Origin of the sequence: Rhodococcus sp. NCIMB 12038 (assembly GCF_002165735.1) — a bacterium.
Taxonomy (GTDB): Bacteria; Actinomycetota; Actinomycetes; order Mycobacteriales; family Mycobacteriaceae; genus Rhodococcus_F.
In genome coordinates, this window is the sequence record NZ_NHML01000032.1 from 57,672 (window position 1) to 103,773 (window position 46,102).

Genomic DNA, 46,102 nt, shown 5'->3' on the forward strand with positions numbered 1-46,102 from the left:
AGGAGGTCGCGGATCGAGTCCTCCCGTCCGCCGAGTGCGGCGTTGAGTTCCTGGGTGATGTCGCGGATCTGGGCGATGCCGCCGCCGTTGAGCACCACCGACAGCGAAGACAGCGTCTGCTCGGTGGTCGGGTAGGCGCCCGCCCGCTCGATGGGGATCACGTCGCCGTTCTCGAGTGTGCCTTCGGGCTCGACGTCGGTCGGCGGAGCCAACTCGAGGTGCTGCGAACCGAGGAGGCTGGTCTGACCGATCTTGGCCGTCGCGTTGGCGGGCAACTGGACGTCGCCGTTGATCGACACGGTGACCAGGGCGTGCCAGTCCTGCACCTCGATCCCCGTCACCGAACCCACCGTCACGTCGTTCACCCGGACGGGCGAATTCTGCGACAGCGTCGTCACATTGGGCATCTGGATCTCCACGGTGTAGGCGTCGTCGCCCTGCCCCTCGGTGCCCGGTAGGGGAAGCGAGTTCAGCCCTTCCCACTCGCATCCGGTCAGGGTCAGCGTCAGGGCGATCGCCACCGCGGCGAGGCCGCCGCGACGCATCCGTGCGTGCTTCGTCATCGCCCACCTCCCGGCTGCAGCAGATCGTTCAGGTCCCGGGGCACGTCCACCGTCGGCATCCCGGCGAGGGTGCCGGTCACCGGGGGCGCGGACCGGGGCGGCACGGAGGCTTCGAGACTCGGCGGGCTGTACTCGATCTGATCCGGGAACGCATTCACTCCCGTGGTCGGGTTGGTGAGGACGGGCAGATAGTTCATCGTCAGCGAGTTCAGGACCGGCGACAAGTACTGGGTGCACAGGTCCGCACTGCGATTCGCCTCGTTGGCCTGCAGGCTCTGGATAGCACCGCACATGAAGTTCACGGGGTTCGCGAGGTTCGCAAACGCGACCGCACCGACCAGTGACCCCTGCGCCGGCTTGTAGATGTTGCTGAAGTTCGCCAGGGCGGTGGGCGCCACGTGGAGCACCTGCTCGATCTGTGGCCGCTTGTCGGCGAGCACCTGGGTGGCGTCCGCCAGGCGGCCGACCTGTTCGCTGAGGGCGGCGCGGTTCTCCACCAGGAACCGGTTGACGTCGCCGAGCGCCAGGTCGAGGTCGTTCAGGGCGGTTCCGAGTTCGTCGGAGTTGGTGGCGAGCATGTTCGACACCGACGCGAGCCGGCCCTCGAACTGGACGATCTGCTCATTGCTCGACGACAGCGCCGCAACGAACGTCTGCAGGTTGCGGATGGTCGAGAACAGGTCGGTGCGGCCGTCGGACAGGGTCCGCATGGTCTCCGACAATTCCCGCAGCGTGTCGCGCAGCGACTGGCCGTTGCCGTCGAGATTGGCGGCGGCGGTGTCGATGAAGGTGCCCAGCGAGCCCTGCGGGTCGGCGCCCTGCGGTCCGAGCGCCTCCGACAGCTTGTTCAGCTCGGTCTTGATCTCGTCCCACTCCACCGGGACGGCGGTGCGCTCCACCGGGATGCTCGCGCCGTCGTCCATCGTCGGCCCGCCCGCGTACACGGGTGTCAGCTGGACGAACCGTCCCGACACCAGGCTGGGTGCGACGATGACGGCCTTCGCGTCGGCCGGAATCTCGACGCTCTTGTTCACGTTCATCGTCACGCGCGCGAAGTCGGCGCCGGGCTCGATCGAATCGATCGTCCCCACCTTCACGCCGAGGACGCGGACGTCGTCACCCGAGTACAGCCCGGTGGTCGCCGGGAAGTACGCGGTGATCGTGTTCTGGAACAGCTTGGGCACGAACATCACTGCGGCACCGACGATCAGCACGACCACGACCGCGGCGATGCCGACGCGGATCAGCCACTTCTTCCGCGTGTTGGTGATTTCCGGGTTCGTCGTCATCGCGGCGGTTCCCTCAGCTCGATGGACGGACCCGTTTGCAGGTAGGCCTGGAGGTCGTTGGGCAGATGCTCCGGCCACGTCACCGCATCGTTAAGCCCCTGTAACAGGTTGCCGATGCCGATGTTGTAGACGTACGCCATGAAGAACGGGCCGCTACCCACCGACTCGCCGAGCTGAGTGGCGTACGGCGCGAGGCCGTCGAGAGCCTGCGAGATGTTGTCCTTGTTGCGCTGCAGGACGTCGACCACCGAGTTCAGCTTGTCGAGCGTCGGTTTCATCTGCTCCTCGTTGTCCTGGACCAGTCCGGTGAGCTGCCGGGACACCTCGGAGATGTTCACGATCAGTTGGCTGATCGCAGTGCGGCGACGGTCGAGCTCACCGAACAGCTGGTTTCCGTCGACGATCAGCGAGTTGATCTGCCCGCTGCGCTCGGCGAGGATTCCGGTCACGTTCTCGGCCCGCGAGAGCAGCTGTCGCAGGCTCTCGTCCCGCGAGTTGATGCTCTCCGACAACCGGGTCAGGCCGTCCAGCGCGGTGCGCAGTTCGGGCGGTGTGTTCTCGAGTGCACCGGACATCGCGTTCAACGCGTTGTTGACCTGGTCGGTGTCGAGTTCGGAGACGGTGGTCGACAGATCGCCGAGCGCGTCGTTGAGGGAGTACGGAGAGTTGGTGCGCTCCAACGGAATAGTCGACCCTACCCGCATCGTGTCGTGCCCGAGCGGGGTGACGGCCAGCGACTTGCGCCCGAGAACGGTGTTGGTCTTGATGTTCGCCTCGGTGGCGTCGCCGAGAGCGATGCCGTCCTCGATGGTGAACGTGACGAGCACGTTCTGATCGTCGAGTTCCACCTCGGCGACCTTCCCGACGTCGACCCCGGCGAGGGTCACCGTGTCGCCGGTCATCAGCCCACCCGCGTCCTCGAAGTAGGCGGAGTACTGCGTGCCGCCCGAAAGGAATTGCAGCTGATCGTATTGCAGGGTCGCGATCACGATCATGCTCGCGACGGCGACACCGATGAGTCCCACCTGTACGGGATTGCGTTCACTCTTCATGGCTACGGTGCACACCTCCCTGCCGTCTGACCGCCCGGCATGTTGAGGAGCAGATCCGATCCGTCCGGGCCGGAGAACTTGAACTTGACCGTGCAGACGTACATCTGGAAGAAGCTGCCGTACGTGCCGATGCGGATGAGCCTGCGGTACGCGTCGGGCAGATTCTGCAGCACCCAGTCGAGGTCGTCCTCGCCCGCCTGGAGTTGCGTCGCGGTGCGGTTGGCCTCGGCGATCGTGCTCTGCAGCGGCGGCCGCGCACCTTCGAGCAGATTTGCGAGATCGCCGGTCGCCCCGGCGATGCGGGGAATGGCGTCACCGATCTGGTCGCGGTCCTGGGAGAGCCCGCTCACGAGCTGCTGCAACTGGTCGAGCGTCGACCGGAACTGGTCGCCGCGGTCGTTGATGGTGCCGAGCACCTGGTTCAGGTTCGTGATCACCTCGCCGATCAGCTGGTCCCGGTCGGCGAGCGTGTTCGTGAACGAACTCGTGCTGCCGAGGAGTGAGACGAGCGTGCCGCCCTGCCCCTGGAACACCTGGACCAGCGCCTGCGACAGATCGTTGACCTGCTGCGGGTCCAGTGCCCGGAGCAGCGGCTTGAACCCGCCCAGCAGGAGGTCGAGATCGAGTGCGGGAGAGGTGTTCTCGACGGGGATCGAGCCGCCGTCCAGGAGCGGTTCGACCGATCCGGCGCCCTCGAGGAGCTCCATGTACCGGTCGCCGACGAGGTTTTCGTACCGCACCGTGGCCTTGGTCCCGTCGAACAGGGAGTACTTGGTGTCGACGGTGAAGTCGACGTCGGCGAGGTTGTCGTCGTCGATGCCCACCTTCTCGACGGCGCCGACGGGAACGCCGGCGATGCGGACCTTGTCGCCGGGCTTGAGCCCGGACACGTCGGTGAACGTGGCGTGGTAGCCGTCGGAGCTGCTGAAACGGTACTGGCTGAACACCAGGGCGAGCCCGGCGAAGATCACCGACATCACCGTCGCGAAGATCAGCAGTTTGACCGTGGTCGCTCGCACAGTCACTGCCCACCCTGCTGGGGGTATACGCCCGCGAACAACAGCTGGAACACCTTCGGCAGATGCACTTGGACTTCCGTCGACGGGACGAACGGCACGGTGCCGGTGTCGGCCACGACGAAGTTCGCGTGCTTGCTGAGATCGGGGTTGGGAAGACCGTGGCAGTTCGGCCCACCTGTCGCGTTCACTTTCGGCAGGTCCTTCGGATAGGTGTACGGCTCCTGCCCGTACATGAAGCTGGCGCTCAGCGCGATTCCCGGCTGATTCCCGCCGATCAGCTGTTCGGCGAGGGGGATCACGTTGTTGAGGCCGACGATGAAGCAGGAGATCTCGGGCGAGTACTCGGCCAGCAGATCCGTCGTCGGCAGCAGCAGGCTCAGCGCGGAGTCCAGGTTCTGCTCGTTCTCGGTCAGGACGGTGTTCGCCGTGTCGGCGAGCCCGGTGACGTTGAGCAGAACGGCGTCCAGGTTGTCCTGTTCGTCGACGACAGTGCCGCTGGTGGCCGTCGCGTTGTCGAGCACCCGCAGCAGGTCGGGTGCGGTGTCGGCGTACACGTCGGTGACCTGCGCCGCCTTCGCCAGATCTTCCTGCAGCTGAGGCAGGCTCGGGTTCATCTTCGCCAGGTAGCTGTCGCCCTGCTCGAGCAGCGCGCCGAGTTCGTCACCCCGCCCGTGCAGCGCCGAGGAGATGGCACCGAGGGTGGCGTTGAGCTTCTCCGGCTGCACCTTCGCCAACACGTCGGACAGGTGCTGGAAGACCGTGTTGAACTCGACGGTGACGTTGTCGGACGCGATGACCGCCCCGGACTGGAGATGGGTGGACGACGGGTTCTCCGGCATCACGAAGTTGACGTACTTGGCGCCGAACACGGTGGTGGACTTGATCTCCACCGTCGCGTTCGACGGGATCAGCGACATCATGTCGGGGTACATGTCCAGTTTCAGCTCGGCACCGTCGGTCACGTGTTCGATGGAGCCGACGCGGCCGACCTGGACACCGAGGAGCTTGACCTTGGCGTCGGGTTCCATCACCAGCCCGGAGCGATCCGACGTCACGGTGACGGGCGTGGACTCGTCGAACGTGCCGTTGAACATGGCCAGTGACACACCGATGATCGCGAGAAGACTCACCACGAGGACGAGTGCCGCGAGCTTCTTCTTCCCACCCGAATCAGTCATCTACCGGCACTCCTATCCCGAAAGGTTGAAGTTGCCGGACCCGCCGTAGATGGCGAGCGAGATGAGCAGGGTGACGGTGACGACGGCGATCAGCGAGGAGCGCACCGCGTTGCCGACGGCCACACCGACACCGACCGGTCCGCCCGAGGCGTTGAAGCCGTAGTAGGTGTGGATGAGCATGATCGCGATCGCCATGACGATGGCCTGGGCGAACGACCACAGGATGTCCGTGGGTATCAGGAACGTCGAGAAGTAGTGGTCGTAGACGCCGGACGACTGGTCGTACAGCACGACGGTCGCGAACCGGCTCGCCATGAAGGACGCGATCACCGCCAGGGCGTACAGCGGGATGATCGCGATCATGCCCGCCATCACGCGGGTGCTGACCAGGTACGGGATCGAGGGGATCGCCATCGTCTCGAGCGCGTCGATCTCCTCCGACACGCGCATCGCACCGAGTTGAGCGGTGGAGCCGGCGCCGATGGTGGCCGCCAGCCCGATACCCGCGATGACCGGCGCCGCGATGCGCACGTTGATGAACGCCGCGAAGAAGCCGGTGAGTGCCTCGACGCCGATGTTGCCGAGCGAGCTGTACCCCTGCACCGCGATGGTGCCGCCGGTGAACAGCGTCAGGAAGCCGACGATGACGACCGTTCCGCCGATCACCGCGAGCGCACCGGTGCCCATGCTGATCTCGGCGATCAGCCGCAGCGTCTCCTTCGGGTAGTGCATCAGGGCGCGGGGCGCCGAGCCGATGGCCCGTGCGAAGAACAGCGCCTGCTCACCGAGCCGGTCGATCGAACGGGACGCCGACGCGAACCGTCTGCGAGTTCGGGGAAAGCGCCCGGCCGCCGCTAGTGCCATCTACTCCACCACCAAGTCGATCACCCTGCCGTCAGTTTGATGCCGACGGCGGTGACGAGAACGTTGACCACGAACAGGGCCATGAACGAGAACACGACGGTCTGGTTGACGGCGTCACCGACGCTCTTCGCGCCACCCTTGACGTTCAGGCCGAGGTAGGCGGCGACGAGGCCGGCGATCATGCCGAACAGACCGGCTTTGACTTCCGAGATCACGAGCTCCCCGAAACCGGTGAGCAGTGTGATGCCGTTGACGAACGCACCCGGGTTGACGTCCTGGATGTAGACCGAGAAGACGAAACCGCCGAGGATGCCGATGGTGCAGACCAGCCCGTTGAGCAGGAGCGCCACGATGGTCGAGGCCAGCACACGCGGCACGACCAGGCGGTGGATGGGATTGATGCCCAGCACCCGCATCGCGTCGATCTCTTCGCGGATGGTGCGGGCGGAGAGGTCTGCGCAGATGGCGGTGGCACCCGCACCCGCGACGATCAGCACGGTGACAATGGGGCCGACCTGGGTGACGGTGCCGAGAGCGGCGCCCGCGCCACTGAGGTCTGCGGCGCCGATCTCGCGCAGGAGGATGTTGATCGTGAAGCTCACCAGCACCGTGAACGGGATGGCCACCAGCACGGTGGGCACCATCGAGACCCGGGCGACGAACCACGCCTGGTCGACGAACTCACGACGCTGGAAGGGCCTCGAAAAGACTGCCCTCAACGTTTCGCCCGACATCGTGAAGAACCCGCCGACCGCACGCAACGGCACCTCGAGGAGGTCTACCATCCGTCCTCCTCGTCCATGATCTCGCCCAGCACCGACTGTCAGTTCGAGCCCAGCCCCCCATCGGTCTGTGACTCAGGTCATATTAACTAGAACGTGTTCACCTGTCAAAGGTGGTCGCTCATCAGCAAGAATCGTCCCACATTCAGCACACTCCGAGGGTCGGAATTCGACCGAAAATCCGGGCGTGCCGCCCATCGATCGGACCCGGCAGTTCGTGCCGGCCGAAAGCCGGGAGCAGTGACGCTAAGATGTTATAGCACAAGAACTTTGAGTGAATATCATCACGTATGGATGGGCGTGGGAATTGCCTTCGAGCCCCGAATCCGGCGGTCGCGTTCGCCCACTGGGCGGCGGCTCGCCGAAGTCGCGCGGGCAAGGGGGATCGAACCGGTCGACGACGGAAAACTAGAACACGATCTAGTCAAATCCGGCACGCGTTCCACAACCTCTCCACCGTCACCCGGCCCCGCTCCGCAGCTGTTCAGTTACGTTCAGTATCGCCCATCGCGGACGCATTACCTGCGGAAACGATACGCAAACACGCTTCGTGTCGATTCTTCGCCCCGCTGGACGCGCATCAGCCCAGTTCGCGTAGCGCCGCGGAGGCCGAGAACATCGCGGCCGGATCCCGGTCCTCGAAGTACGTCCCGAGTTCCGCGGCGAGCGCATCGGGTGTCCAGCGGCCGTCCGCGGCATCAAAGCGCCGCTCCACGACCGGTGCCGCCATCAGCGCCACCATCGGTCCGTAGACGACGAAGACCTGACCGTTCACGGAGTCGGCGGCGGGCGATGCGAGGTAGGCGACCAGCGCGGCCACGTGCTCGGGCGACAACGGATCGACCCCCTCGGCGGGGGCCTCCCCGAAGACGTTCTCCGTCATCGACGTGCGGGCCCGAGGGCAGATCGCGTTGGCCCGGACGCCGTACCGGGAGAGGCCCCGGGCGGCGGACAGCATCAGCGCGGTGATGCCCGCCTTGGCGGCGCCGTAGTTCGCCTGCCCCTCGGGGCCGAGCAGTCCCGCCTCGGACGAGGTGTTGACGATGCGCCCGTACACGGGCGCGCCCGCCTCCTTCGACCTGCCCCGCCAGTACGACGCGGCGGAGCGGCACAGCAAGAAGTGGCCGCGCAGATGAACTTTCAGCACCAGATCCCAGTCCTCGTCGGACATGTTGAACAGCATGCGATCCCGCGTGATGCCCGCATTGTTCACCAGGATGTCGAGGCTGCCGAGCCGGCTCTGCGCCGCCTCCATGATCGCGTCGGCGGTGGACCGTTCCCCGATATCCCCTGCCACGAACTCGACCTTGGCGCCCAGGCCCCGGATTTCTTCCAGGGTTGCCTCGACGGCCTCGTTCGCGACCAGATCGTTGACGACGACGGACGCACCCGCGCGGGCCAGTGCGATCGCCTCGAACTTCCCGAGGCCGGATCCGGCACCGGTCACGACGGCGACCTTGCCGTCCAAGGTCACTTCGCGGTCAGCCGCAGCATTCATGAACACGCTCTCCTGGTTCTGTGCGCTCGCCGCAGGTCGTGAACCACGGCGCGGCGGTAGGTCGACGTCACTGTAGAACGTGTTCTCATTCCGGGCAACAATCCTCAGGGGTGCTCCGTGAGCGCGGCCCTCGGACACTGGGCGATCGCCGTACGCACGTCTTCCTCCCGGTCAGCGGGAGGAACGGCACTCGTGATGTGCAGCTGATCGTCGTCGTCGAGCTCGAAGATGTCGGGTGCGATCCCCACGCACACACCATTGGCCTCGCAACGGTCGAAATCGACTCTGACCTCCATGGCAACCCTCACTTCTTCTCGTTTCGTCACTCGCGGATCCGGGTGCGGCCGGGCTGTGGCGCACGCCGTTCCTGCGATAACACTAGAACCTGTTCCAGTCGTGTGCAATGATTCGTTCCACGACTGCGGGCACGCCTACCGGGCACGCTCCGGGGCCGGCCCGAGCCGACCCCGCCGATGCACCGCAGAGACTGGAACCTGTGCCAGATTTCAGCTGATTTCGCTCTCGGACCGGAGAGGTATTTCGATGCACATCACGTACACACCGCAGCAGCAACAGCTGCGGGAAGAGCTGCGCGCGTACTTCGCGAAGCTGATGACGCCGGAGCGTCGAGAGGCACTGGCCGCCACCACCGGCGAATACGGCGAGGGCAACGTCTACCGCGACGTCGTCGCCCAGATGGGCAGGGACGGCTGGCTGACACTCGGGTGGCCCAAGGAGTACGGCGGCCAGGAACGATCCGCCATGGAACAGCTGATCTTCACCGACGAGGCGGCCATCGCGGGCGCCCCCGTCCCCTTCCTCACCATCAACTCGGTGGCGCCGACGATCATGCATTTCGGCACCCCCGAGCAGAAATCGTTCTTCCTTCCCAGGATCTCGGCCGGCGAACTGCACTTCTCCATCGGCTACTCCGAGCCCGAAGCGGGCACCGACCTCGCCAGCCTCCGCACCACCGCCGTCAAGGACGGCGACGACTACGTCATCAACGGCCAGAAGATGTGGACGAGTCTGATCGCGTACGCCGACTACGTGTGGCTGGCGTGCCGCACCGACCCCGACGCGAAGAAGCACAAGGGCATCAGCATGCTGATCGTCCCGACCACCGCCGAAGGCTTCTCGTACACCCCCGTCCACACGATGGCGGGACCGGACACCAGCGCCACCTACTACCAGGACGTCCGGGTGCCCTCGTCCGCGCTCGTCGGCCCCGAACACGGCGGCTGGGCGCTGATCACCAACCAGCTCAACCACGAACGCGTCGCCCTGACGTCCGCCGGGCCGGTCCTCACCGCCCAGCGAGAGGTGCGCGAATGGGCGCAGAACACCAAGCTGCCGGACGGCCGCCGCGTCATCGACCAGGAGTGGGTGCAGATCAATCTCGCCCGCGTCCACGCGAAGGCCGAGTACCTCAAGTTGATGAACTGGGAGATCGCCTCCTCCACCGGGGCGAGCGAAGCGACGGGGGATGATTCAGCGCACGCTCCCGGCCCGGAGGCGGCGTCGGCTAACAAGGTGTACGGCACGGAGTTCGCCACGGAGGCGTACCGGCTGCTGATGGAGATCCTCGGACCGTCCGCCACGCTGCGGCAGAACTCCCCCGGCGTCCTGCTGCGGGGGCGGCTCGAGCGGATGCACCGGTCGTCGCTGATCCTCACGTTCGGCGGCGGAACCAACGAGGTGCAGCGCGACATCATCGCCATGACCGCCCTCGGCCTGCCCCCCGCGAAGCGTTAGGACTACCACCATGGACTTCACTCCCACCGAGGCCCAGCAGGATCTTGCCGGGCTCACCCGAGGAATCGTCTCGGATCTCGTCACCAACGACCGGCTGCGCGAACTCGACGCGGCGGAGGACCGTCTCGATCGCCGGCTGTGGTCCGCGCTCGCGTCGTCGGACGTCCTCAGTGCCGCGCTGCCGGAATCGGTGGGCGGCGACGGTTTCGGCGTCCTCGAGCAGTGCAGCATCCTCGTCGAACTGGGCCGTGCCGTGGCGGCGGTCCCCTACCTGTCGTCGATCGTGATGGCGGCCGGGGCGCTCGCGCAGTATGGAAACGAACAGCAGCGCTCCGACTGGGGCACTCCGGCAGCGAGAGGCGAGAAGATCCTCACGGTGGCGCTCGACGAGGAACTGGGCGACAACCCGGCTACGCCCACGACCCGTGCCGAACCCGGCGCGGACGGCTGGACCCTCGACGGCACCAAGATCGTGGTCGACGCGGCACCGTCCGCCGATCTCTTCCTGGTCCCGGCAACCACCCCGGACGGGGTCGCGGTCTTCCTCGTCCGCCCGGACGACGCTGGGGTGACCGTCACCCGCCAGCAGACCGTCGACCTGGCCAGCGTCGGTGAGGTGACCCTCCGCGGAGTGTCGCTGACCGGGGACCGCATTCTCGGCAGCGTCGAGCAGGGCCGCGAGATCGTCGACTGGATCGTCGAGCGCGGCACGCTCGGCGCGTGCGCGTACCAGTACGGCGTCCTCGACGAATCGTTGAAACTCACCGCGGCCTACGCCCGGGAGCGGGTGCAGTTCGGCAGGCCCATCGGCAGCTTCCAGGCCGTGGCCCAGCGACTCGCCGACGGCTACATCGACGTGAAGGGCGTCCGGCTCACACTGTGGCAGGCGGCGTGGCGGCTCAGCGAGGGACTGCCCAGCGAAGGCGACGTCCAGACCGCCAACTTCTGGGCGTCCGACGCCGGACACCGGGTGTCCCACACCCTCGTCCACGTCCACGGCGGCGTCGGACTCGACGAAGACCACCCCGTGCACCGCTACTTCCTCGCCGCCAAGGCGCTCGAGTTCCGGCTCGGTTCGGCCACGCAGCAGTTGCGGGTCCTCGGCGCCGAACTGGCCACTGTCCCGGCATGACCGTCACGCTTGCCCGGACCGTGTCGGACCTGCTGCTCGGTGTCGCGGATTCCGGCGCGCAGGGCCTGTACTTCGAGGACCGGTTCGTGTCGTGGTCCGAACATGTGCGGGCGAGCCTGCGCCGCGCCGCGATTCTCGACGACCTCCTCGACGCGCAACGGCCCCGGCACTTCGGGGTTCTGATGGACAACGTCCCCGAGTTCTCCCTCCTCGCCGGGGCGGCGGCGCTGTCCGGCGCCGTGCTCGTGGGACTCAACACCACTCGGCGCGGGGAGGCGCTGGCCCGCGACATCGCGCTGGCCGACTGCCAGGTGGTTTTCACCGAATCCGGCCGGTCCGCCCTGCTGGACGGTGTCGACGCCGGTGTTCCCGTCGTCGACGTGGATTCACCGGCATGGTCCGATCTGCTCGCCGGGGAACGCCCCGACTGCACGCCGAGGGCCGCCGCGCCCGAAGACCTGTTCATGCTCATCTTCACGTCGGGCACGAGCGGCGACCCGAAGGCGGTGCGGTGCACGCACGCGAAGATCACCGGACCCGGCGTCATGCTCGCCGAGCGGTTCGCGCTGTCCCCGGACGACGTCGTGTACATGTCGATGCCCATGTTCCATTCGAATGCCATGATGGCGGCGTGGTCCGTGGCGCTCGCGGGACACAGCTCGATTGCGTTGCGGCGCAAGTTCTCCGCGTCGAACTTCCTGTCCGACGTGCGGAGGTTCGGCGTCACGTACGCCAATTACGTCGGAAAGCCGCTGTCGTATGTGCTGGCGACTCCCGAAATGCCCGACGACGCCGACAACACCCTGCGGGTGATGTACGGCAACGAGGGGTCCGCGCCCGCGGTCGCAGCGTTCGCGCGTCGGTTCGGCACCGCGGTGATCGACGGGTTCGGCTCCACCGAGGGCGGCATCGCCATCTCCTCGGCACCCGGGACGCCGGCGGGTTCTCTGGGCAGGCTCCCCGACGGTGTCGCGGTCCTCGATCCCGACACCGGTGATCCTTGCCCGCCTGCCGAATTCGATACGGCCGGCCGGGTCGTCAACGCCGAGGCCGCGACGGGTGAACTCGTCAATGTCGCGGGGTCGGGGGCGTTCGCGGGCTACTACAAGAACCCCGAGGCCGATGCCGAGCGGATCCGCGACGGAAAGTACTGGAGCGGCGACCTCGCCTACCGGGACGCCGACGGATTCGTCTACTTCGCGGGCCGCAGTTCCGGGTGGCTGCGTGTCGACGGCGAGAACCTCGGTTCGGCCCCCATCGAACGCATCCTCCTGCGATACGACGGCTTCGCCCAGGTGACGGTGTACGGGGTGCCCGACGTCGAGGTCGGGGACCGGGTGATGGCGGCCGTCATACCGACCCGGGATTTCGATCCTGTGGCGTTCGCGGACTTCCTCGACGCACAATCCGATCTGGGTCCGAAGCAGCGCCCGACTCTGATCCGGGTGTGCGCGGAGTTCCCGCGGACGGCCACGTTCAAGGTGCTCACCCGCGTGCTGAGCGCCGAGGCCACGCAGTGCACCGATCCGGTGTGGGTCCTCGCCGGAGACCGCTACTCCCAGGTGAGTGGCACGGTGTGCTGACGCACACCGTGCCACTCACCTACCGGAAGCTGTCGAGGCGCGAGACCGCCGAGTCGAAGCCCTTGACCAGTTCGTCCATCACCTCGGCCACCGGCCGGATCTCGTTCATCCGCCCGACGATCTGCCCTACCGGCATCGCCACGACGTCCGGGTTCTCGGACGCCGCGATCCGCTGATGCGCCTCGCTGACCAGCAGGTTCTGCAGCGGCATCGGCAGCGGCGCGGGCGCGTCCGGCTTCGACCAGGCGTCGGTCCACTTGGTCTTGAGCAGGCGCGCGGGTTTGCCCGAGTAGATCCGGGACCGCACCGTGTCCGCCGACGTCGCCCCGAGGAGAGCGCGCTGGATCGCGGACGGGCCCTCCGCCGACGCGCTGCCGAGTTTGTACTCGGACGTGGTGAGCCAGTACGACCCCATCCACACCCCCGACGCTCCCAGCGACAGCGCCGCGGCCACCTGGCGTCCGCTGCCGATACCACCGGCCGCAAGGACGGCGGTGGAATCACCGATGGCATCGACGATCTCGGGAACCAGCACCATCGACGCGATCTCACCGGTGTGCCCACCCGCCTCGTACCCCTGCGCGATGACGATGTCGACACCGTTCGCGACGTGCCTGCGAGCGTGCTCCACGGCGCCGGCCAGCGCGGCCACTGGAACACCCTTCTCGTGGGCCTGGTCGATGACGTCTTTCGGGGGTGAACCGAGGGCGTTGGCGATCAACGCAATTCGATGATTCAGAGCAACGTCCACGTGCGACCGCGCCACCGAATGCAGCCAGCCGAGCACGCCCGTCGCGTGTTCGGCACCCGAATCCAGCGGCGGCACCCCCAGTTCGGACAACGTCCGGTCGACGAACGCGCGGTGTTCCGCCGGGATCAGCGACTCCAGGTCCACCGACGTGCCCTCGGTGGGCACCTTCGCGGGCATCACGATGTCGACGCCGTACGGCTTGCCGTCGGTGTTCTCGTCCATCCACGACAGGACGGACTCGAGTTCCTCCGGATCGTTGAACCGGACGCAGCCGAGCACTCCCAGGCCGCCGGCCCGGGAGATCGCCGCCGCCACGTGTTCGGACGGCGTGAACCCGAACACCGGGTACTCGATGCCGAACTTCTCGCTCAAACTCGTATGCATTTACGCGCCCCGACTTTCCATGGTTGTGCTTTCGGGCGAACCGTTGCCGTTGTGGTCGTCGGCCGGCCGGGTCTCGGTCTGTTCCTTCGCCCAGCGGTAGTCGGGTTTGCCCGCCGGCGAGCGCTTGATCTCGTCGACGAACCAGAGACTGCGCGGAACCTTGTATCCCGCGATCTCCTTGCGTGCCGCGTCGGCAATCTCGTGCAGACTCGGGCGCGTCGCACCGCGGGTCTGGATGACGGCGGCCACCCGCTGGCCGAAGCGTTCGTCGGGGATGCCGACCACCAGGGCGTCGAAGACGTCGGGATGCGATTTGAGTGCGCCCTCGACCTCCTCGGGGAAGATCTTCTCGCCGCCACTGTTGATGGATACCGAACCGCGGCCGAGCATCGTCACCGTTCCGTCCGCCTCCACCTGCGCGAAGTCGCCGGGAATGGAGTAGCGGATGCCGTTGATCTCCTTGAACGTGGCCTTGGTCTTCTCTTCGTCCTTGTAGTAGCCGATCGGGATGTGCCCCTTGCGCGCCAGGATGCCGACGACGCCGGAGCCGGGCTCCACCGGGTTGCCGTCCTCGCCGAGGACGGAGGTGGACGCGTCGATCTTCACCGTCGGGCCGCCACCGTGCGAGTCGCCCTTCGCGACCACACTGAGGCCGCCGAACCCGGTCTCGGACGAACCGATGGAGTCGGTGATCATCCGGTTGGGCAGCAGTTCGAGGTACTTCTCCTTGATGCTGGGCGAGAAGAGCGCCGCCGAACTCGCCATCAGGAACAGCGACGACAGGTCGTAGGGTTCGCCGCTCGCCTCGTTGCCTTCCACCAGTGCGTCGAGCATCGGGCGCGCCATCGCGTCGCCGGTGATGAAGATGAGGTTGACCTTGTGCTGATCGACGATCCGCCACACGTCGTGGCCGTCGAATTCGGGGTGCATGACACACTTTCCGCCGCCGAACAGACTCTGGAACACCGCCCACTGACTGCCGCCGTGGATCATCGGCGGGATCGGAAAACGGGTCATGCCGGGGCTTTCCGCGCCCAGCTTCGCGAGATCCCACTCGTCCTCGACGTATTCACCGGTCATGAAGTTGATGCCGCCACCGAGCACCCGCCAGACGTCCTCGTGACGCCACATGACGCCCTTCGGCTTTCCGGTGGTGCCACCGGTGTAGAGCATGTACAGGTCGTCGTTGCTGCGCTCGCCGAAGTCGCGGTCGGGGGAACCCTGCGCCAGCGCGGCCTCGTATTCGACACCCTCGTAGTCGAGATCGGTGCCGTCCTCGACCACGACGGTGGTCTTCAGGAGCGGCGTCTCGGGGAGCACGTTCGCCACCTTGTCGGAGTACCGGCGTTCGTGAACGAGCGCGACCATGTCTGAATTGTCGAAGATGTATTGCAACTCGTTCTCGATGTAGCGGTAGTTGACGTTCACCATCACCGCACGGATCTTGAAGACCGCCACCATGGCCTCGATGGCCTCGATGCGGTTCCGGCAGTAGATGCCCACCTTGTCACCGGGCCGGACACCCTGTTCGCGCAGGTAGTGGCCGAGGCGATTGGCCCTCTCCTCCATCTGCGCGTACGTCACTTCCCGGTCGTCGGACACCAACGCGACGCGGTCCGGAACGAGGTCGATTGCGTGCTCTACGAGGTCTGCGATATTAAGGGCCACGTCAACAAAGTAGAACGTGTTACCGTTTCTGGCAAGACCTAATTTGAGAGCCAGCTCACACACCCTTCGGGAGACTTCAGTGTCCTCTACAACGACCGAGAAATCCGACATTTCGGCACAGTCGCCGCACTGCCTCGTCGAGAAACGCGGGCACGTCCTGATCGTCACGATGAACCGCCCCGAGGCGAAGAACGCGCTGTCCGGCGAAATGATGGCGATCATGCGGGACGCGTGGGACCAGGTCGACTCCGACCCGGACATTCGGGTCGCCATCCTCACCGGCGCCGGCGGCGCCTTCTGCGCCGGCGCCGACCTCAAGGCCATGACGTCGCAGCACCCCAGCGACTCTTTTTCGGGGGGCGGCTGGGACCTGTCGAAGATCGAGGCGCTGCTCAAGGGTCGGCGCCTCACCAAACCCCTCATCGCCGCAGTCGAGGGTCCCGCCATCGCCGGCGGCACCGAGATCCTGCAGGGCACCGACATCCGAGTCGCCGGAGAGAGCGCCAAATTCGGTGTCTCCGAAGCGAAATGGGGACTCTTCCCCCTCGGCGGCTCCGCCGTCCGCCTCGTCCGGCAGATCCCGTACACCGTCGCCGCCGACATCCTCCTCACCGGACGTCACATCAAGGCCCCCGAGGCCAAGGAGATCGGGCTCATCGGGCACGTCGTCCCCGACGGCCAAGCCCTCGACAAGGCCCTCGAACTCGCCGACCTCATCTCCGCCAACGGCCCCCTCGCCGTCCAGGCTATCCTGAAGACCATCCGCGACACCGAAGGCATGCACGAGGAAGAGGCCTTCCAGATCGACGCCGCCCTCGGCACCGAGGTCTTCAAGAGCGCCGACGCGAAGGAAGGCCCCCGCGCCTTCTCCGAAAAGCGGGCGCCGAAGTTCGAGGGCCGCTGACCTCGATCCCTTCCCGCCGGGCGAATGTACCTTTCAGCGCATCTGAGGCGCCGAGAGGTACATTCGCCCAGCGTGTGACGGTTATCCACAGCCTCTAGTTATCCACAGGCCACATTAGAACGCCTGGTGACCGGGACTGCCGCCGACGTCGGGTGGGCCATGATCGACTCCATGCGACGCGGAGAGTGGTGGCATCGCCTCGAAGACCTGTACGGAGTGAGCCGGTCCGGAATCATCCGCACCGCCGAGTTGAGGCGATGGGGTGTGCCGAATTCGGCGATCGACGCTCGATGCCGTCCGGGCGGACCGTGGCAACGCCTCCTTCCGGGCGTCGTGATGCTCGGCAACGGCCACCCCACTGCGCGTCAGCGTGCAGTGGCGGCGATCGTGCTCAGCGGTGAGAACGCAGTCCTCACCGGTCGTGCCGCGCTGCACGAGTACGGCTACGGAACGTCGTACTCCGGTGATGCCCACGTCCTGATCGCCACGCACCGGCGAGTGCAGTCCACGGGCTTCGTTCTCGTCGAACGTACGACGAGGTTGCCGGTACCGGTGACGCGCAACGGACTTCCCTGCGCGCCGCTTCCGCGCGCGTTGCTCGACGCGGCGCGACGGTGCCGCACCCTCGACAGCACTCGATCCCTCATCGCCGAGGTCGTCCAGCGGGGCGAGGTGAGCGTCGCCGAGCTGATCGCGGAGTTGGACTCGGGCAGCGGCCGCGGCGCAGCACTCCCCCGCGCCGTACTGCGCGAGGTGAGCGCCGACGTCCACTCGGTGCCCGAGGCCGAGGCCCGCAGACTGTGGCTGCGTAGCGGATTACCTCCAATGGTCTTCAACCGCAGGATCGTCGACGCCGCCGGGCAGTTCATAGCCATGCCGGACGGGTGGATCGACGAGGTCGCGTTCGCGTGGGACATCGACTCTCTCGACTGGCATCTGGCGCCCAAGGCGTACAAATCGACCGTCGAGCGCCGCACCCGGATGCAGAACCACGGCATCATCGTCCTTCCGACGCTGCCGAGCGCCGTCCGCGACGACCCCGACCGCGTGATCACCGACCTCCGGTCGCACTACGAACTGGCGTCGTCCCGCCCCCGGCCGACGGTCCGGATGCTCGACGCGCGCAGGTGAATGTACCTTTCAGCGCCTCAGGTGCGCCGAAAGGTACATTCGCCCGGCGCGCGGGAGGTCAGTGGCGCGCGGGAGGTCAGCCGAGGACCGCGGCGGACAGTTCGCGGACGTGGTCGGCGTCGCGGCAGGAGACGAGGAGCATGGTGACGCCGGCGTCGGCCCAGCGTTTGACGTCGGCGCGGACTTCGTCGACGTTGCCGATGATCATGGTTTCGGTGACCATTTCGTCGGGGACGACGGCGGCGGCTTCGTCCTTGCGGCCGGCGCGGAAGAGGCGCCCGATTTCTTCGACCTGCTCGCCGTAGCCCATGCGGGTGTAGACCTGGGCGTGGAAGTTGAGTTCGGGGGCGCCCATGCCGCCGACGTACAGGGCGGTAATCGGTTTGAGGCCGGCGATGGCGGCGTCCCGGTCGTCGGTGACGATGACCTGGCAGGTGGCCGCCACTTCGAAGTCTTCGCGGGTGCGCCGGGCGCCGGGGCGGGCGAAGCCTTCGTCGAGCCATTCGTTGTACATGGGGGCGAGGCGGGGTGAGTAGTAGATGGCGAGCCAGCCGTCGGCGATCTCGGCGGTGAGCGCGACATTCTTGGGGCCTTCGGCGCCGAGCCAGATCGGGATGTCGGGGCGGAGCGGGTGGGTGATGGGCTTGAGTGGTTTCCCCAGGCCGGTGCTGCCGGGACCGGTGTAGGGCAGGGGGAAGTGCGGGCCGTCGCTGGTGACGGGTTCCTGCCGCGACAGCACTTTGCGGACGATGGAGACGTATTCGCGGGTGCGGGCGAGCGGTTTGGTGAACGGCTGCCCGTACCAGCCTTCGACGACCTGCGGTCCGGAGACGCCGAGTCCGAGGATCGCGCGGCCGCCGCTGAGGTGGTCGAGGGTGAGGGCGTGCATGGCGGTGCTGGTGGGTGTGCGTGCCGAGATCTGGACGACGGACGTGCCGAGCCGGACACGTTCGGTGCTCGAACCCCACCAGGCGAGGGGGGTGAAGGCGTCGGATCCCCACGATTCGGCGGCGAAGACGGCGTCGAATCCTTCGGCTTCGGCGGCGGCGATCAACTCCGGGGCGTTCGCCGGCGGCTGTGCGCCCCAGTATCCCAGTTGCAACCCGAGCTTCATCGTGTGCCTCCGCATCGACCGTCGTCAGAAGTGACCCTTGCCACAAACACTAGAACCTGTTCTACTCGAAGTTGTGAGCATGGGAAAGAGCGCGGTGGCCGAAAAATTCTCGAACGAACCGTTGAGCGCCCCGCTGAAACTTCAATTCGACTACACCCGATCGGTGGGCCCGACCGTCGGAGCCTTCGTGACCGCGCTGCGCGACCGTAAGGTCATCGGCGCCCGCGGCTCGGACGGACGCGTCTACGTCCCACCGCCCGAATTCGACCCGAACACCGCCGAACCCCTCACCGACTTCGTTGGGGTCTCCGACGCCGGGACCGTGGTGAGCTGGACGTGGATGCCGGATCCGATTGCCGGACAGCCACTCACCACCCCGTTCGCGTGGGCGCTGATCAAGCTGGACGGCGCCGACACGTCGCTGGTGCATGCCGTGGACGTCGACTCCCCCGCCGGGATGAGCACGGGCATGCGGGTGCGGGCACGGTGGGCGCAGGATCGCGTCGGGCGGATCCAGGACATCGTGTGCTTCGAACCTGGGGAGTCGACCGGCGAATCCGGACCGGACTCGAAGTCGGAACCGGTCACGATGGTCACGATGCCGATCGATCTCGACTACCTGCACTCCGCGTCCGCCGAGGAGAGCTTCTACCTCCGAGGGCTGAAGGAGGGCAAGCTGATCGGTGGGCGCTACGGGCCGGGCGGCAAGGTGTACATCCCGCCGCGCAGCGCCAACCCCACCGACGGCATCCCGACGAAGGAGCAGGTGGAACTGCCGGACCGGGGCATCGTCACGACGTTCTGCATCGTGAACGTTCCCTTCCTCGGGCAGCGGATCACGCCGCCGTACGTCGCCGCCTACGTCCTGCTCGACGGCGCGGACATCGCGTTCCTGCACCTGATCCTCGACTGCGACGCCGCCGACGTGCGGATGGGCATGCGCGTGGAGGCCAAGTGGAAGCCACGCGAGGAGTGGGACTACACGCTCGAGAACATCGAGTACTTCCGGCCGACGGGCGAACCCGACGCCGAGTACGACACCTACAAACACCACCTGTAAGGGCGCGGCACAATGACAGATATCGCAGTCGTCGGGTTCGCGCACGCACCGCACGTGCGCGAGACCTCCGGCACCACCAACGGCGTCGAGATGCTGGTTCCCTGCTTCCAGCAGCTCTACGAGGAGCTGGGAATCACGAAGTCCGACATCGGCTTCTGGTGCTCGGGCTCCTCGGACTACCTGGCCGGCCGTTCGTTCTCCTTCATCTCGGCCGTCGACTCGATCGGCGCGGTGCCGCCGATCAACGAGTCACACGTCGAGATGGACGCGGCCTGGGCGTTCTACGAGGCCTGGATCAAGATCATGACCGGCGAGGTCGACACCGCCCTGGTCTACGGCTTCGGCAAGTCGTCGGCGGGCAATCTCCGCAAGATCCTCTCGATGCAACTCGACCCCTACCTGGTCGCGCCACTGTCCCTCGACTCGGTGTCGCTCGCCGGACTGCAGGCGCGTCTCGGACTCGACGCCGGGAAGTGGACGTCCGAGGAGATGGCGGCGGTAGCCGCGCGCAGCCGGGCCGCGGCCGAGAGCAACCCGAACACCCAGTTGTCGGGGCACGTCGACATCAACGAACTTCTCGCCAGCCCGTTCGTCGCGGATCCGTTGCGCGCCCACGACTGCGCACCGATCACGGACGGCGCCGCCGCAGTCGTGCTCGCGGCAGGCGACCGCGCGCGTGAACTGTGCGAGCGGCCGGCCTGGATCACCGGGGTCGACCATCGGATCGACTCGCCCGGGTTCGGCGCCCGCGACCTGACGGTCTCGCCGTCGACGACGGCCGCCGCCCGCGCCGCCACCGGCGGGGACGTCGGCGGTCTCGACGTGGCCGAACTGCACGGACCGTTCACCCATCAGGAACTGATCCTCCGCGAGGCCATCGGACTGTCCGATGCGACGACGATCAACCCGTCGGGTGGCCCGCTGAGCGGGAACCCGATGTTCTCCGCGGGTCTGGAACGCATAGGTTACGCAGCCAAGGCCATCATGGACGGCAACGCCGGGCGCACGCTGGCGCATGCCACGAGTGGTGCTGTGCTGCAACAGAATCTGGTCGCAGTCTTGGAGGGACGCAACTGATGGCGAAGCAATTGGCCGCCGTACTGGGCACCGGTCAGACCCATTACGTGGCGAAACGGCACGACGTGTCCATGGCCGGGTTGGTGCGCGAGGCGATCGACCGCGCGATGGACGACGCGCGGGTGGGCTGGGACGATATCGACGCCGTCGTGGTCGGCAAGGCACCGGACCTGTTCGAGGGGTCGATGATGCCGGAGCTCGCGATGTCGGACGCACTGGGCGCCAACGGAAAACCGCTCCTGCGTGTGCACACGGCGGGCTCGGTCGGCGGTTCGACCGCGTGCGTGGCGGCGAGCCTCGTGACGTCGGGGGTGCACAAGCGGGTGCTGACGGTGGCGTGGGAGAAGCAGTCCGAGTCGAACGCCATGTGGGCGCTGTCCACCCCGATTCCGTTCCACATGCCGGTCGGCGCAGGCGCGGGCGGGTACTTCGCCCCGCACGTCCGCTCGTACATCCGGCGGTCCGGCGCACCCGATCACATCGGCGCGATGGTGGCGGTGAAGGACCGGCTGAACGGCAGCCTCAACCCGTACGCCCACCTCAAGCAACCCGACATCACCCTCGAATCGGTGCAGTCCTCGCGGATGCTGTGGGATCCCATCCGCTACGACGAGACCTGCCCGTCCTCGGACGGCGCCTGCGCGCTGGTGATCGGAAACGAGGAGGCCGCCGAGCAGGTCGTCGCGGACGGTCATGAGGTGGCGTGGATTCACGCGACCGCGATGCGCACCGAGCCCACCACGTTCGCCGGACGCGACCAGGTGAATCCCCAGGCCGGCCGGGACGCGTCGGCCGCGCTGTGGAAGGCTGCGGGCATCGAGGATCCGCTCGACGAGATCGACGTGGCCGAAATCTACGTCCCCTTCTCCTGGTTCGAACCGATGTGGCTCGAGAATCTGGGCTTCGTCGCCGAGGGTGAGGGCTGGAAGCTCACCGAGGCCGGCGAGACGGCCATCGGCGGCCGGCTCCCGCTCAACGCGTCCGGCGGCGTCCTGTCGTCCAACCCGATCGGCGCCTCCGGGATGATCCGGTTCGCCGAGGCGGCGATGCAGGTGATGCACCGCGCCGGCGACCATCAGGTGAAGGACGCACGCAAGGCACTCGGCCACGCCTACGGCGGCGGTTCGCAGTACTTCTCGATGTGGGTGGTCGGTTCCGACCGGCCGAACAACTAGTAGTAGGGACGTCACCAGTGAAATTCACCGTCGGCATCGCCATGAATCCCCTCGATCAGTTGCCGGCTCTCGCGAAAACCGCCGAGGAGTGCGGGTTCTCGTCCATCGCACTCCCCGACTCGCTGTTCTTCATGGAGAAGCAGAGCGCCGACTACCCGTACACACCGGACGGCTCCCGGATGTGGACCGAGGAGACGCCGTGGGTGGATCCGCTGATCGCGGCGGCCGCCATGGGCGCGGTGACGTCGAAGATCGAGTTCTACACCCAGGTCCTCAAGCTGGGGTCCCGCAATCCGGTGCTCCTGGCCCGCCAGGTGGGATCGGTGGCGAACCTGATCGGCAACCGGTTCGGTTTCGGAGTCGGGATCGGCTGGGCACCGGAAGAATTCGAATGGTGCGGGGTGCCGTACGCGAAGCGCGGCGCACGCGTCGACGAGATGATCGACGTCATCAAGCTGATCCTCGGCGGCGGGATGGTGGAGTATCACGGCGAGTTCTACGACTTCGACCGCCTGCAGATGAGCCCGGCCCCGACGAAGCCGGTGCCGTTCTACGTCGGCGGGCACACCGACGTGGCCCTGCGCCGCGCGGCCCGGGTCGGCGACGGCTGGACGTCGGCGATGATCAAGTTCGACGATCTCGTCCAGGTCATCGCGCGACTGCGGGAACTGCGGGAAGAGTACGGCCGCGCCGATCTGCCGTACGAGATCCAGACCGTCTGCATCGACCGTTTCGGCAAGGACGGTTACGCCGAACTGGCCGATGCCGGGGTGACCGACACGATCGTCGTCCCGTGGGTGTTCGACGGCATCGGCTTCGACGGACCCCTGGACGCCAAGCAGGAGTCGCTGCGCAAGTTCGCCGACCAGTACATCGGATAGGAGTGTGGACATGACGACGACCGACCATCCTGCCCGACTCGCCGGAGCGGCGTCCCGCGCGGCGGCCAGCGGCAGGCGCAAGGACGAGTGGCTGGCCCTGTTCGCCGAGGACGCGTGCGTCGAAGATCCCGTCGGCCCTTCGGGTTTCGACCCCGAGGGGAAGGGTCATCACGGCCTCGACGCGATCTCCCGGTTCTACGACATGACGATCGCGACCACCGAATCGCTCGAATTCCTGATCACCGATTCATTGGTGTGCGGCAACGAGAACGTGAACATCGGGACCATCCGGTCCACGGTGGCGGGATCGCAGATCGACGCCGAGGGCGTGTTCGTCTACCGCGTGAACGACGAAGGCAAGATCACGTCGCTGCGGGCCTTCTGGGAGGTCGAGCGGGCGATGAAGACACTGCGCAAGGCCTGAGGGTTCGGGTCACCCCGCGGTCTCGTCGACGTGCCGCAGGAAGAGGACGGCGTCGAGTTCGCCGAGGCACGCGGGGTCCAGCGGGAAGTACGTGGAGTTGCCCGACGCGTCGGCGCGCTTCTCCGCACCGCGGATAGCGTCCGCCACCGGCGCGGCAGGCACGAGACAACTCTCGCCGACCGCGAAGAGCCGATCCTCGAGGGTGCCCGGTGGCGGCTGTCCGATGCCGTGGCCGGGCGCCTCACCGACGGCGGAACCGATGACCGTGTAGGCGTCGCCGAACCGCAGGTCCAGGTGGGCGCCCGCGCACGACCACTGCAGGTGCATTCCGGCGAGATCCCAATGGGTTTCGCCCTTCAGCAGGTGGCCGTTGTGGGCGAAGACGAACGTCGGGCCCCGATCGGCCTCCCGCCGCGCCAGCGCGGACAGGTTGTCCGCCATGAGGGTGTCGCGGATACCCAGAAGCCTCGCGATGCGGCGTGGGGAGTTCTCCGCCATTCCGGCGTGGTAGCTGAGTAGGCGGGTCGCGACGCGGCCGTGCAGTTCGGCCTCCCACCATTCGTCTCGGGTGCCCGCAGCGACGAGGCGAGGCGCCTCCGACGCCAGCAGCGTCATCAGGTCGTCGGCGATCAGACGCAACTGTCCGGCCTCGGCGGTGGCGCCGACGGATCGGGTCGGGTCCATGGCGACGGCCGGGTCGCTCCAGCGGTCGTCGTCGCCGATCAGCGCGGAGATCCGGTGCGGAGTGCAGGGCAGGTCCCGCTCGTCGAGGTGGGTCCGCAGGTAGGAGTCGAGGAAGGTCAGGGCCTGTCGGGGACTGTCGGCGGACGTCATCTCGATGGGAGCGTCGAAACCGGAGAACCGCACGTGCTCGCCCGGTTCGCGTCGGCTGTTGTAGTCGGCCATCCATCCGACCAGATCGCGGTTGGCCCGGGACTCGCCGAAGCCGTGGCTGAAACCCTGGGCCATGACGTCGGCGAGGGGCAGGCCGCTCGCGCCCCGCACGAAGGAGTCGACGAGTATCCCCTTCAGGCAACTGCTTTCGATGGCGAGGGAGCGGTAGCCCTCGTGTTCGACGAGGTACCGGAACATCTGATTGCGGAGCAGCAGAAAGCTCTCCTCCCCGTGCATGGGCTCGCCGAACCCGAGCAGGCGGGGCGCCGTGTCCAGGCGGCGAAGGAACGCGCCGAGGGCGGCGGTGACGCTCGGATCACCCGGGGCCGAGAAACCGGCACCCGAGCCTTCGACGACGGCCCGCACGGTCATGGTGGCTCACCTTCCCTCGGACACCACGCCGGCGAAAGGGAACAGCGGCGTCGGAGAGGATGAGGGTGCCCTCCGACGCCGCTGAATCAGGGGGGTCAGTGCCTGACCGGGCAACCGCCTGACGCAGTCTTGTAATCGACCTGAAACTCCTTGATACCGTTGAGCCAGCCCGAGCGCAACCGACGCGGATCTCCCAGCTTACTGATATCGGGCAGGTGGTCCGCAATCGCATTGAAGATCAAGTCGATCTCGAGGCGCGCGAGGTTGGCGCCGAGGCAGAAGTGCGCGCCCGTGCCGCCGAATCCGACGTGCGGGTTGTTCTCCCGCAGGATGTCGAACTGCTCCGGATTCTCGAACGCGTCCTCGTCGAAATTCGCGGAGCCGTACAGCATTACGACCCGCTGCCCCTTCTTGATGGGCACGCCGCCGAGCTCGGTGTCTTCGAGCGCGGTGCGCTGGAACGAGTTGACCGGGGTCGCCCACCGGACGATCTCGTCCGCCGCCGTCTTGGGGCGCTCCTTCTTGTAGAGCTCCCACTGATCGGGATGGTCGAGGAACGCCATCATGCCGTGCGTGATGGCATTGCGGGTGGTCTCGTTTCCGGCGACGGCCAGCAGGATCACGAAGAAGCCGAATTCCTCGGGAGAGAGCTCATTTCCATCGATGTCCGCTTCGATCAGCGTCGTGACGATGTCGTCGGCGGGGCACTTCTTGCGCTCGTCCGCCATCTGGTACGCGTAGCCGAGGATCTCCATCGACGCGGCGTTCGGGTCGATGTCCAGTTCGGGGTCGTCGTAGCCCGTCATCTGGTTCGACCAGTCGAATACCTTCTGTCGATCCTCCTGCGGCACGCCGAGCAGTTCGGCGATCGCCTGCAGTGGAAGCTCACATGCCACCTGGGTGACGAAGTCGCCGGCCCCCGAGTCGGCGGCGGCCTTCACGATCCGCTCGGCGCGTTCGGTGAGTTCTTCGCGCAGGCTGTTGATCGCGCGCGGCGTGAAGCCGCGGGAGACGAGTTTGCGGAGTTTCGTGTGCTCGGGAGCGTCCTTGTTGATGAGGATGAAACGCTGCATCTCGATGTTTTCGCGCGGGATGTCGTCGGCGAAGCGCACGATCGCGGTGTTCTCGTGGGTGGAGAAGACGTCGCTGCGCCGCGACACCTCCTTGACGTCCTCGAGCTTGCTGACGACCCAGTAGCCGTCGTCGTGGAAGCCACCGATCTCCGGCGGCTGCGGGTTCCACCAGATCGGCGCAGTCTTCCGCAGTTCGGCGAACTCCTGGTAGGGGATGCGTTCTGCGTAGATGTCCGGGTCGGTGAAGTCGAAACCCTCTGGAAGATTGGGCTGCGCCACTGCTGTCTCCTGCCCTAAGCCATACACCACTCAGTGATGTGGAACACGTTCTACTAGCATTGAAGCACAAGCCGGGCGACTAGCAAAGGAAAGCTCATTCAGACCTTGCCCGGATAGCAGAACCTGTTCTATTTTCTGAGAACAAGGAAAGGAGCCCGCCGTGGGCACACCCGTCATCGTCGAGGCAGTTCGCACCCCCATCGGAAAGCGCGGTGGCTGGCTGTCCGGATTGCACGCCGCCGAGATCCTCGGCGCCGCTCAGCGGGGCATCCTCGACCGCTCCGGCATCGACCCCGAACTGGTGGAGCAGGTGATCGGTGGTTGCGTCACCCAGGCCGGCGCGCAATCGAACAACATCACCCGGACCGCGTGGCTGCACGCCGGACTGCCCTGGCAGGTCGGTGCCACCACCATCGACTGCCAGTGCGGCTCCGCGCAGCAGGCCAACCATCTGATCGCGGGCCTGATCGCCACGGACGCGATCGACGTCGGAATCGCCTGCGGCATCGAGGCCATGAGCCAGGTGCCGCTCGGGGCGAACGTCGGGGAGAACGCCGGCCCGCGCAGGCCCGCCGACTGGGACATCGACATGCCCAATCAGTTCGAGGCCGCGGAGCGCATCGCCCGCCGCCGCGGAATCACCCGCGCCGACGTCGAAGCCCTCGGGGTGCGGTCGCAGGCCCGCGCCAAGCAGGCGTGGGACGAAGGACGTTTCGACCGGGAGGTGCTGCAGGTGACGGCACCCGTCGTCGACAAGGACGGCAACCTCACCGGTGAGACCCGGGTCGTGACCCGCGATCAGGGTCTGCGCGACACCACCGCGGAGTCGCTCGCCAAGCTGAAGCCCGTCCTCGAGGGCGGCATCCACACGGCGGGCACGTCCTCGCAGATCTCCGACGGCGCCGCGGCCGTCATGCTGATGGACGAGGCCAGGGCGCGCGCCCTCGGCCTGAAACCGCGGGCCCGCATCGTCTCCCAGGCACTCGTCGGTTCCGAACCCGAATTCCACCTCGACGGACCCGTCCAGGCCACGGCACGCGTCCTCGAACGCAGCGGCATGAAGATCGGCGACCTCGACCTGTTCGAGGTGAACGAAGCCTTCGCGTCGGTCCTGCTGTCGTGGGCGTCGGTGCACGAGCCCGACATGGACAGGGTGAACGTCAACGGCGGCGCGCTCGCGCTCGGACATCCCGTGGGCAGCACCGGGTCCCGGCTCATCACGACGGCCCTGCACGAACTCGAGCGCACCGACGGGTCGACGGCCCTGATCACGATGTGCGCCGGCGGCGCGCTCGCCACCGGCACCATCATCGAGCGGATCTAGGGCCACCCGTGAATGCTCCCGCCGCCGCCCGGCCGCCCGGTCTCGACTCGAAGTGGACGGTCTCCTTCATCAAGTGGATGTCGAAGGTCAACGTCGTGCTGTACCGGCGGACGGGCGGGCGACTGGGCAGCAAGTGGCGGGTGGGCAGCGCCTTCCCCCGCGGGTTGCCCGTCTGCCTGCTCACCACCACCGGCCGCAAGAGCGGCGAACCCCGGATCAGCCCGCTGCTGTTCCTCGAGGACGGCGACCGCATCATCCTCGTCGCGTCGCAGGGCGGCCTCCCGAAGCACCCGATGTGGTACCTGAACCTGCGCGCGAACCCGCAGGTGACCGTGCAGGTGAAGTCGCGGGTCCGGCCGATGACCGCCCAGGTGGCCGACCCCGACGAACGCGCGCGACTGTGGCCGCGGCTCGTCGACATGTACGCCGACTTCGACAACTACCAGGCGTGGACGGAGCGCACGATCCCCGTCGTCGTCTGCACGCCCCGATAGCAGTTGTATGTACCGTCGGGTAACGCGTGCCATGTCGGAGGACATCTTGCAGTATTGACGCGTACGGACTTGTACGACGGCCGAGGGCGAGGAATTGCAGATGAGTACACAGGTTCAAGATCGGATACACGACCGTCGAGAGCTCACCGCGGTCCTGCTGCGCGCACTCGAGCAGCGGCACGAGGTTCTCGACGCCATCGTCGACAGTGAGGACCACGCCGAGGCCCTCACCACTGTCGCCGGACTCCTCGAGACGACCGAGGCGTACGCGGAAGCCGTCCTCAACCTGACGTTCCGCCGCCTCACCAAGGTCGAGCGGCGCCGCATCCAGTCGGAACTGAAGGACCTCGACGCCACACTGGAGTGGACCGCGACGGACCGGCCTGCGAGCACGGGCCGCAACTTCCGCCTCCGCCCGTTCACCGAAACCGACGAGGACGCCGCCCTGTTCCGGCGCCGCTGCGTCGAGCAGGTCGACGACGCGGGCACACCATGGTCCGAGGAGCGGGTCGAGAAGGAACGTGCGGAGGGCCTGAGCCGGGTCGACGACGAGTCTGCCGCGTGGTTCGTGTGTGAGGACACCGCGGAGAACACGGCCGTCGGCATGGTGTTCGGCGAGTTGTCGGGACGCGAGGTCGACGTTGCGATCTGGATCTCCCCCGACGCCCGGAAGAAGGGCTACGGCACCGCGGCCGTGAAGCACAGCCGTCAGGAACTCGCCGCCGAATTCCCGGGAACGGTCCTGGTCGTCCGCGCTCCCGCCTGACCCCCAGGTGAGTGGCGAAGCGTGCGGGAGCACACTTCGCCACTCACGTGCGGTGGTCGGGGTCGCGCTGTTTGGTGACGCCCTGGGCCCAGCGGTAGTCGGGTTTGCCGCTCGGTGTGCGCTGGACGGTGTCCTCCACCCACACCAGCCGCGGAATCTTGTAGCCGGCCAGGCTCTGCCGCACGTGGTCCTCGAGACCGGCGAAGTCGACGCCCCGGCCGTCGCGCGCCTGCACGACCGCGGAGACCCGGTGCCCCCACCGTTCGTCGGGGACGCCGACCACGATGGCGTCGTAGACGTCGCAGTACGCCTTCACTGCGCTCTCGACCTCTTCGGCGAACACCTTCTCGCCGCCGCTGTTGATCACCATGTTGCCGCGCCCGAGCAGGGTGATCGACCCGTCGGCCTCGATCCGCGCGCGGTCGCCGGTGACGACCACCGGTTGTCCGTCGACCTCGCGGAAGATCTCCCGGGTCTTCTCCGGGTCGTTGTAGTAGCCCAGCGGAACGTACCCACCCTTGGCGAACCAGCCGTCGATCCCGGAGCCGGGTTCGACGGGACGACCCGCGTCGTCGATCACCAGCGCGTACCGCCCCGCCGGCACCCGTGGACCACCCACCTGCGTCTCCCCCTTGGTCGCGAAACCGATTCCCCCGAAACCAGTCTCGGACGCGCCGATCGAATCGGACACCAGCAGCCCCGGGAACGCCTCGAGGAACGCGTCCTTGATCACCGGGGAGAACAGCGCGGCGCCCGACGCGACGACACCGAGGCTCGACGTGTCGGTCCGGGCCGGATCGAGGGCCTCGATCAGCGGCCGTCCCATCGCGTCGCCGGTGATGATTAGGATCTGCACCCGGTGCCGCTCGACGAGTTCCCACGTCCGGTCGGCGTCGAATTTCGATTCCAGCAGCACCGTGTTTCCGCTGAACAGCGCGGTGAACGTCGGCATCATCGCGGCCGCGTGGATCAGCGGGGGCAGCGCGAACCACAGCGTCGGCTCCCCCTGCGCCCCGACCCGCGACTGCTGGTACTCGTCGTCGATCGCCTCACCGGTGTAGAAGTCGAGACCACCGGCGAGGACGCGCCAGATGGCCTCGTGCGTCCACACCACGCCCTTCGGACGCCCCGTGGTGCCGCCGGTGTACATCATGAACAGGTCTTCGGAACTGCGTTCGCCGAAGTCGCGGTCGCCGCTGCCGGACAGCGCCTCCTCGTACGGGACGGAGTCGCTGGGCAGACCGGCGCCGCCGAGATCGTCCTCGACGACGACGGCGTGCCGGATCCTCGGCAGCGAGGGCAGGACCTCCGCGATGCGCGGCGCGTAGACCCGATGGTGGACCACGGCATCGAGTTCCGCGTTGCCGTACACGTAGGCGAGTTCGTCGCTGGTGTACCGGTAGTTGATGTTCACCGGCACCGCGCGAATCTTGTACGCCGCCAGCAGCGTCTCCATGGTCTCGATGGAATTGTGCAGGTGCACGCCGATGTGCGAACCGGCGGTCAGTCCCGCGTCCAGGAAGTGATGGGCCAGCCGGTTGGCGCGGTCCTCCAATTCCCGGTACGTGACGCGGCGAGCGCCGCAGATCAGCGCCACCCGCTCCGGCATCACGTCGACGGAGTGCTCGAACAGGTCTGCCAGGTTGTAGGCCACGGAGTGTCCTCTCAGACGACTGTGAGTGGGAGGGGAATTCCTCGATCGGTGAAGGCGAAGTCGGCCCCGGTGCTGAACCGGGTGAGCGCGACCTCGGGCGCCTCCTTCGCCGGCGGTTCACCGGTCACGACCTCCACCGTCAGCGCCGTGTCCGTCTCCTCGACCACCTGCACGGCGAACTTCGGCGACACTCCGCGCACCAACGCGGTCAACGGCGCCAGGTGCTTGCCGTCGATCATGGACGGCCATGCCCCGTCGTCCGACGCGCCGCACTCACGGCCGAGAGTCAGCAGCAGTCGGTCGCCGAGGGAGATCGCGACGTCCACGTACTGTCGGGGATTCAGCGCCGGATGCACCGCGAGGACGACGGCCAGGCCCTCCAGATCCGCGGGCAGGCCCAGCGCGTTCCGGATCCGCTCCGACGTGAGGCCGGCGATGCCGGTGAGTTGCTTACGGGCGATGTCGAGCGCGGCGCCGGGATCGGTGCGTGCCCGCACCGCGAGCAGGAAACCCAGGGTCAGCAGGTGTTGCTGCACACACACCTCTTCCGCGATCCGGGTCAGCGCCGAATGGGAGAAGTCCGGGAACCGCAGGTCGGCGAGGAGCGCACCCGCGTAGTCGTGCTGCCCCGGCCCGCCGGTGTCGATCGGCGACAGCCCGACCGTCGCCGCCCGCGACTTCCTCACCGTCACCAGCCCTTCCGTGACCGGCGGCGGCTCGTGCGCGTCGTCGATGGTGACCGTCCAGAGGCAGTGCGGTGTCCGGTCCGCGGGCCGTCGCGGCGGACGGTGCACCGGACGCACCTGCGCGTGCGGGTTGGTGGCCAGGGCGGTGGCGTCGAACGTCGGGTCTTCGATGTCGTGGCACATGGCCGTGACGTACTCGTCGCCCATCGGTTCGACGTCCATCAGCGCCCCGCAGTGGTCCAGCCAGAACTCGCCGTGGTCGTGATCGGTGACGCGGTACCGGAAGTCCATGAACTGGGGCGGCGCACCGATGTCGAGTTGCAGGCCCTTGAAGATCGTCACGACGCCGTCGCCCTCGAACCCCAGTGCGCGTTGCATCCGCCGCGCGTAGATCGGGCTCGACGCCATCCATTCCTCGATCGCGACCTGCGTCATGCCCTCGCGGCCGAACGCCCCGATCAGGTGCGGCATCCCGGAGCGGTCGATGAGGTGACCGCACAGCAGCAGTTCCGGGACGAGGATCGCCAGATCCTCGCGGGACAGATCCGCGAACGACGCCGGCACCTTCACCGTGCTCACCACAGCGGGACCGGGGCCTTCCCGACCGGATACCAGCCCGGCGGCCGACCGGACGTCGCGCGCTGGATCCGCGCGTTCATGCCGTCGGACATCGCGTTGTTCGTGATCATCTCGAGGAACAGGGCCGAGACGTTGCCGAAGTCGAAGAAGTCACGCTGCCAGGACCATTGGAAGTTGCCGCCGTACCGGAACCAGCTGCCGCCGATCCCGGTGACTTGATAGTGGGTGCCGTCGTCCCGGGTGCGTTCGGACACTTGTTTCCAGAATCCGATGACGTCGCCGCTGCGGTCGTCGACGACGAATTGCTGATAGGGATATTCCCAGCCCTCGAGGCCGTCCATTTCCTGCCCGAGAGCCAGTTCGCGGATCTCGTCCCGGCCCACGGCCATGAAGTCGTCCTTCGGTCCGTAGTTCCACCCGTATGTGGCGTCCTCGGTGTACATCTCGGCCAGCGGCTTCCAGTCGCCGAGGGCCTCGCACCGCTTGTTCTCGTCCACCCAGCGCTGCACCATCTCGTCGAGTTCGGCGCGGTCGAAAGGGGCCATCAGGATTCTCCTTCTGAGTCGGTGTCCGCGAGGATCCGCAGGGCCTGGGTCGGGCAGAATCGCACGGCGCTCTCGACCTCCGCGCGCAGGTTCCCGGGTGGGTCGGCGTCGAGGATTTCGACCTTGCCGTGCTTGGGGACGACGAAGACGTCGGGCGCCTCCATCTCGCACACGGCATGGCCCTGGCACAGGTCGAGATCGGCTTCGACTTTCATCACGTGCTTCGCTTCCGGTACCTCACCGTGCAGGGCTGCTGCAGCTGAACCACCATCTTGCTGTGATCGTTGCGGTACGTCTCGGACGGTTGCGCCATCTCGAACTCCCAGTCCTGCAGAAGGATCGAGAAGATCGCCTTCAGCTGCATCAGCGCGAACGCAGCTCCGACGCAGCGGTGCCTGCCCGCGCCGAACGGGATCCACGTCCAGCGGTTGAGGATGTCTTCCTGGTTGGGGTCGATGTACCGTTCGGGGTCGAACGTGTCCGGGTTCGGGAAGTCCTCCGCGATCCGGTTGGAGATCGCCGGTGTCGCCGCCACGAGGTCGTTCTCGGCGATCTGGTAGCCGCCGACCTCGAACTCGCCTCGTGCGACGCGCAGCAGGATGATCAGCGGAGGATGCAGCCGCAGCGTCTCCTTCAGTACCGCTTCGAGTTTCGGGATCTGTCTGAGCGCCCCGAAGCTGATGTCGGAGCCGTCCGAATAGAGGTCGTCGAGTTCCGCGACCACCTGCTTGGCGTAGTCGGGGTGCCGCAGCAGTTCGATCAGCGTCCAGGCCGCGGTGCCGGACGTGGTGTGGTGCCCGGCGAACATCATCGAGATGAACATGCCGGTGATCTCGTCGGCGGTGAAGCGCTCGTCGCCGTTCTCGTCCTTGATCGAGACGAGCACGTCGAGCATGTCCCGATCCTCCCTGCCCTGCGGAGGATTCTGGATGCGCCCGGTCATGATCTCCCGGACGAGGGCCACCAACTGCACCCGCGCCTCGTCCCGCCGGCGGAAGCTCTCGATGTCGGCGTACGCGTCGACGTAGGCGATGGGATCGGTGCCCTGCTCGAGTTCGTGGTAGAGGTGCGCGAACCGGCCGTCGAGTTGCTCCCGGAACTTCTTGCCGATCAGGCAGGCGGAGGATGTGTAGATGGTCAGCTCCGCGAAGAATTCGAGCAGGTCGATCTCCCCCTCGTCGCCCCACTGCGCCACCATCCGGTCGACCTCGTGGGCGATCGTCGCGGCGTGCCCCTTCATCTGCTCACCGCGCAACGCTTGGTTGTGCAGCATCTCCTTGCGGCGCTCGGGGCTGGCGTCGAACACGACTCCCTCGCCGAAGATCGGCTTCATGAACGGGTAGGCGGCCTGCTGGTCGAGATCCTCGTCGGTGGAGCGGAAGAAGAATTCGTTGGCCTCGGCGCCGGACAGCAACACCACCTTCTTGTCCGCGAGCTGGAAGACGCCGACGTTTCCGCATTCCTCCCGGACGCGGCGCATCAGCGCGATCGGGTCGGTGCGCAGCTCGTCGAGATGTCCGTGCTCGTGCTCACCACCGGACACACGTTGCGGGGTAACCAGATTCATTCTCCATCCTTTCGGAGGGGCGCCTCGGGCTGCACCTCGATCAGCACCAGGTGTGCGCCGCGGGGCGCACTGACGGTCGCGACGACGGCGTCGGCGATCGCGGAGGCGCGCAGGAAGTACGAGTGCCGAGCGAATCCCCATTTCGCCCAGTCGTCGAGGACGGGTCCGATGACCTCCTCGGTGGTGTTCATTCCCATCGACGTCTGGGTGGGTCCCGGGCGCACGACCGATGCCCGGACACCGGTGCCCTCCAGTTCCATCCGCATCTGCCTGCCCATCATTTCGACCCCGGCCTTACCGGCGTTGTAGGCGCCCATCCGGGGCCGCGGCGTGTCCGCGCAGTCGGATCCGATGAGGACGAAGTCTCCGCGCCGGCGGTCGATCATGCCGGGAACGATGCGGTGCGCGAGACGCTGCGCCCCTACGAGGTGGACGTTGATCTGGTCCAGGAACTGGTCCGGGTCCATCTCGTGCGCGACGGAGAACTCGAGATCGCCGGCACCCGACAGCGCGATCTCGGTGGGGCCGAGCGCGCTCTCCGCCGCGGTGACGAAGTCGTCGACCGACGCGGTGTCGGTGACGTCGAGGAAGTGCGCGAACGCTTCTCCCCCGTTGCTGCGGATCTTCTCCGCGATCTCCTCGCACTCCGCGACCCGGCGGGCGCCGAGCGCGACGGGGTGGCCGGCCTCTGCGAGTGCGTACGCCGTCGCCGTGCCGATGCCCGACGACGCCCCGGCGACGATCGACGGCCGGCGCTGCGGATTGGGCTCGAACCTAGGCATCGCGGACCTGCACTTTCAGGGGAAGGGTGGCGAAACCGCGGACGTTGGTCGAGTGGACCCGCACGCTGTTCGCCTCGTCGATGTCGTAATCGTCTATGCGGGAGACGAGTTCGGTGAGGGCGATCCGCGCTTCGAGCCGCGCCATGTGGGCGCCGAGGCAGAAGTGGGTGCCGCCGCCGAAGCTCGCGAGCTTGTTGGACGTGTCCCTGCCGATCCGGTATTCGTCGGCGTCCTCGAATACCGCCGAGTCGCGGTTCGCGGAGCCGATGAGGATCAGCACCTTGTCGCCGGCGGGAATCGTCCGGTCGTGGAAGTCGAGGTCGACGGCCGCCGTCCGCGCGACCATCTGGCTGGACGTGTCGAAGCGGAGGGTCTCCTCCACCCAGTCCGGCACCCGGCTCGCGTCCTCGAACACGTGCCTGGCCTCGCCCGGATAGCGGAACCCCCAGTACAGCGCGTTGCCCAGCAACTTGGTGGTGGTCTCGTTGCCCGCCACCACCATCAGGAACATGAAGGCGATGATCTCGTCGTCGGTGAGCCGGTCACCGTCGATCTCCGCCTCGAGCAGCGCGGACGTCAGATCCTCGGTCGGCTTCCTGCGCCGCTCCGCCAGCATGTCGGCGTAGTAGCCGACGAGGTAGAGCGACGCCTCCATCGCGGCGTGCGGCACGTCGAGGACGCCCTCCTCGCGGTGCACCACCAGATCGGCGAGCCGGCGGAGTTCGCCGCGGTCGGCCTCCGGCACCCCCATCAGTTCCGAGATCACGTCCATCGGCAGTTTGCCCGCCAATTCGGCGATCCAGTCGAACTCGCCCGCCTCGAGCGCCGGGTCGAGGTACTGCCGGGTGAGGTCCAGGATCCGCCCCTCGAGTTCGTTCACCCGCCTCGGGGTGAACCCGCGGGACACCAACTGACGCATCCGCATGTGCCGCGGATCGTCCAGCGCGAGAAAGGACATCGTCTTGTGGGCGTGCGGACCGTAGGCCGCGGGGTCGAGCGACACCCCGTTCGCGCTCGACAGGCGCTGGTTGTCGCGAAACGCCGCGACCACGTCCTCGTGCCGGGACAACGCCCAGAAGTCGAGTTCCTCGTTGTAGTAGGCCGGCGCTTCTTCCCGCAGTCTTCGATACGTGACGTACGGATCTTCGTGGAAGCCATAGTCGTACGGATTGAACGTCACCGGATTGTGTGGCACCCCGGGCATCGAGGCTGCGGTCATGGCATCTACTCCAGAATCAGCTTGGCGGAAGTTTCGAGTCGATCGGCGAATTGGGCGTAGGACCCGTATCCCATGCCCGCGCGGACCAGGCCGCCGGCGTACAGCAACTCCAGCGCCTCGAGGACGTCGGGGTCGTGGCCCTCGCCCAGTGCCGTGGCGAGGCGATCACGGATCTCCAGCCCGATGCGGGCGCGGAGGTGCTCCACGTCGGGGTCGCGGCCGAGTAGCGCGTTGGTGACGGCTCCGGCGAGTTCGGGTTCGTCCGCCACCAGCAGGGCGATGTGGCGGAGCACAGCGACGACGCGTCCGGTGCGATCGAGTCCGTCGTCCACCGGCTGCGGTGCCGCGGCGAGACGCCGCCAGAAGACCTCGGCAACGAGGTGCTCCTTCGAGGAGAAGTACGTGTACGCCGTGGCGGGCGCGACACCGGCGATTCCGGCCACCGAGCGGACGGTGAGCCCGGCGAATCCCTCTTCACGCAGTACTTCGACTGCCGCCCTGGTGAGGCGGTCGACGGTGTCGGCCTGCTTCTCGGTGAGACGGCGGCGGGTGGACTCGAAATTCATACTACTGGACACGTGTCTGGACGCTACTACAGTTACCGGCCGCTGGCAACGAAAATCGGGGTCTCACACCGGACTGCGCGGGTGAATCCGCACGGGCATCGTCTTGATGCCGCTGATGAAATTCGACCGCAGCCGGGCCACCGGCCCGGTGGATTCCACGCGGTCGATTCGCGCGGCGAGGGTCTCGAACAGGATCCTCAGTTCGAGCCGCGCCAAGTGCGCGCCGAGGCAGAAGTGCACCCCGCTGCCGCCGAATGCGATCTGCGGGTTGGGACTCCGGCCGATGTCGAACCGGTACGGTTCGTCGAACACCGCCTCGTCCCGGTTCGCGCTCGGGTAGTAGATCACCACCTTGTCGCCGGCCCGGACCAACTGGTCGCCGATGTACGCGTCCCGGGTGGCGGTGCGCCGGAAATCCATCACCGGGGTCACCCACCGCAGGATCTCCTCCACCGCGCTCGAGGCCAGTTCGGGTTCGGACTGCAGTCGCCGCCACTGATCGGGATGATCGATGAACGCCTGCATCCCACCGGCGGTCGCGTTGCGTGTCGTCTCGTTCCCCGCCACCACGAGCAGGACGAAGAACATGTTGAATTCCATCTCGGTGAGCGTGTCGCCGTTCTCGTCCGGCTGCACGAGTTTGGTGACGATGTCGTCCCGCGGCTCGATGCGGCGTTGCGCGGCAAGCTCGTTCGCGTACAGGAAGATCTCGGCGGCGGCCATCTCGCCGTCGGCCTGGGTGGTGCCGTACTCGGGATCGTCGAAGCCGATCATCCGGTTGGACCAGTCGTACAGCCTGTCGACGTCCCCGGGCGGCGCCCCCAGCAGTGCCGCGATGACCTCCAGCGGTAGCGGCGCCGCCGCCTCGGGGACGAAGTCGACGTCACGCGCCTCGAGGAGTCGGTCGACGATCCGGGTACAGATGTCGCGGATGTGCCCCTCGAGCACCTTGACCGTGCGCGGGGTGAATCCGCGACTGACCAGTTGCCGCAACCGGGTGTGGTCGGGCGGGTCGAGGTTGACGAGCATGGCGGCCTGCTTCGCGCGGGTCTGCTCGTCGAAGTCGTCGATCTGGGTGGTGCCCACCGCCGACGAGAACGTCGCGCTGTCGCGGGACACGGCGACGACGTCGGCGTGCCTGGTCACCGCCCAGAATCCGGTGCCGTTCTCCTCGGGTTGCCAGTAGACGGGTTCGCTCGACCGCAAGTGGTCGAAGAACGCGTAGGGCACACCCTCGGTGTAGACATCGGGAGATTTCAGATCAATCCGAGACGCGGTCATTCACTGCTCCTCGATCGATAAACGAATGGGATGCGTCTTAAACTACACACTTTCATTTAGAATGGAAGACCGTATGCTGAGGCCATGGCGAAAGGGCAGAACGCACCGATCCGACGTCGCACCCTCACCCGCGACAAGGTCGTCGATGCCGCGATCGAGATCATCGACGAACTCGGCTGGGAGCAACTGTCGATGACGAGCCTCTCGGCCCGGCTGAACGTCGTCACCGCCTCGCTGTACAACCACGTCCGCAACCTCGACGACATCCGCGGCGCCGTCCAGGTGCGCACCATGACGGAACTCGGCGCACATCTGCGCGAAATCGCCATGGGCCGAACCGGTCCCGACGGGCTCCGCGCCCTCGTCGACGCGCACCGCGCCTGGGCGACCGCGCATCCGCACCGGTATCAGACACTCACCACCAGCCCCGTCGACCGGGACGCCTTCATCTCTGCCGCACTCGACGCCAACACGGCACTCCGCACGATGCTGGCGTCGTGCGGACTGCCGCCCGAGGACACCCTCGACGCGGCTGTCAGCGTCTTCGCCGCCATGCACGGCTTCGTGATGCTGGTGAACACCGACTTCCTCGGCAACGAACTGGACCTGGACTCGATCTACGAATCCGTACTGCGCGGCGCACTCGCCAGCGTCGGGTGGCCGGAGCACACGCCCGCACGGTCCTGAGAGCAGCGGTCTGCGACGTCAATTCTCCGAAACCATTCCGATCGGTCGCTTTGTGCTGCACCATTCACAGAGGACGACCCACGGCCCGACGAACAGGACACAGATGCGCACGATCGCCCGCACCACCCTCCTCGCCGCAGCGACCATCCCCCTTGCAATCGCCGCCGCCCCGGCATCGGCCGCTGAAGCCACCGACGTCACCTACGCCTTCGGCGTCGACGGATCGACCGTCACCAACACGATCACCAACAACACCGGTGCCACCATCGGCTGCACGACCTCGCTCGCCCTCGCCCCCGACGGCATGCTCCCACCCATCGCCGAAGTCGTCGGCCCCGGGCAATCCCTCTACCAGCAAGACGACATACCGCCCGGGACGACCACACAGTCGGTGCTCGACGTCCCCGACGGCTCCTACGTCGCACTCGCCTCCTGCGGGAGGGAGGGCGAAGACCCAGCCCTGTGGGTGTCCGACTACCCCGGCATCGAACAATTCCTGGTCCAGTTCCCGATGCCCGCCTACACCGTGGAGCAAGCATCCTCGGTCGTCACGGTGCCGAGTGTCGCCCCCGCGCCACCCGCCGCAACCGTCCCCGACGCGAGTGATCTGGGCAAGATCTTCGGCAGCTGACCGCAGGTGTCACCGCACACGTCGACGCCCTCGATCAAACCGAGTAAGTACCACCGAACACTGAAGAGCCCCAACATCGCTGCAGACTGCATGCCACGACCATCACCACCGGACCCGCCCAACTGACCCAGTACTCGACCGGCGGCGGATCAGATCCGAACGAGGTGAACGAGCCGTGCGGATACACCCGCGGCTGCGGAGTTTCCGCGAAGCGCTGCCACACCATCACCGTCGGCGCATACGCGAAGAATCCCGATAGCGGTCACGCCCAGCGAAATCCGCCAACCCCTCCCCGACCCTGCGGGTGTCACCACCGACCTCCCCTACCAGGACGTTCCCGGGGCTGCTCGACGACCTGGCGGTCACACCGTCCGTGGCGGGACGGACCACGACCGGCAAGTGTCCCGCCGCCACGATCTAGACATCATCATCGACGAATTGCGTTGTTCGGGAACAACTCCGAAAACCACGACACCCCCGGGTCAGACCCGGGGGTGTCGTGATTCAGGCTCAGTCCCGCACGGCCTCGAGCGCGCTGTTGAACGTCGCGCTCGGACGCATCACGGCGGCGGTCTTCTCGCCGTCCAGCTTGTAGTAGCCGCCGATGTCGACCGTGGTTCCCTGCACCTCGATGAGTTCCCGCACGATGGCGTCTTCGTTCTCGTCCAGCGCCTGGGTGAGCGTGGCGAAACGTTCCGCCAGTTCCTTGTCCTCGCTCTGCGCGGCAAGTTCCTGCGCCCAGTACTTCGCGAGGTAGAACTGGCTGCCCCGGTTGTCGAGTTCACCGGTCTTGCGCGACGGGTTCTTGTTCTCGTCGAGCAGCTTGCCGGTGGCCGCATCGAGCGTCTTGGCCAGGATCTTCGCGCGCTCGTTGTCGGTCTTGGTGCCGAGTTCCTCGAGGCTGACGGCCAACGCCAGGAACTCACCGAGCGAATCCCAGCGCAGGTGGTTCTCCTCCACCAACTGCTTGACGTGCTTGGGCGCCGAGCCGCCGGCACCCGTCTCGTACATGCCGCCGCCGGCCATCAGCGGCACGATCGACAGCATCTTGGCGCTGGTGCCGAGTTCCAGGATCGGGAACAGGTCCGTCAGGTAGTCGCGCAGGATGTTGCCGGTCGCAGCGATGGTGTCCAGACCGCGGATCAGGCGTTCCAGGGTGTACCGCATCGAGCGCACCTGCGACATGATCTGGATGTCGAGGCCCTCGGTGTCGTGATCCTGCAGGTACAGGTTGACCTTCTTGATCAGCTCGTTCTCGTGCGGGCGGTACGGGTCGAGCCAGAACAGGACCGGCATGCCGGAGTTGCGTGCCCGGGTGACCGCGAGCTTGACCCAGTCGCGGATCGGCGCGTCCTTGACGGTGCACATGCGCCAGATGTCGCCGGCCTCGACGTGCTGGGTGAGCAGCACCTCACCGGTCTCGACATCCACGAAGTTGGCGTCGCCCTCCTCCGGAATCTCGAAGGTCTTGTCGTGCGAGCCGTACTCCTCGGCCTTCTGCGCCATGAGCCCGACGTTGGGGACGGTGCCCATGGTCGTCGGGTCGAATGCGCCGTTGGTCTTACAGAAGTTGATGATCTCCTGGTAGATGCGCGCGAACGTGGACTCCGGCATCACGGCCTTGGCGTCCTTGGGCCGCCCGTCGGCGCCGTACATCTTGCCGCCGGAGCGGATCATCGCGGGCATCGAGGCATCCACGATCACGTCGCTGGGCGAATGGAAGTTCGAGATGCCGCGTGCGGAGTCGACCATGGCCAACTCGGGGCGGTGCTCGTGGCAGTCGTGCAGGTCCTGGATGATTTCCTCGCGCTGCGTGCTGGGCAGCGTCTCGATCTTGTCGTAGAGATCACCGAGGCCGTTGTTGACGTTGACGCCCAGTTCGTCGAACAGCGCCTGATGCTTGGCGAAGGCATCCTTGTAGAAGGTCTTCACCGCGTGGCCGAAGACAATGGGGTGCGAAACCTTCATCATCGTCGCCTTGACGTGGAGCGAGAACATGACGCCCGTCTTGCGCGCGTCCTCCATCTGCTCCTCGTAGAAGTCGAGCAACGCCTTCTTGCTCATGAACATGCTGTCCATGATGTCGCCCTCGCCCAGGTCCACCTCGGGCTTGAGGACGACCGTCTCGCCGGCCTTCGTGACCAGCTCCATCCGGACCTTGCGCGCCCGGTCCAGCGTCATCGACTTCTCGGAGTGGTAGAAGTCGCCGTGCCGCATGTGCGCGACGTGGCTGCGCGAGGCCATCGACCACTCGTCCATGCTGTGCGGGTGCTTGCGGGCGTACTGCTTGACAGCCCGGGGTGCGCGACGGTCGGAGTTGCCCTCACGCAGGACCGGGTTCACGGCGCTGCCGAGGATCTTGCCGTAGCGCTGACGGATGTCGCGCTCCTCGTCGGACTTGGGGTCGTCCGGGAAGTCGGGAATCTTGTAGCCCTTGCCCTGCAGTTCCTTGATGGCGGCCAGGAGTTGCGGCACGGACGCGCTGATATTGGGCAGCTTGATGATGTTCGTCTCGGGCAGCTGCGTCAGGCGACCCAGCTCCGCGAGGTTGTCGGGGACGCGCTGCTCTTCGGTGAGGTTCTCGGGGAACTCTGCCAGGATCCGCGACGCCACGGAGATGTCGCTGGAATCGATCTCGATGCCCGCGGCACCGGCGAAGGTCCGCACGATCGGCAGGAAGGCGTACGTCGCGAGCAGCGGCGCCTCGTCGGTCAACGTATAGATGATGGTCGGCGGCTTATGGGCGCTCATTTGTTGTTGTTCTCCCGCGTCAGTTCGGTTAAATTCACAGGTTCAGCGTGCAGTTATCGGATCGCGACGAGTATCAGGTTACGTTGCGGCATCGCCGGCGACTTGTCCGAGCACCGCTACCGGCGAGTAACAAACCCCACTACCGACGCGCGCTCTCACGCCGTGATTCGCGGCCTACTTCTCCAACGCCTCGTCGATGAGTTTCTTCTGTTCCTGGGCGTGGCGTTTGCTCGATCCCGTCGCCGGGGCCGCGGACGCCGGGCGCGACACGAGGCCGATGCGACGCGAGCCGATGGTCCCGAGCTCGCTGAGGAGGAACGTCCAGGCGCCCTGGTTTCTCGGCTCTTCCTGTACCCACACCAGTTCGGCGTTGGGATAGGAGCCGACGACCTCGGCCAGCTCCGCTTCGGGCAGTGGGTAGAACTGTTCAATTCTCACCAGCGCGATCTGCGGATCCGGAGACTTGGCGAGCCTGTTGTACAGCTCGTGATAGAGCTTCCCTGTCACCAACAGCACGCGGCGGACGTCGGCCTTGTCTATCGCCCGCTGATCGTCGATGACGGGTTCGAACGTGCCGCCGGTGAAATCGGTCAGCGCGCTGGTCGCGCCACGCATACGCAACATCGACTTCGGGGTGAACACGACGAGCGGCTTGCGGGGGTGAGCGTAGGCCTGACGGCGGAGGAGATGGAAGTAGGACGCGGGCGTCGACGGTTGCGCCACCGTCATGTTGTTCTCCGCGCAGAGTCGCAGGAAGCGTTCGATGCGCGCCGAGGAGTGATCCGGTCCGCTGCCTTCGTAGCCGTGCGGCAGCAGCAGTACCAGCGAGGACTGCTGTCCCCATTTCTGGTCGGCCGAGCTGATGAACTCGTCGATGACGATCTGGGCGCCGTTTGCGAAATCACCGAACTGCGCCTCCCACAGAACCAGCGCGTCGGACCGTTCCACCGAATAGCCGTACTCGAATCCCATCACGGCGTACTCACTGAGCAGCGAGTCGTAGATCCAGAACCGGCCCTGCCCCTCGGCAATGTTGTTGAGCGGGAGCCATTCCTGACCTTTGTCACGGTCGTGGAGCACCGCGTGGCGTTGGACGAACGTGCCGCGGCGACTGTCCTGACCGGTCAGCCGGACGGGTGTCCCCTCCACCAACAGTGAGCCGAATGCCAGGAGCTCGGCGAAGGCCCAATCGATGTTCCCGTCGCGGCTCATCTCCACTCGTTTGTCGAGCAGCTGTTGCAACTTCGGGTGGACGGTGAAGTCTGGCGGCCGTTTGTCGAAGGCATCTCCCACGAGGGCGATCACGTCGGGACTCACCCCGGTTCCTTCGGGCCTGCTCGGTGGTTCGGATTCGAAAGCAAGCATCTTCTCCGGCACGAGGTCGTGCTGTCCGGCCCGAGTCTCGGCGAAGGCGTTCTCGAGCCGGCCGCGGAAGTCCCGGTTGGCCTGCTCGTACTCCTCGATCGTGATGTCACCCCGCCCGATCAGCGCCTCCGTGTACAGGGTCCGGACGCTGCGCTTGGTCGCGATGAGATCGGACATGTGCGGCTGTGTCATCGACGGATCGTCGGCTTCGTTGTGCCCGCGCCGGCGGTAGCAGACGAGGTCGATGACGACCTCGCGATGAAACTTCTGGCGGTAGGCGAACGCGAGTTCCGCGACCCGGACGACCGCCTCGGGATCATCGCCGTTGACATGGAAGATCGGCGCCTGGATCGTCTTGGCGACATCGGTCGAGTAGACCGAACTCCGTGCCTCACCGGGCAAGGTCGTGAAGCCCACCTGGTTGTTGATGTTGATGCGGATGGTGCCGCCCGTGCGGTAGCCGCGCAACTGTGACATCTGCATGGTCTCGCTGACGACACCCTGACCGGCCATTGCCGCGTCGCCGTGGATGATGATCGGCAAGGTCGGGAACGTTCCGGCCGGCCTCCGGTCCTGCCGGGCACGCACGATGCCCTCCAGCACGCCGTCGACCGCGTCGAGATGGGACGGATTTGCCCCGACATAGACGGGGATCTTCTCGCCATCGGCGCCGGTGAAGATTCCCTCGGTACCCAGGTGGTACTTCACGTCCCCCGAGCCATCGAACGTGTCCGAGAGATCAGTTCCCTCGAACTCGTGGAATACCTGACCGTAGGTCTTGCCCGCGATGTTCGTGAGCACGCTGAGTCGTCCCCGGTGCGCCATCGCGATGGCCACATCGTCGAGACCACTCTCGGCCGCCGCACGCATGATCGCGTCCAGCAAGGGGATCGTCGACTCGCCGCCTTCGAGGCTGAAGCGCGTCTGGCCGATGTACTTCGTCTGGAGGAAGGTCTCGAACGCTTCCGCTTCGTTGAGCTTGCCCAGGATCCGCAGCTGCGCATCGTGGGTCGGCTTCGTATAAGGCCGCTCGACCCGGTTCTGGATCCACGCGCGTTGCTCCGGATCCTGGATGTGCATGTACTCGATGCCCACGGTGCGGCAATAGGCGTCACGCAGAACACCGACGATGTCGCGGAGTTTCATCTGCCGCCGGTCGCCGCCGAAATCGCCGGTGACGAACTCCCGGTCCAGATCCCAGAACGTGAGGCCGTGACTTTCCACGTCCAGATCGGGGTGTGACCTCTGGACGTACTCGAGAGGGTCGACGTCGGCCATCAGGTGCCCGCGGGTGCGGAACGCATCGATGAGTTGCTGAACACGCGCTGTCTTGTCGACCGCGCTCGTCGGATCCACCCTGATGTCGGGTGCCCAATGGATCGGTTCGTAGGGGATTCGCAAGGCCGCGAAGATCTCTTCGTAGAACCGATGCTGCCCGATGAGGAGTTCATGGACCCGCCCGAGGAATTCGCCGGATGCCGCGCCCTGGATGACTCGGTGATCGTAGGTGCTCGTCAGGGTGACCGTTTTGCCGATGGCGAGATCGGCGAGGGTCTGTTCGCTGGCCCCTTGAAACTCCGCCGGATATTCCAGTGCGCCCGCACCGATGACACAACCTTGGCCCTTCATCAGGCGGGTGATCGAATGCTCCGTCCCGATGCCGCCGGGGTTGGTCAGCGACAGCGTCGTATCGGCAAAATCCTCGACGGTCAGCGCGTTGCTTCGCGCCTTGACGATGAGAGCCTCGTACTCCGACAGGAATTCACCGAAACTCATGTCGTCTGCGCGCTTGATGTTCGGGACGACAAGGAATCTCGATCCATCGGGTTTCGCGACATCGACGGCGATCCCGAGGTTCACGTGCTCGGGTGTCACGGCGAACGGCTTGCCGTCCACTTCGGCGTACGACACGTTCTGGCTCGGAAAATCCTTCAGGGCCTGTACGAGCGCCCAGCCGATCAGGTGCGTGAAACTGATCTTGCCCCCGCGCGTTCGGGTCATGTGGCTATTGATGACGATGCGATTGTCGATCATCAGCTTCGCCGGGATCGTGCGGACGCTCGTCGCGGTCGGAATACTCAAGCTGGCGGTCATGTTGGTGACCAGTGACCTGGCCATCCCGCGAATCGCGGCCGTGTTTGATCCGCCCGCGACGGGTTCAGCCTCCGCCTCGGTCATGGTTTCGGGTCCGATCACAGTGACTGACACAGCCGGTCTCCTACGTCTGTTCGCTTCGATACGTTTCTGCCGGAGCGCAATTGGGTCGATCTGGACCTGCGCCGGCCACGTCTTCCGGCTCGAACTTCGATGGCCTGCCGGATGCTCTCCACTCCCAGGGTAGGACTATTTTGTACCTTGCAGTCAAATACCCGGTGTGCGGTATGTCACTCGGATGCGTTCGTAATGGTTTCTCACGAGCACCCCGACACCGGAACCGTGGGTGCGGGTTCCGGATCGGGGTGTTCGACGGATTCTCGCTAGTCGGTGACGCCTTCTGCGCGAGCAGCGGCGGCGACTGCCTCCGCGACAGCGGGGGCGACGCGAGGATCGAGCGGGCTGGGAACGATCTTGTCTACAGCCAGCTCGTCACCGACGACCGAGAGGATTGCCTCGGCGGCGGCGAGCTTCATGCCTTCGGTGATCCGCCGGGCGCCGGCGTCCAGGGCACCGCGGAACACACCGGGGAAGGCGAGCACATTGTTGATCTGGTTCGGGAAGTCCGAGCGGCCGGTGGCGACGATCGCCGCGTGCTTGCGGGCGACGTCGGGGTGGATCTCCGGGTCCGGGTTCGACAGCGCGAACACGATGGAGTTCGCCGCCATCGTCGCGATCAGCTCCTCCGGGACGGTGCCCGCGGACACGCCGAGGAACACGTCGGCACCGTCGAGTGCTTCGACGACACCACCGCGGCGACCTGCCGGGTTGGTGCGGGCGGCCAGATCCACCTTCACCGCGTTCAAATCCCGACGATCCGGAGAGACGATGCCCTTCGAGTCCAGGACCGTCACGTCCGCGATCCCCGCGGCGAGCAGGATGTTCGCGCACGCCACACCGGCGGCGCCGGCACCGGAGATCACCACCCGCAACCCACGAATGTCCCGGTCCTGAACCTTGACCGCACCCTTGAGCGCCGCGAGGACAACGATGGCGGTGCCGTGCTGATCGTCGTGCATGACCGGGCAGTCCAGGGCCTCGATGACCCGCTTTTCGATCTCGAAGCAGCGGGGTGCGGAGATGTCTTCGAGGTTGACGGCGCCGAAGCTGGGGCGCAGCCGGATCAGGGTCTCGACGATCTCGTCGGGG

The 46,102-nt window shown here is 66.5% G+C and carries 41 protein-coding genes (1 of these 41 running past the window's edge); 15 read left to right on the forward strand and 26 right to left on the reverse strand.

What is annotated here, in order from left to right:
- From CA951_RS34355 to CA951_RS34395, 9 genes are all read right to left on the reverse strand, one after another.
- Positions 1-563: the start of an MCE family protein gene (locus CA951_RS34355; RefSeq protein ID WP_087561122.1), read on the reverse strand. 667 nt of this gene lie to the left of the window's left edge; the window shows 563 of its 1,230 coding nt (coding positions 1-563); it begins with the start codon at positions 561-563; the stop codon falls past the left edge of the window.
- Positions 560-1,852: an MCE family protein gene (locus tag CA951_RS34360; RefSeq protein WP_087561123.1), complete on the reverse strand. Its 1,293-nt coding sequence runs from the start codon at positions 1,850-1,852 to the stop codon at positions 560-562. The genes CA951_RS34355 and CA951_RS34360 overlap by 4 nt, the downstream gene beginning before the upstream one ends.
- Positions 1,849-2,904: an MCE family protein gene (locus CA951_RS34365; RefSeq protein ID WP_087561124.1), complete on the reverse strand. Its 1,056-nt coding sequence runs from the start codon at positions 2,902-2,904 to the stop codon at positions 1,849-1,851. The genes CA951_RS34360 and CA951_RS34365 overlap by 4 nt, the downstream gene beginning before the upstream one ends.
- A 2-nt stretch (positions 2,905-2,906) precedes the next feature.
- Positions 2,907-3,929, reverse strand: coding sequence for an MCE family protein (locus tag CA951_RS34370; RefSeq protein WP_087561125.1), 1,023 nt, complete (start codon positions 3,927-3,929; stop codon positions 2,907-2,909).
- Positions 3,926-5,101: an MCE family protein gene (locus CA951_RS34375; protein ID WP_087561126.1), complete on the reverse strand. Its 1,176-nt coding sequence runs from the start codon at positions 5,099-5,101 to the stop codon at positions 3,926-3,928. The genes CA951_RS34370 and CA951_RS34375 overlap by 4 nt, the downstream gene beginning before the upstream one ends.
- Positions 5,102-5,113: 12 nt before the next feature.
- A complete protein-coding gene (locus CA951_RS34380) occupies positions 5,114-5,965 on the reverse strand; it encodes an ABC transporter permease (protein ID WP_087561127.1) in 852 nt (283 codons plus the stop codon).
- Positions 5,966-5,985: 20 nt separating this feature from the next.
- Positions 5,986-6,750: an ABC transporter permease gene (locus CA951_RS34385; RefSeq protein WP_087561128.1), complete on the reverse strand. Its 765-nt coding sequence runs from the start codon at positions 6,748-6,750 to the stop codon at positions 5,986-5,988.
- 577 nt (positions 6,751-7,327) lie between these two features.
- Positions 7,328-8,245 (reverse strand): 3-oxoacyl-ACP reductase, encoded by a 918-nt coding sequence (locus tag CA951_RS34390; RefSeq protein ID WP_087561129.1) that lies wholly within the window; start codon positions 8,243-8,245, stop codon positions 7,328-7,330.
- A 104-nt stretch (positions 8,246-8,349) separates the two neighbouring features.
- Entirely contained in the window at positions 8,350-8,541 is a 192-nt protein-coding gene (locus CA951_RS34395) for a ferredoxin (RefSeq protein ID WP_072947890.1), read from the reverse strand.
- A gap of 247 nt (positions 8,542-8,788) precedes the next feature.
- Between CA951_RS34395 and CA951_RS34400 the strand changes: the two genes are divergently transcribed.
- From CA951_RS34400 to CA951_RS34410, 3 genes are read left to right on the forward strand one after another with little or no spacing between them, the layout of a single operon-like run.
- Entirely contained in the window at positions 8,789-10,000 is a 1,212-nt protein-coding gene (locus CA951_RS34400; RefSeq protein ID WP_087561130.1) for an acyl-CoA dehydrogenase family protein, read from the forward strand.
- A gap of 10 nt (positions 10,001-10,010) precedes the next feature.
- Entirely contained in the window at positions 10,011-11,132 is a 1,122-nt protein-coding gene (locus tag CA951_RS34405; protein WP_087561131.1) for an acyl-CoA dehydrogenase family protein, read from the forward strand.
- Complete coding sequence (locus CA951_RS34410; protein ID WP_087561132.1) at positions 11,129-12,715, forward strand: long-chain-fatty-acid--CoA ligase; 1,587 nt, start codon at positions 11,129-11,131, stop codon at positions 12,713-12,715. The genes CA951_RS34405 and CA951_RS34410 overlap by 4 nt, the downstream gene beginning before the upstream one ends.
- Positions 12,716-12,734: 19 nt before the next feature.
- Here CA951_RS34410 and CA951_RS34415 read toward each other — a convergent pair whose 3' ends face one another.
- On the reverse strand, positions 12,735-13,850 hold the full coding sequence (locus CA951_RS34415; RefSeq protein WP_087561133.1) for a nitronate monooxygenase family protein: 1,116 nt from the start codon (positions 13,848-13,850) through the stop codon (positions 12,735-12,737).
- Positions 13,851-15,518 carry an acyl-CoA synthetase gene (locus tag CA951_RS34420; RefSeq protein WP_087561134.1) on the reverse strand — a complete coding sequence of 556 codons (1,668 nt, stop codon included), beginning with the start codon at positions 15,516-15,518 and terminating at the stop codon, positions 13,851-13,853.
- Between the two features lie 79 nt (positions 15,519-15,597).
- On the opposite strand from CA951_RS34420, the gene CA951_RS34425 reads away from it, so the two are divergent.
- Together CA951_RS34425 and CA951_RS34430 are read left to right on the forward strand one after the other, a co-directional pair.
- The gene (locus tag CA951_RS34425) at positions 15,598-16,422 is read left to right on the forward strand and encodes a crotonase/enoyl-CoA hydratase family protein (RefSeq protein ID WP_087561135.1); all 825 of its coding nucleotides are present in this window, start codon (positions 15,598-15,600) and stop codon (positions 16,420-16,422) included.
- Between the two features lie 171 nt (positions 16,423-16,593).
- Positions 16,594-17,553: a hypothetical protein gene (locus tag CA951_RS34430; protein ID WP_087561162.1), complete on the forward strand. Its 960-nt coding sequence runs from the start codon at positions 16,594-16,596 to the stop codon at positions 17,551-17,553.
- 76 nt (positions 17,554-17,629) lie between these two features.
- Here CA951_RS34430 and CA951_RS34435 read toward each other — a convergent pair whose 3' ends face one another.
- A complete protein-coding gene (locus CA951_RS34435; RefSeq protein WP_087561136.1) occupies positions 17,630-18,667 on the reverse strand; it encodes an LLM class F420-dependent oxidoreductase in 1,038 nt (345 codons plus the stop codon).
- A gap of 79 nt (positions 18,668-18,746) precedes the next feature.
- Between CA951_RS34435 and CA951_RS34440 the strand changes: the two genes are divergently transcribed.
- Genes CA951_RS34440 through CA951_RS34460 form a run of 5 tightly spaced genes read left to right on the forward strand, consistent with a single transcriptional unit; the run spans position 18,747 to position 23,284 of the window.
- The gene (locus CA951_RS34440) at positions 18,747-19,727 is read left to right on the forward strand and encodes a Zn-ribbon domain-containing OB-fold protein (RefSeq protein WP_087561137.1); all 981 of its coding nucleotides are present in this window, start codon (positions 18,747-18,749) and stop codon (positions 19,725-19,727) included.
- Positions 19,728-19,739: 12 nt separating this feature from the next.
- Positions 19,740-20,804 (forward strand): thiolase domain-containing protein, encoded by a 1,065-nt coding sequence (locus tag CA951_RS34445; protein ID WP_087561138.1) that lies wholly within the window; start codon positions 19,740-19,742, stop codon positions 20,802-20,804.
- Entirely contained in the window at positions 20,804-21,979 is a 1,176-nt protein-coding gene (locus CA951_RS34450) for a thiolase domain-containing protein (protein WP_087561139.1), read from the forward strand. The genes CA951_RS34445 and CA951_RS34450 overlap by 1 nt, the downstream gene beginning before the upstream one ends.
- Before the next feature lie 17 nt (positions 21,980-21,996).
- Positions 21,997-22,860 (forward strand): TIGR03619 family F420-dependent LLM class oxidoreductase, encoded by an 864-nt coding sequence (locus CA951_RS34455; RefSeq protein ID WP_072947861.1) that lies wholly within the window; start codon positions 21,997-21,999, stop codon positions 22,858-22,860.
- 10 nt (positions 22,861-22,870) lie between these two features.
- A complete protein-coding gene (locus CA951_RS34460; protein ID WP_087561140.1) occupies positions 22,871-23,284 on the forward strand; it encodes a nuclear transport factor 2 family protein in 414 nt (137 codons plus the stop codon).
- 9 nt (positions 23,285-23,293) lie between these two features.
- On the opposite strand, the gene CA951_RS34465 is transcribed toward CA951_RS34460, so the two are convergent.
- Both CA951_RS34465 and CA951_RS34470 read right to left on the reverse strand, forming a co-directional pair.
- Complete coding sequence (locus CA951_RS34465; protein WP_087561141.1) at positions 23,294-24,550, reverse strand: erythromycin esterase family protein; 1,257 nt, start codon at positions 24,548-24,550, stop codon at positions 23,294-23,296.
- A gap of 95 nt (positions 24,551-24,645) precedes the next feature.
- A complete protein-coding gene (locus CA951_RS34470; protein ID WP_087561142.1) occupies positions 24,646-25,902 on the reverse strand; it encodes a cytochrome P450 in 1,257 nt (418 codons plus the stop codon).
- A 160-nt stretch (positions 25,903-26,062) separates the two neighbouring features.
- Here CA951_RS34470 and CA951_RS34475 point away from each other — a divergent pair, with 160 nt between their 5' ends.
- From CA951_RS34475 to CA951_RS34485, 3 genes are all read left to right on the forward strand, one after another.
- On the forward strand, positions 26,063-27,226 hold the full coding sequence (locus tag CA951_RS34475) for a steroid 3-ketoacyl-CoA thiolase (protein ID WP_087561143.1): 1,164 nt from the start codon (positions 26,063-26,065) through the stop codon (positions 27,224-27,226).
- Positions 27,227-27,234: 8 nt separating this feature from the next.
- A complete protein-coding gene (locus CA951_RS34480) occupies positions 27,235-27,720 on the forward strand; it encodes a nitroreductase family deazaflavin-dependent oxidoreductase (protein ID WP_087561144.1) in 486 nt (161 codons plus the stop codon).
- A gap of 100 nt (positions 27,721-27,820) precedes the next feature.
- On the forward strand, positions 27,821-28,486 hold the full coding sequence (locus CA951_RS34485; RefSeq protein ID WP_087561145.1) for a GNAT family N-acetyltransferase: 666 nt from the start codon (positions 27,821-27,823) through the stop codon (positions 28,484-28,486).
- Between the two features lie 43 nt (positions 28,487-28,529).
- On the opposite strand, the gene CA951_RS34490 is transcribed toward CA951_RS34485, so the two are convergent.
- The 9 genes from CA951_RS34490 to CA951_RS34530 form a co-directional block, all read right to left on the reverse strand.
- Positions 28,530-30,140, reverse strand: a complete 1,611-nt coding sequence (locus tag CA951_RS34490; protein ID WP_087561146.1) for an acyl-CoA synthetase — start codon at positions 30,138-30,140, stop codon at positions 28,530-28,532.
- An 11-nt stretch (positions 30,141-30,151) separates the two neighbouring features.
- Positions 30,152-31,408 carry a hypothetical protein gene (locus tag CA951_RS34495; RefSeq protein ID WP_087561147.1) on the reverse strand — a complete coding sequence of 419 codons (1,257 nt, stop codon included), beginning with the start codon at positions 31,406-31,408 and terminating at the stop codon, positions 30,152-30,154.
- Positions 31,402-31,950, reverse strand: a complete 549-nt coding sequence (locus CA951_RS34500; RefSeq protein WP_087561148.1) for a nuclear transport factor 2 family protein — start codon at positions 31,948-31,950, stop codon at positions 31,402-31,404. Before CA951_RS34500 ends, CA951_RS34495 begins: the two co-directional genes overlap by 7 nt.
- Positions 31,950-32,165: a ferredoxin gene (locus CA951_RS34505; RefSeq protein WP_087561149.1), complete on the reverse strand. Its 216-nt coding sequence runs from the start codon at positions 32,163-32,165 to the stop codon at positions 31,950-31,952. The genes CA951_RS34500 and CA951_RS34505 overlap by 1 nt, the downstream gene beginning before the upstream one ends.
- A complete protein-coding gene (locus CA951_RS34510; protein ID WP_087561150.1) occupies positions 32,165-33,517 on the reverse strand; it encodes a cytochrome P450 in 1,353 nt (450 codons plus the stop codon). Before CA951_RS34510 ends, CA951_RS34505 begins: the two co-directional genes overlap by 1 nt.
- Positions 33,514-34,299 (reverse strand): SDR family oxidoreductase, encoded by a 786-nt coding sequence (locus CA951_RS34515; RefSeq protein ID WP_087561151.1) that lies wholly within the window; start codon positions 34,297-34,299, stop codon positions 33,514-33,516. Before CA951_RS34515 ends, CA951_RS34510 begins: the two co-directional genes overlap by 4 nt.
- Positions 34,292-35,518 carry a cytochrome P450 gene (locus CA951_RS34520; protein ID WP_087561152.1) on the reverse strand — a complete coding sequence of 409 codons (1,227 nt, stop codon included), beginning with the start codon at positions 35,516-35,518 and terminating at the stop codon, positions 34,292-34,294. Before CA951_RS34520 ends, CA951_RS34515 begins: the two co-directional genes overlap by 8 nt.
- Before the next feature lie 5 nt (positions 35,519-35,523).
- Positions 35,524-36,084 (reverse strand): TetR/AcrR family transcriptional regulator, encoded by a 561-nt coding sequence (locus tag CA951_RS34525; protein ID WP_087561153.1) that lies wholly within the window; start codon positions 36,082-36,084, stop codon positions 35,524-35,526.
- A 63-nt stretch (positions 36,085-36,147) separates the two neighbouring features.
- On the reverse strand, positions 36,148-37,365 hold the full coding sequence (locus CA951_RS34530) for a cytochrome P450 (RefSeq protein WP_087561154.1): 1,218 nt from the start codon (positions 37,363-37,365) through the stop codon (positions 36,148-36,150).
- 84 nt (positions 37,366-37,449) lie between these two features.
- Here CA951_RS34530 and CA951_RS34535 point away from each other — a divergent pair, with 84 nt between their 5' ends.
- Both CA951_RS34535 and CA951_RS34540 read left to right on the forward strand, forming a co-directional pair.
- Positions 37,450-38,052, forward strand: a complete 603-nt coding sequence (locus CA951_RS34535; protein WP_087561155.1) for a TetR/AcrR family transcriptional regulator — start codon at positions 37,450-37,452, stop codon at positions 38,050-38,052.
- Between the two features lie 103 nt (positions 38,053-38,155).
- Positions 38,156-38,683: a hypothetical protein gene (locus CA951_RS34540; RefSeq protein ID WP_087561156.1), complete on the forward strand. Its 528-nt coding sequence runs from the start codon at positions 38,156-38,158 to the stop codon at positions 38,681-38,683.
- Positions 38,684-39,193: 510 nt separating this feature from the next.
- Here CA951_RS34540 and CA951_RS34545 read toward each other — a convergent pair.
- The 3 genes from CA951_RS34545 to CA951_RS34555 all read right to left on the reverse strand — a co-directional run.
- Complete coding sequence (locus tag CA951_RS34545; RefSeq protein WP_087561157.1) at positions 39,194-41,434, reverse strand: NADP-dependent isocitrate dehydrogenase; 2,241 nt, start codon at positions 41,432-41,434, stop codon at positions 39,194-39,196.
- A gap of 174 nt (positions 41,435-41,608) precedes the next feature.
- Positions 41,609-45,067, reverse strand: a complete 3,459-nt coding sequence (locus CA951_RS34550) for a multifunctional oxoglutarate decarboxylase/oxoglutarate dehydrogenase thiamine pyrophosphate-binding subunit/dihydrolipoyllysine-residue succinyltransferase subunit (protein WP_087561158.1) — start codon at positions 45,065-45,067, stop codon at positions 41,609-41,611.
- 209 nt (positions 45,068-45,276) lie between these two features.
- On the reverse strand, positions 45,277-46,102 hold an 826-nt coding region (locus CA951_RS34555), incomplete at its 5' end, for an NADP-dependent malic enzyme (RefSeq protein WP_087561159.1).

Coding starts and splice junctions, on each gene's coding strand:
- CA951_RS34545 (WP_087561157.1), bottom strand. CDS start 41,434: ATGAGCGCCCATAAGCCGCCGACCATCATCTATACGTTGACCGACGAG.
- CA951_RS34395 (WP_072947890.1), bottom strand. CDS start 8,541: ATGGAGGTCAGAGTCGATTTCGACCGTTGCGAGGCCAATGGTGTGTGC.
- CA951_RS34380 (WP_087561127.1), bottom strand. CDS start 5,965: ATGGCACTAGCGGCGGCCGGGCGCTTTCCCCGAACTCGCAGACGGTTC.
- CA951_RS34385 (WP_087561128.1), bottom strand. CDS start 6,750: ATGGTAGACCTCCTCGAGGTGCCGTTGCGTGCGGTCGGCGGGTTCTTC.
- CA951_RS34465 (WP_087561141.1), bottom strand. CDS start 24,550: ATGACCGTGCGGGCCGTCGTCGAAGGCTCGGGTGCCGGTTTCTCGGCC.
- CA951_RS34450 (WP_087561139.1), top strand. CDS start 20,804: ATGGCGAAGCAATTGGCCGCCGTACTGGGCACCGGTCAGACCCATTAC.
- CA951_RS34390 (WP_087561129.1), bottom strand. CDS start 8,245: ATGAATGCTGCGGCTGACCGCGAAGTGACCTTGGACGGCAAGGTCGCC.
- CA951_RS34460 (WP_087561140.1), top strand. CDS start 22,871: ATGACGACGACCGACCATCCTGCCCGACTCGCCGGAGCGGCGTCCCGC.
- CA951_RS34430 (WP_087561162.1), top strand. CDS start 16,594: ATGCGACGCGGAGAGTGGTGGCATCGCCTCGAAGACCTGTACGGAGTG.
- CA951_RS34415 (WP_087561133.1), bottom strand. CDS start 13,850: ATGCATACGAGTTTGAGCGAGAAGTTCGGCATCGAGTACCCGGTGTTC.
- CA951_RS34540 (WP_087561156.1), top strand. CDS start 38,156: ATGCGCACGATCGCCCGCACCACCCTCCTCGCCGCAGCGACCATCCCC.
- CA951_RS34530 (WP_087561154.1), bottom strand. CDS start 37,365: ATGACCGCGTCTCGGATTGATCTGAAATCTCCCGATGTCTACACCGAG.
- CA951_RS34410 (WP_087561132.1), top strand. CDS start 11,129: ATGACCGTCACGCTTGCCCGGACCGTGTCGGACCTGCTGCTCGGTGTC.
- CA951_RS34400 (WP_087561130.1), top strand. CDS start 8,789: ATGCACATCACGTACACACCGCAGCAGCAACAGCTGCGGGAAGAGCTG.
- CA951_RS34360 (WP_087561123.1), bottom strand. CDS start 1,852: ATGACGACGAACCCGGAAATCACCAACACGCGGAAGAAGTGGCTGATC.
- CA951_RS34515 (WP_087561151.1), bottom strand. CDS start 34,299: ATGCCTAGGTTCGAGCCCAATCCGCAGCGCCGGCCGTCGATCGTCGCC.
- CA951_RS34440 (WP_087561137.1), top strand. CDS start 18,747: ATGGGAAAGAGCGCGGTGGCCGAAAAATTCTCGAACGAACCGTTGAGC.
- CA951_RS34435 (WP_087561136.1), bottom strand. CDS start 18,667: ATGAAGCTCGGGTTGCAACTGGGATACTGGGGCGCACAGCCGCCGGCG.
- CA951_RS34365 (WP_087561124.1), bottom strand. CDS start 2,904: ATGAAGAGTGAACGCAATCCCGTACAGGTGGGACTCATCGGTGTCGCC.
- CA951_RS34510 (WP_087561150.1), bottom strand. CDS start 33,517: ATGAATCTGGTTACCCCGCAACGTGTGTCCGGTGGTGAGCACGAGCAC.
- CA951_RS34535 (WP_087561155.1), top strand. CDS start 37,450: ATGGCGAAAGGGCAGAACGCACCGATCCGACGTCGCACCCTCACCCGC.
- CA951_RS34375 (WP_087561126.1), bottom strand. CDS start 5,101: ATGACTGATTCGGGTGGGAAGAAGAAGCTCGCGGCACTCGTCCTCGTG.
- CA951_RS34500 (WP_087561148.1), bottom strand. CDS start 31,950: ATGGCCCCTTTCGACCGCGCCGAACTCGACGAGATGGTGCAGCGCTGG.
- CA951_RS34485 (WP_087561145.1), top strand. CDS start 27,821: ATGAGTACACAGGTTCAAGATCGGATACACGACCGTCGAGAGCTCACC.
- CA951_RS34405 (WP_087561131.1), top strand. CDS start 10,011: ATGGACTTCACTCCCACCGAGGCCCAGCAGGATCTTGCCGGGCTCACC.
- CA951_RS34505 (WP_087561149.1), bottom strand. CDS start 32,165: ATGAAAGTCGAAGCCGATCTCGACCTGTGCCAGGGCCATGCCGTGTGC.
- CA951_RS34445 (WP_087561138.1), top strand. CDS start 19,740: ATGACAGATATCGCAGTCGTCGGGTTCGCGCACGCACCGCACGTGCGC.
- CA951_RS34525 (WP_087561153.1), bottom strand. CDS start 36,084: ATGAATTTCGAGTCCACCCGCCGCCGTCTCACCGAGAAGCAGGCCGAC.
- CA951_RS34520 (WP_087561152.1), bottom strand. CDS start 35,518: ATGACCGCAGCCTCGATGCCCGGGGTGCCACACAATCCGGTGACGTTC.